Raw genomic sequence first — 57,671 nt, forward strand, 5'->3', positions numbered from 1 at the left:
GAGGAAATCTAAAGCTTCACGGCGAAGTTTTTCAATGACTTGTGCCTGTTCCGGCAATACATCTGCTACCCCGTCAGGCAGCAACCATGTCTCTGAAATGGTCATATTTCAAGCCTAAAATCTGATCAACGTGGAACGACCCCACATAAAAAAATCGGGAACACACCCGATTTCTCTTAGTGTAGCATGATACTTTGTGCCATGCACCTGACAATTTGCATAAATCTTTCCTAATAAACTCTAAAGTCAAAAAGAAGTTTTTATGAATTAGTAAATGGATTCAATATCTTACTATCACTCACTTAAATTATAATCAAAAGTTCTTCGACCAAAGAAAGGGCCAATAACTGAACTATCGCCTTGTTTCCAATTCACCAGATTTAATCTTTGAATAGCTTTCTTAAATTATTTAAATTCACTTTTAGAAAGAATCACACAAATCCAATAATCGATTTGCATAGCCCCATTCATTATCGTACCAAGCAAATACTTTAGCCTGATGCCCCACCACCATTGTCTGGGTTAAATCAACAATAAGAGAATAAGGAGAATGGTTGAAATCACTTGAAACTAATGGTTCATCAGTAACAGCCATAATTTCCGCATAATCTGTTTGAGAAGCTTTAATCAATACTTCATTAATATGATGAATAGTAATTGGCGATTGAGCGATAAAAGTTAAGTCAATTGCCGCCACATTAATGGTAGGTACTCGAATTGAATAACCATCGATACGGTCTTCCATTTTAGGCATAACACGCTTTAATGCACCGAGTGCGCTAGAAGTGGTCGGTATAATATTTTGCCCAGAAGCTCTAGCACGACGTAAATCACGATGCGCGTGATCAAGTACAGACTGGTCTGCTGTCACCGCATGGATTTCTGTCATAAGCGCAGTTTCAATACCAAAAGCATCATCAATGATTTTTACCAATGGGACCAAAGCCTGCGTAGTACATGAAACACTCGATATGATCTGATCTGTTACTTTAACTTCATTATGGTTCACACCATAAACAATTGCTGCGTCGACATGATCAAAAGGTGCTGCACCAATAATTACCCGTTTTGCTCCAGCTTGTAGATGGCGAGTTGCATCGGCATGGGAACGGAACAGTCCAGTACACTCAAGTACGACATCAATATCTAAACTAGACCACGGCAAAAGCTCAGGTTTTTCCTGTTTCAAAACTTCAACTTTTAGCATTCTTTGATTTGATTGAATGTTCAAAAAAACTTTTTCATTTTCAATAAAGATTTCCACATTTCCATTAAAACGGCCATGTGTTGAGTCATATTTAAATAAATGTACGAGTGTTTGTACATCTGCTATGTCGTTAATCGCCACGATTTCAAAATGAAATTGTTTTGGACTCTCAAACCAGGCACGTAAAACATTACGTCCAATTCGACCAAACCCATTAATGGCGATACGTTGCATGACCTATCCTTATCTACAAAACTACAAGCTAAAGAAGGCATATAGTAAAGCACGTCACGGCTAATTGAATATAGATTTTTAGCCAAATCACAGTTTTGTAAGATATTCCTTTTAAAATCGTTGGTTCGGTGGGGTTTTTCCGCTACAATTTAGCGTTTTTAAAAAATAAGCCCCGTATCAAATGCTCAGGTTTGGCATAAACAAACAGGCATTGATACATTTAGCCAAATTCGAAAATATGGAGTGACTTGGTTGTGAGTACTCGTTTAATGACATCTGCTGAAATTCGTGAAGCATTTTTGCGCTACTTTGAGACGCAAGGGCATACACGTGTCGCGTCGAGTTCTCTTGTTCCTGCCAACGACCCAACTTTATTATTTACAAATGCTGGGATGAACCAGTTTAAAGACTGCTTCTTAGGTCTTGAAAAACGTGACTATGTACGTGCAACCACATCACAAAAATGTGTACGTGCTGGCGGCAAACATAATGATTTAGACAACGTTGGTTACACTGCTCGTCACCATACATTCTTTGAAATGTTAGGTAATTTCTCATTTGGTGATTATTTCAAGCGTGATGCACTTAAATTTGCTTGGGAATTTTTAACTAGCGATGAATGGCTAGCTCTTCCTAAAGACCGTTTATATGCGACCGTTTATCACACCGATGATGAAGCCTATGACATCTGGAATAAAGAAATTGGTTTAGCGCCTGAACGCATTATCCGTATTGGTGATAATAAAGGCGAAAAATACGCATCTGATAACTTCTGGGCAATGGGTGACACAGGTCCATGTGGTCCATGTTCTGAAATTTTCTTTGACCATGGCGATCACATTTGGGGTGGTTTACCAGGCTCTCCAGAAGAAGATGGCGACCGTTTCATTGAAATTTGGAATAACGTTTTCATGCAGTTTAACCGTACTGCTGATGGCGTACTTCACCCACTCCCTGCTCCATCTGTTGATACAGGTATGGGCTTGGAGCGTATCTCAGCTGTATTGCAACATGTTAATTCAAACTATGACATTGACTTGTTCCAGCACTTATTAAAAGCTGCTGCAAACATTATTGGTATTGAAGACGAAGGTCAGCCGTCTTTACGTGTAGTTGCAGATCATGCGCGTTCATGCTGTTTCTTAATTGCTGATGGTGTAAACCCAAGCAACGAAGGCCGCGGTTATGTATTACGTCGTATTATCCGTCGCGCTGTGCGTCACGGTAATAAACTTGGTGCAACAGGTACATTCTTCTACAAAATGTTGCAACCGTTAATCGAAGCTATGGGTGAGGCTTATCCAGAACTTGTAGCGCGCAAAGATGTAATCGAAGCAACTTTAATTCGTGAAGAAGAACAGTTTGCTAAAACACTTGAGCAAGGTTTAAAACTACTTGAAGGTGAACTTGCTCAATTAAAAGATAAGACCATTCCTGGTGCGACTGTATTTAAGCTTTACGACACTTATGGCTTCCCAACAGACTTAACTGCTGATATTGCACGTGAACGTGACTTTATTATTGATGAAGCTGGTTTCGAAGTAGAAATGGCTGCACAACGTCAACGTGCACGTGATGCTGGTAAATTCGCAGTTGATTACAACAGCATTGTACAAGTTGAAGGCGAAACCCAATTTGACGGTTATATCAACACCACTGGTCAAGGCCAAATTGTAGCGATCTACAAAGATGGCGTACAAGTTGATGAAGTTTCTGAAGGTGATGAAGCACTTATCGTTTTAAACCAGACTCCTTTCTATGCAGAAAGTGGTGGTCAGATTGGTGATACGGGTATCTTCAAAAATGAAACTGGTATTTTTGAAGTTCAAGATACGAAAAAGTCAGGCGGTGCCTTTGTTCATCAAGGTATTGTGACCGTTGGTAATCTTAAAGCCGATCAAAACGTTGAAACGATTGTTAAAGCAGACATTCGTGATGCAACAGCTCGTAACCACTCGGCAACTCACCTATTACATGCTGCCCTACGTCAAATTTTAGGATCACACGTACAACAAAAAGGTTCTTTAGTTGCAAGTGATATCTTACGTTTTGACTTTGCTAATGACCAACCAGTAACTTTTGAACAGTTGCAACAGGTTGAGCGTTTGGTCAATGCAGAAATTATTGCAAATACCGCAGTAACCACTGAACTACTTGACATCGAAGCGGCAAAAGCCAAAGGTGCCATGATGTTGTTCGGTGAAAAATATGGTAGCGAAGTTCGTGTTCTCGCTATGGGTTCAGTAATTGATGAGAAAAACTTCTCGATTGAACTTTGTGGCGGTATTCACGTTAAGCGTACAGGTGATATTGGTTTATTTAAAATCACTTCTGAAGGTGGTGTGGCTGCTGGTGTGCGCCGTATTGAAGCAGTTACAGGCACTAAAGCTTTAGATGTAGTACAAAAAACTGATTCAGATATCCAGCACATTAATGGCTTATTAAAAGCACAGAAAGACCAAACTGTTGAGCGTGTACAAGCCAATGTAGAGCTTGTTTCTACATTACAAAAGCAGATTGAACAACTCAATCAGAAATTGGCAAACTTCCAAGCGTCAGAATTGATTGATCAGGTACAAACGATTTCTGGTCGTCAAACGCTTATTACCACTGTTCAAGGTGTAGATGCGAAATCACTTCGCAACTTGCACGACAGTGTTAAATCAAAATTAGAGAACGCAGTCATTGTGTTAGCTGGCGTAGAGGGTGACAAAGTTAGCCTGCTTGCTTCAGTTGCATCACAATACACTGCAAATCTAAAAGCAGGTGACATCATCAAGCATCTAGCAACCGAGTTAGGTGGTAAAGGTGGTGGTAAACCTGACTTAGCACAAGGTGGCGCGCCACTTAACGAGAAGTTTGGACAAGTTATTGCTGCATTACCTGCATGGCTTGAACAAAAATAAGACTTCACTTTTTGTGTAACTGACCCTGAAAAGCCTCTCAGGGTCATGGCTTATATGGAAAAACTATGGCATTAATCGTTCAAAAATATGGCGGTACTTCTATGGGTACCCCCGAGCGCATTTTAAATGTTGCTCGTCGTGTTAAGCGTTGGCATGATCACGGTCACAAAGTTGTTGTGGTCGTATCTGCAATGAGTGGTGAAACAAACCGCTTACTAGCTCTCGCTAAAGCCATTACCGAAACACCTGACCCACGCGAGTTAGACCAAATGGTTTCAACTGGTGAACAGGTGACGATTTCCATGTTAGCTATGGCACTTAACTCGATTGGTGTGGAAGCTAAATCCTATACCGGACGTCAAGTCGGTATTAAAACTGACAGTGCATTTACCAAGGCGCGTATTGAGTCTATTGATACAGATGTCATGACCAATGACCTAGATGCAGGCCGTGTTATTGTCGTTGCAGGTTTCCAAGGCTTTGATGCTAATGGAAATATCACAACGTTAGGCCGTGGCGGTTCAGATACTTCTGGTGTTGCTCTTGCTGCTGCTCTAAAAGCAGATGAATGCCAAATTTACACTGATGTAGATGGCGTTTACACCACTGACCCTCGTGTTGCTCCTAAAGCCAAAAAAATCGACCGTATTTCTTTTGAAGAAATGCTTGAAATGGCTTCATTAGGTTCAAAAGTTTTACAAATTCGCTCAGTAGAATTTGCCGGAAAATATCAAGTTCCTTTGCGTGTATTATCAAGTTTTGATAATGATAACGACGGCGTGTTTGACGACGAATTTAAAGAAAATGTAGGTACACTCATTACTACTGAGGCGGAAGATACTATGGAACAGCCAATTATTGCAGGTATTGCTTTTAACCGTGACGAAGCAAAATTAACGATTTTAGGTGTACCTGATGAACCAGGTATTGCTTCTAAAATTTTATCACCAGTAAGTGATGCCAATATCGAAGTCGATATGATAGTGCAAAATGTTGAAGAAGATGGCACAACAGATTTCACCTTCACTGTAAACCGTGTTGATTTAGCTAAAGCTGAAAAAATCTTAAACGAAACTGCCAAAAATATTGGTGCACGTGAAGTTTCAACACGTGATGATATCGTTAAAGTGTCTATCGTGGGTGTAGGTATGCGTTCACATGCAGGCGTAGCGAGCAAGATGTTCACTGCCCTTGCTGACGAAGGTATCAATATCCTCATGATTTCAACATCTGAAATTAAAGTTTCTGTCATTATTGACGAGAAATATCTTGAACTTGCTGTTCGTTGTCTACACACCGCTTTTGGTTTAGATCGTGAACATGGTGAAAGCAGCGCGCGCGCTTAATTTTACCAATCGGTCAATAATTCATTAAAAAATGTATACTTGTCCGACAATAATCAAATAAAACACAGAGCCGCTATAGTTTTTTTTATAGCGGCTCTGTTATATTAAAGGGAAAGTTTTTTAGCAGAGATTATCAAAATATGACTTTGTTCTCATATTTCTGTTAGAATCTGACTGAAAACTGAGGTTGAGCTTTTATTTGGGTATTACTATTGCAGTTTTAAGCGTTTAGCAAGGAGATAAACATGCTGATTCTGACCCGCCGTGTCGGGGAAACGTTAATGATTGGGGATCAAGTCAGTGTTACTGTGCTTGGCGTCAAAGGAAACCAAGTTCGTATTGGTGTAAATGCACCAAAAGAGGTTTCTGTTCATCGTGAAGAAATTTACCAACGTATTCAACACGAACGTGCAATGCATGAACACCTTCAACACCTTGATCAAGATTATCAAGTTACATTTGAAGATGAAAATTATGCACAGAAAAACTTCAATCGTTAGTATGAAGTTGTTCTCTCCCTAATTAAAGCGACTTTCTAGTCGCTTTAAATTTTTTAGGACAATGTATTTATAAGCCTAAAGCACGTTTAACAGGCGCATAACTACGGCGATGTTGATCAATCACTCCATGTGCAGCAATAGCTTCAAAGTGCGCTTTAGTTGGATATCCTTTATGCTTAGCAAAACCAAATAGTGGATATTGCTGATCTAATTCTACCATTTGTCGGTCCCGCGTAACCTTTGCTAAAATACTAGCAGCACTAATTTCAGCATGACTTGCATCTCCCCCAATAATCGCTTCACAAGGAATAATGATTCCTTTTGGAATTTGATTACCATCTACAATTACTTTTTGCGGCTGAGTTTTTAAGCCTTCAACTGCACGCTGCATTGCTAAAAAAGTCGCTTGTAAAATATTTAATTGATCAATTTCGCCATGTGTTGCTTCAGCAATAGACCAAGCTAAGGCTTTTTCTTGTATTTCAATAAACAACTTTTCACGTTTCTTTTCAGTTAATTTTTTAGAATCATTCAACCCTAAAATTGGGTTATTGGGATCTAAAATAACAGCCGCTGCAACAACAGAACCTACTAAAGGACCTCGCCCGGCCTCATCTACGCCAGCAATAAACATGAATTCTCCACCTTTAAAAAAAGAGGCTGATCAATAGTAATCAGCCTTCTTTAACACACAAATCATTAATTATTTTTGTAAAGCTTCTGCTACGCAAGCATTTACAGTTTTAGATACGACTTGATTTACAATTGTTGCGCGTGCATTCACATCCAATGCAGCCGCAGCTAAATCAACAGCAGTAACGCTATTCGGTGCTTTTTCACTTACGCAACCACAAACATTCGCTTGAATGCTCTCACTTTGTTCAGCAGTCATATATTTTGTTGCTGTTTTCCAAGCCGCAACATTATTAATTTCTGTCACACATTTAGCATTTACAGCAACTTTTAATGCAGCCATACCCAACTGTTGAGTTGTGGTTTGTGCTGAAGTAGCGCCTGTATCAGTACCTGTAGTGGTTGCACATGCAGTTAAAGCTAAAACAACTGGTGCTAAAGCGAGCATCAATTTTTTCATCATTTTTTCCTTTGATTGAACGTTGGCAGCGCGTATTGTGCCTAAACTCGACTTTAGAAGAAACAAATAATTTGATGCATTTATGCAATCTATTTTCCCTTGCAAAACTTAGCTATCAAATGCATTTTTCCTTAAACGTTCTGTTTTTAGCACGCTCCGTTACATTTAAAACATTTCTCAAAATCAGCACTTTGCCCTAGAATCAAAAATCAAAACGACAAAAAAATAGGGTCTTTTATGCCTGCTGTTTCATCTCAGTATTACACCCGTACCGCACAAATCCTGCATTGGGTGATGGCAATCATTTTCATCGCAGCGTGGGCTATTGGCTTCTATAGTGGAAATTTTTTAAATTATGACGTTGATGGCAGCTTTAAAGGCGACGTGATTACGTTGCATAAGAATATTGCAACAACCATTATCTTTTTAGTGATTATCCGGATTTTATGGCGCTATACACATCCAGCTCCAAAATTACCAGATACGATGTCACCGATGATGAAAACACTGGCACATGTTGGTCATCTATTGCTTTATGTGATTTTGGTCGCTTTACCTGTCACTGGTTGCTTATTTAGCTGGAGTGCTGGTCACCCTGCCCCTGTTTTATATTTATTTGAAATTCCGCGTTTAGTACAAGATAACCCAGAGCTTTTAGCTGTTGTTAAACCTTTACATATTTATATTTCTTGGTTTGCTGGCTTACTCATTGTTGGACATGTACTTGCTGCTTTAAAACATCACTTTGTTGATAAAGACAATATTTTAAATAGTATGATCAAACAACCGAAATAATTTTGTTATATAAAAAACCGCCTGAGATAGGCGGTTTTTTTATTTAGATTTTCTGGATTTCTGCAACCCACTTCTGTTTCTCTTCATCTGAGATGAAAGAAGCTTCAAATGAGTTCACTGCGAGCTGTTTTAGCTCGTCATTGCTTAGGTCTAGTGCTTGCTGAATTGCAAAGAAGTTATCATTCATATATCCACCGAAATATGAAGGATCATCTGAGTTAACAGTCACGTTTACGCCTTTTTGCAATAGACGACGGATATTATGATCTTTCATATCATTTACGACACAGAGCTTTAAATTACTTAAAGGACAAACCGTTAAAGGCATTTTTTCGTTAATTAAACGCTCCATTAACTGTTCATCTTCTTCAGAACGAACGCCATGGTCAATACGGTTTACTTTGAGTAAATCTAAAGCTTCCCAAACATATTCAGGTGGACCTTCTTCACCAGCGTGAGCAACGATCAAGAAGCCCTCTTCACGCGCCTTAGCAAAAACACGTTCAAACTTAGCGGGTGGATGCCCCACTTCACTTGAATCAAGCCCTACAGCAATAATGTCTTGCTTAAATGGCAAAGCCTGCTCAAGTGTTTCAAATGCAGCGACTTCACTTAAATGGCGTAAGAAACACATAATCAGTTGAGAACTAATGCCAAACTTAGCTTTGGCATCAGCACATGCACGCTTTAAACCACCAATAACTGTTGAGAAAGCAACGCCACGGTCGGTGTGAGTTTGCGGGTCGAAGAACATCTCTGTATGAACAACATGATCTTCTGCACATTTTTCAAAATAAGCCCATGCCAAATCATAAAAGTCTTGTTCATGCACAAGAACATTTGCACCAGCATAGTAAATATCTAAAAATGATTGAAGATTATGAAAGTTATAAGCTTGCTTTACTTCTTCAACAGATTTGTAAGGAATCTGAATCTGATTGCGCTGGGCAATTGCAAACATTAATTCAGGCTCAAACGTCCCTTCAATATGTACATGCAATTCGGCTTTTGGTAAGGCACGAATCAGCTCGACTTGATTCATATTAACTCCACATCTAAAGAAAAAAAGGGTGTGGTAAAAATCACACCCTTCTATAATTTTCTTCTTATTAAAAACTATGACTAAGACAGCTCAAGAAGAAAATTATAAAAAATCATATTAACCGCCAAACGCGATAAATTTAAATACCCAAAGTGCAGCAATAATCCATACCATGTACGGTACAGTTTTTGCCTTACCCGTGAATAATTTAACTAATGCATAGCTGATAAAGCCCATTGCGATGCCATCAGCAATTGAATAGGTAAATGGCATAAATACAATGGTTAAAAATGCTGGAACAGCTTCTGTAATATCATCCCAATCGATGTGAGTGATCCCTTGAATCATCAACACACCAATGAACAATAAAGCTGGTGCTGTTGCAAAACCTGGTACAGATTGAGCAAGAGGTGCTAGAAATAAACAGCAAATAAATAAGACCGCAACCACAACAGCAGTTAAACCAGTACGTCCACCTGCCGCAACACCTGAAGCTGATTCAATATATGGCGTAGTTGAAGATGTACCTAATGCGGCACCCGCAACAATTGCAGTAGAGTCTGCAAATAATGCTTTTTTCAAACGAGGTAATTTACCATCTTGCAAAAGACCGGCGCGATGTGAAACACCAACCAAAGTACCCGTACTATCAAACAAGTCGACAATAAAGAATACAAAGATTACGCCAACCATACTTGCAGTAAATAGACCTTTAAAGTCCATTTGCATGAATGTTGGGGCAATTGAAGGAATTTGGCCCACTACACCCTTAAATTCGTTTAGACCTAAAGCAGTCGCAATTGCGGTAACAACCAAAATACTAATAATGATTGCGCCACGAACTTTTAACTGGTGTAAAACCACAATCATTAAAAATCCAAATAACGCTAACAATACTGTAGGTTGTTTAATATCACCTAAGCCAACTAATGTCGCTTGATTGGCAACAATAATGCCTGAATTTTTTAAAGCAATAAGCGCAAGGAATAAACCAATCCCTCCACCAATCGCAAACTTCAGCGACATTGGAATTGCATTTACAATCGCTTCACGAATTTTGAAAAAGCTAATTGCAAGGAAGACAAGACCTGAAACAAAAACAGCAGCTAAAGCTGTTTGCCATGGCACACCCATACCCATACAGACTGAATAGGTAAAGTAAGCATTTAAACCCATGCCTGGGGCCAATGCGATTGGATAATTAGCAATGATCCCCATCACTAAACAACCGATTGCTGCTGCCAGACAGGTCGCAACGAATACGGCGCCATGATCCATGCCGGTTTCAGATAAAATGAGTGGATTGACAATAATGATGTAACACATCGTTAGAAATGTAGTTACACCAGCAAGAACTTCAGTTCGGAAAGTGGTTTTGTTGTCGCTTAACTTAAATAAACGCTCTAACCAGCCTGCCGAAGAATTGGGCGCCGCCATAAGTAGCCTCTATGCAAAATCTGAACTATGAAATATTTACTTCTATGTAGATAACTGAACAATATTGTTTTTCTGTTCAGACCTATAAACAAGAACCTCAAATAAAAGAAGCAACAAATATGCCACTCATTTGGTTTCTAGTTCATACATAGGAAATAACCACAGCCCCTCTTGAAACACAAAAAAGCTGCATAACCCCTATGCAGCTTTTTTACTATACGTTCAATAAGTTTAACAGATTCAACAGAAACATGATCAAAATTTATGAAAAGATATGACCAATAACATTGTTAAAATTAAAAAATTTATAGCGCTTTATTATTAGAAAATAATTTTTTTCTCGCCGATATATTCTTGTATGTTATAGGAAGCTAAATTGCTGTGATGAGCATGATTCGGATTGCGTTCGATACTTTGTAGATTTATTTCTGCTTCTTGAATAATCCGCATCAATTCTTGATGTCTTTTATTTTGAGTATCTAAGTAAGCCCAATACCCTAATACAAAGACAATACTTACGCATAACACTATTAATACTTTATTGATCATTATTATTATCTCTATGTTTTTAATGTTAATGATCTTAACAAAAAAAAATAGCTTTGTGAATGTTTTCACATTTATTTACAATAATATATATTTACTCAAATATTTGAAAAGAAAGGTGATTTTATATATACATAACTATTAATTGATAAATATAAAACTTTTCTCTTGAAAAGTAACTTTATTTATAAAACTGAAATGTTTAGTTATTTTTAACATTAGGTTTTTATCGGGCTTAATTCTTAAGCTTACTTAAATATATAGATTAAAAATAATGGAACATATAAATTGAAATATCTATCTTTCGTGAAGTTTTTATACGATAAAAAGGTTTTATTTTTACTTAATTCTTTATCTTATAAATTTTCTATTTAGATTATTATTTTTGCATTCACCTCTAGCTTAAAAAGATATTTTTAGCTGCAAATAGAACAGCCTCATCCCATTTAAGAAGTAATTATTTTTTAAGTTCGAATGCCCCTCTACTCTATCTGTAGCGACTAGAAAAGTAGTCATTTTATAGCTTTTTTCATCGTTCTATAAATCGCACCAAGCTTTCCATTTTCATAGCTTTATTACAATAATCGATACGATAAAATGTGCTCATAGATAGAAAAAACTAAATTAGGAGTAGATCATGTTTGATATGCGTTTATCTCATGAACGTGGTGCAGCACATCACGGCTGGTTACAGTCAAAACATAGCTTTTCATTTGCTAACTATTGGGATCCAAAACAAGTCGGTTTTTCAGACTTACTCGTAATTAATGATGACAATGTTGCTCCATCTAAAGGCTTTGGTACTCACCCTCATCGTAATATGGAAATTATTTCCTATGTACTTGAAGGTGCATTAGAGCATAAAGATTCAATGGGTACGGGTTCTGTGATTGTCCCAGGTGATATTCAGTTGATGAGTGCAGGTCGTGGAGTTGCCCATAGTGAATTTAACCATTCAGCACAAGAAGGTGTACATTTCTTGCAAATTTGGGTCGTTCCAAATGAAGTAAATACAGATCCAGATTATCAACAAATTCACGTTGATGAAGCAGACAAACGCGGTAAATTGCATTTGATCATTTCACCAAAAGGTGGTGAGAAAACTTTAACAATCAAACAAGACATTCATATTTATTCAGGTCTTTTTGATGGTGAAGAAACTGCTGATTTTACGATTCCTGATGGTCGATATGTGTACTTACATGTGGCGAAAGGCCGTATTGATGTAAATGGTAAAACCTTTAACACAGGTGATGCTGCTCGTATTCGTGATGGCGGAAACTTATCGTTTACCCATGGCGATAATGCCGAAATCTTGATTTTCGATATGCGTCCGGAAGAAGTTCCAACCATGCCATAATATAACTAAGCCCTCACATACAGCTTTATGTGAGGGCTTTTCATTAATATTGCGATTGAAAAAATTCTAATTTATGAATGCTCTTCTGAGCGTGCCATCTCTGTATTGATATAGCTCATGATCATTGTGGTTAAACCTTGCACCATCTCATCGAAACTAATGAAGGGATTTGGCAAAATAAGATGTCGTGCCACATTAAAAATCCCACTATTAATACAGATATAAGTGATAACAGCCAAATTATTGATTTTTAGATATTTTGGATTATGCATCATATATTTCATGATGACTTCCATTAAAGCCTGTTCAATTTTTGGAATATATTTATCGTATTGCAACTCACCTGCATAACGTAAAACAGTCAAATAGCGGTCATTATTTTTCTTTAATAAATCACTAAAGGTATAAAAAATCATTTCAATGACAGGTTCTAACTCCAACTGTAAAATCGTCGGTGTAAGTTCCGTAATCATGTCCAGAATTTCCCGAACAAAAAAATGATTCATCGCGTCATAAATTTCTTCTTTATTTTTAAAATATTCATATAAAGATCCGACACTCACCCCTGCCATTTCTGCAATATGACGTGTAGTGGTGCCGCTGGGACCATGAAGCGCGACCGCAATAAAACCAGCTTCAATAATTGTGTCGACAGTAACTTTGGCTCGAGTTTGACGAGGTTTACGCGTAGTCATACGATCTAATCAATAATCCGAACATAAAGTCAGATTAGCATGTAATCAGACACGGTTGAAATAAAAAAACAAAATCCGAATAGTTGTCAAACTTCGTTAAAAGAAAGCAAAAAAATCAAGCCGAGCTAGATCATTTAAGAGAGATTCTATCTATGATTTTACATATTTAAAAATTTAATTTATATATATTTTTCAAATGGATATGTTTTTTAAATTTAATAATCACTTTATAAAATTTAAGTAAAATTAGTGTTGCTATATTTAAAAATTTACCCGAATTGAATCCGAACATAAAGTCAGATTAATATGAAAAAATTAAAGAAGAGTCATTCATTAGCTTTAGCCTGCATCGACTCTTCTTTCCGTTATTCAGCCAAATAATCAAATAAATAACGGAGCAACAACACCGTAGTCAATTACAGAGAATACTCTGCCTTTGAAAATGGAATTTATTAGTGCTTTGTTGATCATTGAATTTATTAGTTTTCAGCAAAATGCACCACTACTTGTCTCAAGGTGTCGCCATGATCTCGACCACAGTTAAAAAATCATTAAATAAACTTAAATTTCACCGTGAAATCGAGTTACCTGATTTTGCTAGCAAAGCCTCTATTCCAATCCGTCATTTAAATATTGGTTTTGATGGCAAGGAAATTGATGTCAAGTTCTATATGAACAATCAATTTGCCACCTTGTTCTTTGCCACACTTTCTGTATTTTTGACTTATGGTGAAGATCTGGTGATTGAAACAGCTCGTCATCATCGTGAGTTTATTAAAGATCCGATACTTAAACAACGTGTTACGTCGCTCATTGGTCAAGAAGCAATTCATTCAAAATTGCACAATGAATATAATGATGCACTTCAGGATGCTGATTATCCTGTTGCGCTCTATCGTTTCCTTGGATCGAACTTCTTTAAATATGTGTTTTTGAAGTTTCCACAGCCGCTTAAGTTATCGATGATGGCTGGTATTGAGCATTTTACCGCGGTACTTGCTGAATATATGATGAAGCATGAAAAGAATTTCTATCATTCAGATGATGCCAAGAGCCGTGCATTGTGGATGTGGCATATGCTTGAAGAATCTGAGCATAAAGATATTGCCTATGATGTCTATCAACTCTTAAATGGAAACTATCCATTACGAATTTCAGGTTTCTTACTTGCTCTAGTTACCATTTTGGGACTAATTCCTGCGACTACTTTGTTTGTACCAGTTTTAAGAAAGCCGCAAGAAATGCTCACCTTAAAATTCTGGAAAGATGCCCGTCGTGGCGTGGGTTTAATCTTTGGTCCGAAAGATGGTGTTTTCGGAAGTACAATTGGTCAGATTCTTGACTATTTACGCCCAGACTTTCACCCAAATGACCATGATACAACTGAATATCTTGAGTATTACAAAAAGAAATTACTGAACGAAGGCGGAGCCATTGCCCCTTACTTTGTTAAAGAATTTACCCCGCCTGTACGCGTATCTTAATCGTCCTTTATTACTAGCTATCTCGTAGATAGCTAGTTTCTCTTAAAGTTATTTATGGATGAATCATGATTTTATTTGGCAAAAAGAAAGTTAAACCAAGCCAAAAAGCTTATGCCGTGGTGACAGGTGCAGGCAGTGGGATTGGACGCAGTTTTGCAATTGAACTTGCAAAACGTGGTGGCAGTGTAGTTTGTGCAGACATTAATCTGGAAGCTGCTGAAGAGACCGTAAAATTACTTGAGCAACAAGGTGCAAAAGCTTTTGCTATACGTTGTGATGTAGGTAATGCTGAACAGGTTACAGATCTAGCTGAAAAAGCTGAAATTTTAATGCAACACCCTGTGACCCTACTGATTAATAATGCTGGTGTAGGTTTAGGTGGCAAGTTTGATGAGCTTAGCTTGGAAGACTGGAACTGGGTAATGAATATTAACCTTTGGGGTGTTATTCATGGCTGTCATGCATTCGTTCCAAAGTTTAAAAATTTGGGTTACGGCGCGATTATTAATGTTGCATCTGCTGCATCTTATACAGCCGCACCAGAAATGACAGCCTACAACGTGACTAAAGCAGGTGTGCGTGCGCTGTCAGAAACGCTTTCTGCCGAACTGCATAAGTTCAATATTAAAGTTAATGTACTCTGCCCTACTTTGGTTCCAACCAATATCATCAAAAATGGTCGGATTCCGGGACGCTACTCCAAGCTTGCAGACCATGCACTCATGAACTATGCCCTGACTACAAGCGATGATGTAGCCAAATTAACACTTAACCGCCTTGATCAGGATGAGCTGTATACCATTCCTCAACTTGATGCGAAGTTATTCTGGTTAATGAAGCGGGCATCACCGAGCTTGTATACCAAGTTCCTTGGCACATCTTACAAATTATTTAAATAAGAAATTTATAGGTAGTACGCATATGACTGCTCAAATGAAAACAAATGCATCAGCAAAAAAAGCTGTCAATTCACCCAACCACGTTTTCGATACCTTTATTGTAGGTGCCGGCATTTCAGGTATAGCCACTGCCATCCGCCTAGATCAAGTGGGCTATACCAATTATAAAATTATTGAAAAAGCGAGCCGTGTAGGCGGTACATGGCGTGAAAACACCTATCCAGGTTGTGGTTGTGATGTCCCTTCAGCACTTTATTCTTACTCGTTTGCACCCAGTGCAAAATGGAGCCATTTATTTGCTCGTCAGCCGGAAATTTTAAGTTATCTCGAAGATGTAAGTAACGAGTTTAATGTCGCATCTAAAATCGAGTTTAACAACGAACTGCTAAATGCCGCATGGGATGACTCACGCCATTTATGGGTGCTTGATACAACGACAGGTCAGTATTTATCTAAAACCGTTATTTTCGCTACAGGTCCAATTACCGAAGCTCAAATTCCACGTCTTGAAGGTTTAGATACGTTTAAAGGCGAGATGTTCCATTCAGCAAAATGGAATCATGATTATGATTTAACTGATAAACGAATTGCCGTAATTGGTACAGGTGCTTCTGCTATTCAGTTTGTGCCACAAATTCAACCAAAGGCGAAAGAGCTTTTAGTGTTCCAGCGCACAGCTCCGTGGGTCCTACCAAAACCAGACACTGACTTGGGCGAATTTAGTAAATCAGTCATTGCAAAATATCCATCCATTCAGGCGAGCTGGCGTAAAAGTGTAGCTCTCACACTGAATGCAATTAATTTTGGTTTACGTAACCCACTTGCACTTAAACCAGTAAACTTACTGGGCAAGCAATTACTAAAACTACAAATTAATGACCCTGTACTGCGTAAAAATGTGACACCGAACTTTGATATCGGCTGTAAACGTATTTTATTTGCCAATAATTATTATCCAGCTCTACAAGCACCAAACACGACCCTGATTCCTCATGGTTTGGTTAAAGTTGAAGGTAATACGGTTGTTGCTGCTAATGGCGAACGACATGAAGTTGATGTAATTATTTGGGGTACTGGTTTTGAGGTATCTCACCCACCAATTGGTAAACGTGTTCATAATGAAAAAGGTCAACGTTTACAAGATTTATGGAAAGATAGTTCGCCTGAGGCTTATTTAGGGACCAACATTGAAAATGTACCAAATGCATTTTTAATTTTAGGACCGAATGTCTTGGTTTATGACTCTTTTATTGGCTTGGCTGAGGCACAGCTAGACTATATTGTAGATGGCTTATTGAAAATTAAAAATAAAGGTATTAGCAAGTTCAATGTTAAGCCCGAAGTGATTAAAAAGCATAATGATCTGGTGCAAAAGCACTTAAAAACAACTGTCTTTAATAGTGGTGGTTGTAAGAGTTATTATCTTGATGCCAACGGACGTAACTTTGCTGCATGGCCATGGTCATTGAAAAAGCTTAAACAACGTTTGAAAAGCGTCGATTTGAAAGATTATGAAGTAACGTATCAAACGACGAAAACTCATTAATTTGTAATTTTGATCAAATCAGTTGTAAGAAGTGGGCAGTGTTTTTTATGTTTTCATGAAATACACTGCCTTCTTCGTTGAATATCTTCAAGAAATAAAAGAACAGGATAAAGATGAAAGAAGGCCAATCAAGCCGTACTGCAGAAGCCGCTGCTGCATTACGAGCGAATCATTTTAAAAATACAACGGACCCTGTATTTTCAGATCCTTATGCTTTTGAACTGACCAGCAAAGGCTGGAAAAAACTTCTATCTAGCCCACTTCTTGTTAAATTAATGAATTCACCTGTCTTAAACCGTACTCTTGGGTTACTCAGTGGACAGGTGGTTGGACGTTCACGTTATGCCGAAGATTTGCTTGATCAGGCAGTTCATCAAAACATTCAACAATATGTATTAGTGGGTGCAGGCTTAGACTCTTTTGTACTACGCCAATCGCACCATTACCCAACTTTAAAAATCTTTGAAGTTGATCACCCCGATACGCAAGCTGCAAAACAATCTAAATTAAAAAAACTAGGCGACCTTCCCTCTACTGTTGAGTTTGTCGCAATTAATTTTGAGAAAGAATCGATTTCAGATGCTTTGGCTCGGAGTTTATATCAACAAACAGCACCAGCTTTCTTTTCTTGGCTGGGTACTACTCACTATTTAAACCCTCAAACCACCTTGCAAACTTTAAAAAGTATTGCTGAATTTGCGGTAAATGGCAGTGAAGTTGTACTCGACTATTCAACCGATTTTCAAGAGTTAACTGGCATTGAACGCATTGGTAGCATGGGTGTTGCACAGTTTACGCATTTGCTCAAAGAACCTTTATTGGGACAATTCAAACCAACTGATTTACATCGTGCAGTTGAACAGATGGGATTTGAAGTCATTGAAGATCTGTCAGGTGAAGCTATTACTGAACGTTATTTTAATGCGCGCCCAGATGAAATCCGTCATACGGCAGCAACACGCTTATTGCATTTGCGTTTGAATAAATAAAATCAGTTATTATTTAATGCTTAACCGCATCGCATGCGGTGTCTTTCCATACCATCTTTTATAGGCATGAATAAAACTGGCTGGTTCTGCATAGCCTAACCATTCGGCAATTTGCTCAACTGAAATTTTAGGCAAGGCCAAATATTGTTCTGCTAAAACCTGCCTAACTTCTTCACGTATTTGAATAAAAGTCATCTCTTCTTGTGCCAAATGACGGCGTAAAGTACGGGCATTTATATGCAATCGATCAGCAACTATTTCCATAGATGGCATTTCTCCACGAATATGCATTAATTGCTGCTGCACTAAAGCCGTAAACTTTTTTTGCGATTGGCGTTTATCTAAAGTTTGCCGACACTGCTCTTCAGCCGTATGTAAAATCAGGTCATTGGCCATTTGCAGTTTTTGATCCACTTTGTGTGGATCGAGTAAAACAAAGTTCTGAGCTGCACCAAACTCCGGCAGAATTCCAAATAAATCGATATAAGGTTGTGCATCCCCTTTAAGCTGAAAAGCAAAAGCCAAATATTGGCAAAAATTATCTTGTACTAAATCACGTTGCACAGTGATAAGAGCAGCGGCATCGCGTTCAATAATAAATTTTTTAACTGAAGGAGGTATGCCCTCACCTTCAATCTCAATACGTGTGCCTTCATCGGTATCAGAAACTAAAAAACGAGTAAAAGCAAAAGTAAGTGAAAAATAAGTCAGTGCAAAATCAAGGGCTTCACGAATGCTGGCACTACTCATAAGGGCCATACCTAATGGTCCAAATGTTGTAAAGTGGTATCGTGCGCCCACTTCTAAGCCTAAGGTAGGCCGATCTGCAAATTGCTCAACTAGATTATGAATCAACTGTAATTCTTGTTGGCCTGAAACCACCATATTAGGGTCAAGCAATTGCTGTTGATTAATTCCTGTCTCTTTTAAAATGGTCTGATAAGAGACACCTGCTTCTGCTGCAAAATCAGCCATAAGGCGAACACTGTGTATACTACGTTCAAAAGCCCAAGTGTACGTCACTGTACCATCCAGAATGTCCTCGAATCACAATATTTTGTCCTCATCCATCCTCTAAATCAAGAGAATAAATGTCTATGCTGTATATAGGAAATTGCGATTTTTTCGCCCACTGTTTTTAAGGATTTTAGAGCAGCCTATGTTTAATTCGTTATCTAATTCAAATAAAAATGTACGTATCGCCATTATAGGCACTGGTTTTGGTGGTTTGGGTCTTGCGATTCGTCTCAAACAAGCTGGTTTTGATCAATTTACACTCTATGAAAAAGCCGCCGATGTTGGTGGTGTCTGGCGTGACAATACTTATCCGGGTGCTGCGTGTGATGTTCCGTCACATCTTTATTCTTTTTCTTTTGAACAGGAACTTGGCTGGAAAAACCGCTACGGCACATCTCAAGAGATTTATCAATATTTACGCCACTGCGCTGATAAATATGACCTTCGCCCGCATGTTCAATTTAATACCGAAATTGCCAGTGCCGAATTTGATGCCCTACAAGGTGTCTGGCACATTCAAAGTACCAATGGCGAAAGTTTTGAAGCCGAATTTTTAGTAGGTGCCGTGGGCCAGCTCAACCGTCCCGCCTACCCGAGACTCAAAGGCATTGAAAACTTTAAAGGTAAGGCTTTTCACTCCGCTCGCTGGGACCATGACTACGACTTAACTGGCAAACGTGTTGCTGTAATTGGGACAGGTGCAAGTGCTATTCAGTTTGTTCCCGAAATTGCTAAACAGGTTGCTCATCTTGATGTTTATCAACGTTCGGCACCTTACGTCATTCCAAAGCCAGATCGGGTTTATCAACCTTTAGAGAAAAAAGCTTTTCGTAAATTACCGATTTTGCAAAGTTTAGATCGTGCTTTGCAATATGGTCACCATGAAATTCGCCTACTTGCCTTCACAACATCTTTAAATGAAATGCCTTTAGTTGAATATTTATTCCAACGTCATATTCGTAAAGTGGTGAAAGACTCTAAATTACGTCACCGTTTAATGCCGGACTATCCAATTGGCTGTAAACGTATTTTAATTTCCAACCACTGGTATGAAACGCTCACTCAACCCCATGTAGATGTTATTCATACAGGCATTCAAGAAATTACTGAAAATGGCATTTTGGATACGGACGGAAATCTGCGCGAAGTTGATACCATTATTTATGGTACCGGTTTTGCTGCAACTGAATTTATGGCACCAATGCAAATTACTGGATTGGACGGACGTACCTTAAAAGACACATGGAAAGATGGTGCAGAAGCATATCTTGGCTTAACTGTTAGCGGTTTCCCTAATTTCTTTATGCTTTATGGTCCAAATACCAATCTTGGACATAATTCAATTGTCTATATGATTGAAAGTCAGGTGAATTATATTTTAGATGCCATTCAAACACTGATAAAAAATAAGTTGTTATTCACCAATGTTCGTGCCGAAGTTCAACACGAGTTCAACCAAAATATTCAAGAAAAAATGAAGAAAACCGTATGGGCGCAAGGTTGTACCAGTTGGTACCAGACTGCTGATGGCAAAAATACCAATAACTGGCCAGGTTTTACCCTTGAATATCGTCAACGTACCCGCCGCTTTGATATTGAAAATTACACGCAGGTTTCGGCTATTTCTTAATCAGCTTTACGATAGGAAATCAGAAAAATAAACGGAGAAAATTATGAAGTCATTTAAGAACAAAGTCGCGGCTGTGACAGGTGCGGGTTCTGGTATTGGACAAGCACTTGCAATTGAACTGGCAAAACAAGGCTGCCATCTAGCGCTTTCCGATGTAAACGAAGCGGGTTTAGCCAAAACTGTCGAGCTATTGGCGACCTACCCAGTCAAAGTGACCACTCAACAAGTTGATGTTGCCAATCGTACCGAAATTGCAGATTGGGCAAAATTTGTTGTAGATCAACATGGACAAGTTAACCTGATTTTTAATAATGCTGGTGTGGCAATGGGCAGCACTGCCGAAGGTATAAGTTATGAAGATCTTGAATGGTTGATTGGTATTAACTTTTGGGGTGTGGTTTATGGCACCAAAGAATTCTTACCATTCTTAAAGCAAAGTGGTGATGGGCACATTGTTAATATTTCCAGCATGTTTGGTTTAACAGCTCAACCGACCCAAAGTGCTTACAATGCCAGTAAATTTGCCGTTCGTGGTTTTACTGAATCTCTGCGTCAAGAACTTGATATGCAAAATACGGGGGTTAGCGCAACCTGTATTCACCCGGGTGGTATTCGAACCAATATTGCCAAAGCTGCCCGCATGAATAACAGTGTTCAATCTTTAGGAATGGACCCTGTTAAAAGTCAGGATGCCTTCGATAAATTACTTCGCACCCCTGCTGACGAAGCTGCTCAACAAATTTTAGAGGCTGTTCGTAAAAACCGTCGCCGTTTACTGATTGGAGCTGACGCGAAAGTCGTTGACGTAATTCAGCGTATTCTTCCACAGGGTTACCAAAAGATTTTTGCAACAGCAACTGCTTTGCAAACTCGTTTACTTAACAAACCAGCAAAATAAAAATCACTGATCAGCATCTCTTAAATTTAGGAGATGCTTATTCAATAAATGACAAGCTCTAGTATGAGTTCTTATTATGAAGCAGCTTCTTGCATGGACCATCCGGACGACATTACGTCCGGCTTTGTCTCCTAAAATTCCGGTGAAGCTACAACGTTTTTGTAGTGATGCAGCTAGTGCTATTGTGCGTGGGCCACGTGGCTATAAAACTCAAAAACAAAGTATTGCCCAAGTTCCCACACTTCATATTTTGCCCAAGTCTACCAAAAATGGACTAGGAATTTTATATTTACACGGTGGTGGCTATGTCGTGGGCAGTAGTAAAAGTCATTCTAAACTTGCCGCCCAAATTGGACATGTAGCTCAAGCACAAGTCTGGTTACCAGAATATCGCCTAGCTCCAGAGCATGCCAGTCCTGCTGCTATTGAAGATGTCATTGCTGTCTATAAAGCTTTACTTGCCCAAGGACAAGATCCGAAAAAGCTTGTAATTGCTGGGGATTCTGCGGGTGGTGGGCTGAGTTTAAGTACTGCAATTGCTATTCGAGACTCAGGTTTACCATTACCAGCCGCATTGGTTTTACTTTCACCGTGGGTAGATTTAAGTCTGTCTGGGAAAACGATGAAAACGCATGCGGCTCAAGATGCCATGCTGTCTGAAGGCTGGTTGTCTTGGTGTGCGAAAAACTATTGCGGACAAAAACCTACCACCGATCCAATCTGTTCGCCACTTTATGCTGACTTAACAGGTCTTCCCCCTGTTCTGATTCATGTCGGCACCGAAGAAGTCTTATTAGATGATGCAAAACGCCTTGCTGAACAAACCGGAAAATATGGTATTCCGATGAGCTTTAAAGTTTATGACCAAGTCGGACATGTTTTTCAGTTTCACGCGGGTATACTAAAAGAATCTGATGACTCAATTGAGCACATTGGACAATTTATTCATAAATATGCCCAGTCAATATAAAAAGTATCGCCAGACAGGAGTCCTCGGCATGACAACAAACAATTATGACTATGATTATCTCATTATTGGTTCAGGCTTTGGCGGTAGTGTTTCTGCCTGCCGCCTAACCGAAAAAGGTTACTCAGTTGCCGTGATGGAAATGGGGCGTCGCTGGAAAGCTGAAGATTTTGCTAAAAATAACTGGAACTCCCGCCGTTGGATCTGGCGTCCAGGCATGAAGCTTTTCGGCTATTTCAATATGCGTTTTTTTCGCCATGTCACCATTATTTGTGGTAACGCCGTAGGTGGCGGCTCAATTACCTATGCCAATACGTTACTTGTTCCGCCTGAACATATTTGGGATGAAGGTACTTGGGCAGATGCTGCTGACTGGAAAAATGAAATGCCACAGCACTATGCTGAAGCAGAACGTATGTTAGGGGTAACTGATAATAAAATTCTTGGCCCTGCCGATCACATGTTAAAGAAAATGGGGGAAGCTATCGGAGTGGGTCACACATTTAAACCGACTCGGGTTGCGACTTTTTTCCCACCCGAAGGTGAACAAGGCGGAAAGACCTACCCTGACCCATATTTTAATGGTGAAGGTCCAGACCGTGGGACATGTACAGCCTGTGGTGGCTGCATGACGGGTTGTAAACACAATGCAAAAAATACTTTAGATAAAAACTATTTGTACTTTGCCGAAAAAAATGGCGCAAAGGTTTATGAAGAAACCAAAGTCGTTGACGTTAAACCGCTCAATGGTAAAGCTGATGGTAGCGATGGCTATGAAGTAACTACTGAATGCTCAACCTCATGGTTTAATAAACAGCGTCGTACATGGCGAGTACGCAACGTGATTTTCTCGGCATCTTCTTTGGGTACTCAAGAGATGTTGTTCCGCTTAAAACAGTCTGGTTCTCTGCCAAATATTTCTGATGACTTGGGTAATCGAGTTCGTACTAATGCCGAGTCAATTTTAGGGGTTCGTTTCTTTGGTAAAGAGGTCGACATGAGCAAAGGTGTTGCGATTGGGTCAAGCATTTATATTGACCATGACACTCATATTGAAGCAACTCGCTACCAAAACGGTTCCGATGCAATGGGTCTCATGTGTACTTACATGGCAAAAGGCAAACCCGGTTGGACACGTATTTTCTTTTGGTTATGGGCGTTGATCTGCCATCCATTTATTTTTCTACGCATGAGTAATCCAGTTGGTTTTGCGCGTCAAACCTTAATTTTCTTGGTCATGCAAACAGCAGATGCCTCAATTAACATGCGCTTGAAACGTAACTGGTTTTGGCCTTTTGGCAAGGTTTTATCGAGTGAGGGCCAAAAGCTACCAGTTTATATTCCGCAGGCCAATACTTTTACCGAAAAGGTGGCCAAAATGTTTAATGGGCATCCCATGACGACCATTACAGAAATTTTGTTCAACGTGCCCTTTACAGCGCATTGCATGGGTGGTTGTGCCATTTCTTCAAGCCCCGAACAAGGCGTTGTTGATGGGCAGAACCGTGTGTTTAACTATAAAAACTTATATGTAGTCGATGGTTCAATGTTAGGTGCCAATTTAGGTGTTAACCCGAGTTTAACCATCACAGCTCTAGCAGAACGTGCAATGTCGTATATTCCTGCTAAAAACACTTTAGACGAACATCAAGATGATACATCAGAGGCAGAAATCTTAGAGATTACAAAAGTGCCTGCTTAAAATATAGATTTGTTTTATAAAAAAAAAGCCTATTTAAAAATAGGCTTTTTTTATTTAACTTTTTAAATTACATCGCCACGGCTTTAGCGCGGGCTGCATGTAATTTTTTATAGCTCTCGATCAGACGTAAATGGCGATCGAGCCCTTCTAGTTTCATGCTGGTTGGTGTTAAACCATAGAAACGAACACTACCATCGACAGAACCTAATACTGCATCCATTCGCGTGTCACCAAACATACGGCGGAAATTAGTCAGATAGTCTTCAAGCTCTAGTTCTTCATCTAACATCACTTCAAGCACAACGTTCATACATTGATAGAACAAACCACGCTCAACCGTGTTGGTATTATATTGCAGGTAAGTTTCGACTAACTCTTTCGCTTCTTCAAATTGCTGTAAAGCAACATAAATCAACAATTTCAACTCTAAAATTGTGAGCTGTCCCCAAACTGTATTGTCATCAAATTCAATGCCAATGAGTGTGGTGATTTCGGTGTAATCGTCTAATTCACATTCTTCTAAGCGCTCAACCAACGCCTCAAGTTGTTCATCATCTAAACGGTGTAGATTTAGAATATCTTCACGGAATGAAAGTGCCTTATTGGTATTGTCCCAAATCAAATCTTCAACGAGATAAATTTCTGAATAATCCGGTACTAAAATACGGCAAGTGGTCGCACCTAGGTGCTCATAAACTGCCATATACACTTCTTTGCCCATCTCTTCGAGAATACCGAGCAATGTTGCAGCTTCGTCTGCATTCGACTCTTCGCCTTCTCCAGAAAAATCCCACTCAACAAAGTCATAGTCAGATTTAGAGCTAAAGAAGCGCCAAGATACTAAACCGCTTGAGTCAATAAAGTGCTCAACAAAGTTGTTCGGCTCAGTCACCGCATTACTTTGGAAAGTCGGTTGTGGTAAATCATTTAAGCCTTCGAAACTACGACCTTGAAGCAGCTCAGTCAAACTACGCTCTAAGGCAACTTCAAAACTTGGATGTGCACCAAACGATGCAAAAACACCACCAGTACGCGGGTTCATCAAAGTCACACACATCACAGGGAACTGGCCACCTAACGATGCATCTTTAACTAAAACAGGAAAGCCTTGCTCTTCTAAACCTTTAATACCAGCAACAATACTTGGGTATTTTGCTAATACTTCTTCAGGTACATCTGGAAGTGCAATTTCACCTTCCAAAATTTCACGTTTAACAGCACGTTCAAAAATTTCTGACAAGCATTGAACTTGGGCTTCCGCCAAAGTGTTACCTGCACTCATACCATTACTTAAGTACAAGTTTTCAATTAAATTTGATGGGAAATATACAACTTCATCGTCAGACTGACGTACAAAAGGCAGCGAACAAATGCCACGCTCTACATTACCTGAATTGGTGTCATATAAATGCGTACCAAGTAATTCATCATCTGGATTGTAAATCTCAAGACAGTATTCATCTAAGATTTCTTGAGGTAATTCACCATTTGGGCCCGGTTTAAACCATTTTTCATCTGGATAATGCACAAATTCAGCATTGGCAATATCTTCACCCCAGAACTGGTCGTTATAGAAGAAGTTACAGTTTAAACGCTCAATGAACTCGCCCAATGCAGATGCCAAAGCACTTTCTTTAGTTGCACCTTTACCATTGGTAAAACACATCGGAGACTGTGCATCACGAATGTGTAATGACCACACATTCGGGACAATATTACGCCAAGATGCGATTTCAATTTTCATGCCCAAATTTGCCAAAATGGCTGACATATTGGCAATAGTTTCTTCTAATGGCAGGTCTTTACCTTGAATAAAGGTATGGTTTTCAGAAGTTAAACTTGGCAATAACAATGCTTGCGCATCTGCATCAATGCTTTCAACTTCTTCAATAATAAATTCGGGACCTGTTTGAATGACTTTTTTAACAGTACAACGGTCAATCGAACGTAAAATCCCTTGGCGATCTTTCTCTGAAATATCGGCTGGCAGCTCAATTTGAATTTTAAAGGTTTGCTTGTAGCGGTTTTCAGGATCAACAATATTATTTTGCGATAAACGGATATTATCGGTTGGGATATCTCGAGCTGCACAATACACTTTTACAAAGTAAGCGGCACACAATGCTGACGATGCTAAAAAATAGTCAAATGGTCCCGGTGCCGAACCGTCACCCTTGTAGCGAATTGGTTGATCGGCAATTACCGTAAAGTCATCGAACTTAGCTTCCTGTCGAAGATTGTCGAGATAATTAACCTTGATTTCCATGCTGGCACCTAAATATTTTTATGTGTCAGCACAGACACATAAAATTCTAAATATTGAAATATAAGCCGAATCACAGCGAAGAAATTGACTTAAAAAATGAGAGATTAAAGCCATGTGTTTAATGAACGAGTCAATTGGCTTTAATAAGATTGGCGTATTATAGAGTGATTTTGTGAAGTTGATAACTAAAGTTAAAACATTGATGCTCACAATGTTTTAACTTGTCTTTAATTTACTTAAATATTGAGCATTAAAATTTAAAGGTGTAATCAACATTCAACCGTGTTTCATTTGCCGAGTGAAAGGTCATATTGCTTGGCATATCGTTACGATAGTGAGAAAAACGAGCTCGCATGCCTAGGCCTTTTAATTTCCCTTCAGGAATTTTATAGCCCAAATCAAACTCCATCGACTCTTCTTTAAATCGCTGATCGCCATATTGCAGCAAATCAATGTCTTCGCCTTTTGCATAGCGAGTCATAAAACGAAGACCATTTAATGAGACATCACCTAACTGCACATTTTTAAAATCATATTCATAACGAATCGAATAGACTTTTTCATCTTTATTCGAATAGTCTGAACTCATAAAATCAAGCACGACCGGACTTTCTGTTCCCGACAAAAACGGCAGACCTGTCGAGCCAAACGACTGCATGTAGCCCAAAGAAACCGTATGGTTTTGATAGTTCAAACCAAATAAACCACTCATATGGCGGTTATCGACCTCTCCTATTTTTTTGCTTCCAGTTTCTTCACTATTAAAAAAACGCACGTCACTTAAAAAATTAAGCTGATCGTTTAAAGGTTGTTTCCCGTTAAAACCCAAAAATTGTTGCTGGTAAATATCTTTTAGTTCGGCATGATAAGCGCGTAAACGGTAGTCTTTTAATTGATAACTTCCTCCCAGCGTGTAAAAAGAATCAGTCATTGCTGCCTTATCAAAACGATGGTTAATGTTGTCTGTTCCAACATCTGTAAAGCGGATTGAATCGCGTTGACGCACCTCGTCGACATAAAATCCCTCTAATTGAAGATTTGGGATTTCATTTGAAACAAAGCGGATACCGCGATAAGTCTGTGGGAACAAACGTGCTGGCGATGAAAATATGGTCGGTAATTGTGGAACCAGATCCCCCACAAAAAGCTCATTTTTTCTAAATTTGGCCTTACCTGTAATGCCTATTTTTCCATAATAATCATCACGTGAATTATCGGTATTGACTTGTAATAAGCCACTCCGTGCATAGTCATCGGCCCGACTTCCCATTAGGTTAAAGCCTGCCATTGCTAGTACATCAACACCGAAACCGACCGTACCCTCGGTATAACCAGACTGTCCTTTAAAAATTAAACCCTGCGCCCAATCTCTGGCAGCGGTATAGGGATATGGGTCTTTTTTATAGTCTCGGTCAAAGTAAAAATTACGCAGTGTCAGCTCAGCTTTACTGTCTGAAATAAACTCGGCATGCACAATTTGACTAAATAATGGGCACAAGCATACCCCCACCCATAATGGTGTCTTTTTCATTTCTTATCTCAACTATTTAATTTTTAATGGATTACGGCGCTGTTTTAAGAGAGTAGTTTTGCTCTTTTTTACTTCGGTAAAAAGCGCTACCCAGACTTAAAATCAGGAAAATAGCCAAAACAAAGACCACACCGTAATAGGCATAAAGCGTTGCGGGTGCAATGCCTTTATCCAGAAAAATCCCTGCAACCGTTGGCGATAAAATTGCCCCAATCCGACCAAAACCAATCGCATAACCTACGCCGCGACTACGGATTTCGGCATCATAAATTGTTGGTGAAATAGAATATAAACCTGCCACACAGCCATTAATGAGTGTGCCAAGTAATAACCCCACCATGAGTGCGACACTCACTTGGGACGAGACTGCGACAAATAGAAAAACACAAGCAGAGGTTAGCCCTAAAAATAGGCTTAAGGCATAGAAAATTTTCATGCGAGAGGCAAGTAAACCAATAATCGCTGCACCAAAAATACCGCCAATACTAATTAAAATACCAGTACTTACCCCTTGTTCAGGCGACATTCCCATTGAAATAAGAATTTTTGGCGTCCAGCTCATCACGAAGTAAAAACCAAACATCACTAAAAAGAACGCAAACCAAAGACAAAGTGTTTGGAACCCCAGCTGCCCTGCAAATAACTTACTGAGTTCACTGCCATTTTGTGTCGTATTTTTTTCATAGCGCGGCAGAACTGGTAACTCGTTAAGCTCCATACGATTTACAGTTGCATTAATTCGTTCTAGAGCCTGTTTTGGTCGTTTCGCTAATAAATAATCTAAAGATTCAGGTAATAACCATGCGCTGATTAGCAACATTGCAATGGTGGTGATCCCACCCGCTAAAAATATTGACCGCCAGCCTAAATGTTCAATCAACGCCAGTGACAATACTCCACCGAGTGTCGCGCCAATTCCATAACCTGTAGACATTAAGCTAACAGCAAGACTGCGCCAGCGAGCGTTGGCATATTCACTTGCTAAAACATTACTGCTGGCAAGAATCCCACCTACCCCAATTCCTGTAATAAACCGAAGTGCTGCTAACATGCCGTGGCTTTGTACAAAAGCACATGCCAACATGCTAAGGCCAGCAATAACAAGACAAATTAAAATGAGCAAACGACGACCAATTTTATCGGCTAAAGGTGCAAGAAAAATGGAACCAGCAGCCATCCCAAAAAGTCCTGAACTAAGCAGCAAGCCAATTTGTGAGCCTGAAAGTGCCCATTCTGCCGACACGGATGGTGCAGTAAATGCCATCACCATTACATCAAAGCCATCAATAATATTGAGACAGATACAAATCAAAATGACGAACCATTGGTAACGGCTCATATTGTTTTGATTGATCTCACTCAGCACGTCTCTTTCCATTTGTGTATCTCCCAATGTGGATAAGACATACACACGACACTGCTGATATGAGCGATTGGGTGGTTATGCACATCCGTATCCATAATGACCTAGAGGAATATTTGTTTTTTGAGCATCCTGCTCTTTTTCTATACTGAATATTTGGATCCAAAAAATCAACAAAAATTTAAAACCTATTATTAAAAATTATATAAATACATAAATTATCTCACTATTAAATTATTAAAAACCTAAAATTAAGATGAGTTAAGATTTTTATGGATCCATAATAAAAAATCTATTATGATCAACTCAGAGTGTTTTTTAGCCAAAATTAATCACTTACCAATAAGGATTCAACTCAATGAAAAGATTTAACTTTCACTCTCAACAAAATAGCAGTTAAACTTATAAAAATTTATATTAATAAAATAATTTAATTATAAAAACAATGAGTTAAAAATAGATTATTTTTTATTTTATTGACTTTTTTGTAAGCTTAACTGACATTATTTTCATTTAAGAAGTTTTAATTAATTGCATGATGCATAAACACACAAAAGGATTGTTGTTATGAAACTCAAAAGAGTAAGCCAACTTACACTGGGACTTTTTTTTGCCAGTCAATTGTTTTACACAGCGCAAGCAGCCCCTCCAAAAAATCAGCAGCCGCCTAACATCATGATTATTTTGGCCGATGATCTTGGATTTTCAGATATTGGTGCGTATGGCGGCGAAATTAAAACACCTCATATTGATAGCTTGTTAAAACAAGGGAAAATGCTTTTTAATTTTCATGCCTCATCAATGTGCTCACCTACTCGTGCACAGCTTATGACAGGCGCAGACAACCACTTGGTCGGTTTAGGCGCCATGTATGAAACTTCAAAACGACAAGAAAAATTGGTTGGAGCCGATAACCCGCGCGCACTACTCAAAATTGATGGATATTCAGGTCACTTAACGCAAAATGCTTACACACTCGCCGAGATTTTAAAAACAAAAGATTATTACACCTTCATGGTCGGTAAATGGCACTTAGGCTATGCTCCCGAACAAAACCCTAAGGCTCGTGGTTTTGACCAATCTTTTGCTCTGCTCGATGGCTTCGATTTACATTTCAAAGACCAACCTAAAAATTATCCGCGTAACACACAATATACTGAAAACGGTCAAAAGGTTACATTGCCTGACAACTACTACTCAACAGATTTCTTCACACAAAAAGCGTTTGAGTACTTAGATAAAAATAAAGCGCAAAAGCCATTTTTTGCCTATTTAGCCTACACCGCTCCTCACTGGCCAATTCAGGCACCTGCTCACTATAGAGACTTATACAAAGGTAAATACGATCAAGGCTACGACGCAATTCGCAAACAACGCTTTGAAAGACAAAAGAAACTAGGCCTAATTCCTTTAAATGCAGAATATCCAACCGAACGTGGCAACCAAGCTCTACACACCAAAAACTGGAATGAGCTAACTCCACAAGAGCGCAAATATGAAGCCCGTAAAATGGAAGTTTACGCTGGCATGGTCACTCAGTTAGATGATCGAATTGGCGATGTCATTCAATATCTAAAAAAGAATCATTTATATGACAATACTTTGATTGTATTTATGTCAGATAACGGCGCTGAAGGTGGTGATCATAATTTCCCAATGGGTGATGCCGACAACCGTTATGAAAATATAGGAAACGTAAGCTCATATGTTTATATGGGACCACGTTGGGCCGAAGTGAGCAGTACACCATTTACCCACTGGAAGTCAGCCGCTTCAGAAGGCGGAGTGCGCGTTCCTTTTATTGTTAAATCCCCTGTTCAAATTTCTAAAGATCGCGGAATTAACAATAACTTTGCGACAGTCAGAGATATATTCCCAACTGCCATGGAATTAGCTGGCATTCAAAATAATCAAATTTATCCAGCTACAAGCACAAAAATTAAACCGTCTGGTTTTAGCTTGATTCCTGCTTTTAAAAACAATAATGCCCGCATTCGACCTGTTAATTATTATGACTTTAAAGAGTTGCATGGCAGCCGCTACGCCCAAACTGACGAATGGAAACTTGTCGAAAACTCACCTTCTAAATTTAAAAGCCACGGCTGGGAACTCTACAATTTAAAAAGAGATTTTAATGAACAACATAATGTTTACGCAGAACATCCAGAGATCGTCAAAGTCTTAAATGACAAATATTTAAGATACGCCGATGAAAATGGTGTGATGGATTTTGAGCAATATAACAAAAAGTAGGAAAAACCAGATGAAACAGATCATGATGCTTTCATCGTTCCTCTTACTTTGTGCATGCCAAAAAACCACGCCTCAACTAGAACAGACCACCTTACCCAACTTAGGCAGCAAAGCTAAATGTAATTCTTATTCGGGCCTTCCTTTGGGTTGGCCTAAAAATAAAGAAGCAGGTATGGTCAAGCTTCCGCAAGGAAAAATTGTTTTAGGCACCACACAAGGTTATGAAGATGAACGCCCTTTAAACTTAAAGGCAACTTCCGTTTCCGCTTTTTTAATTGATGCAACTGAAGTCACCAATGCTCAATTTCAAGAGTTTGTTAAACAAACAGGCTATGTCACCGATGCAGAGAAGCAAGGTGGTGCAGCTATGTTTGTACAACCGGAACACCCAGTTGAAGAACTACAGTGGTGGAGGTTTGAAAAAGGTGCCAATTGGAAACACCCATGGGGCTTAAATAACCCTAAAAAACCCGCGTCTCATGAGCCTGTTCGCATGGTGACATGGAATGATGCCTATGCTTATGCAAACTGGCTGGATCATGACTTACCGACCGAACTTGAATGGGAATACGCAGCCAAAGGTTTTCAGCAAAATTCCGACATTGGCCCTACTCACGAAGGGCACATTGTAGCCAACTTCTGGCAGGGTGAATTTCCTTATAAAAACATTCAGGAAGATGGTTTTAAGGATGTTGCACCTGTTGGCTGTTTTAGTAAAAACCCATTTGGTTTATATGACTTGATTGGCAATGTATGGGAATGGACACAAACACCCTACACAGGTCCAAGAGATCACCATATGGGAGATCCCTCAAAATATCGGCAAAGTCACGAACAGATTTTGCAATACACCATTAAAGGTGGGTCTTATTTGTGCGCGACCAATTATTGCGCACGTTATCGTGCTGCCGCGAGGCACCCACAGGAACTCGACCTAGCAACCAGCCATGTCGGATTTAGAACAGTAAAACGCTTTTAAACGGATTTAAAAATGAAGCATATTTCTATTTATGGGATTTTATTCTCAGGGACAGCGCTTGCCTGCTGTTTAGCTCACAGTGCAGAAGATTTTAATTTTCAAAATACACTTACATTAAAAACATTTAACTTTGAAAGACATTATGAGAATGACACTAGTCCCGACACCCATAGCTTGAGTCAAGGCGTGATCTATCGAGGCGACTGGTCAACCAAGCTCAATGCTGTTCAGCTACACCTCAACCCCAGCATTCAATATGCCTATCGCTTAAGTACCGATCAACACACCAATGATACGGTCATACCCTTTGACACCACTACTAAAAAACAAGCGCAGGACTACGTTAAATATGGCTTAGGAGCTGGAGTTGAATATCAAAACTTTCGGATAAATATAGGTGAAATTATTCCCGACTCACCACTTACCCCACAAGTCGACACACATCAATTACGAGTAAACTACAAAGGCTTGGAATTAAAATATAAGACACCGCAACAAAATTTCGAGTTGGGTTTGATTAACCGTTATTCTCCAAAAAATGAGGAGGACTACCACAAACTCGCAATCTCGAAAAATGAATCCGATGGGCTTTACTTTTTCCAATGGGATGGCAAAACACCTAGGTACCATTGGAAATTTTATAATGGTTACTTAACCGACCTGATTAATCAAAGCTACTTTGCTTTTGATTATCAATGGACAAAACAGCACACCACAAATTACGGGTGTTTCGCCACGACGATGTCGGCAAGTCAAAACTTGGTGAATATGACAATACATCTGTGGGCGCCATGCATTTTATCAAATATGGAAACTTTACAACTGGAATTGGCTACCAAGAAAACTTTGGCAAAGATGGCATTCCAAAACTCGACAATATACCCATCCCCCATATGGTGAACTGGACCTTAGGCGCGTTTACCAAAGCAGATGAAAAGTCTTATCATTTCGTTGCTTCGTATGACTTTAAAGACTACATCAAAGGTTTAAAAATTACCTATAAATATATTTATGGTGATTCATTTCAAACCATGAATCAAAATGATTTTGAGCAAGAAAGTGATGTGTTGATTCAATATGACCTGAATGCCTGGGTTAAAAATCTTAAATTTCTTTTCTTAAATATTAACTACGACACTAAACACGGTAAAAGTCTGGATGAACAGCGCATGATGCTTCATTACACGTTTAACTTTTAAATCTTCACCATCCATAATGGTTTTAAATGAAGCTATTATGGATCCAATTAAAAACCAACAAAAAGTACATCCCTAAAATTCAAAATAATCAAAAAATCTTTAAAACTATTTAAAAATATACAAAAACAACAACCATGAAGAACAATATTTTTTAAAAATATACTGCTTGCCAATTGACCAATATTTTTATTTATTATAAATTGGATCCAATAAGTGATAAGGAGTCGTCACAAATGTTTATTAAAAATGCTTGGTATGTAGCCTGCCGCCCAGAAGAAATCCAAGACAAACCGCTAGGTCGCACCATCTGTGGTGAAAAAATTGTTTTTTACCGTGGTAAAGAAAATCAAGTTGCAGCCGTTGAAGATTTTTGCCCCCATCGCGGTGCCCCACTTTCACTTGGCTATGTAGAAGATGGCAACCTCGTGTGTGGTTATCATGGTTTAGTCATGGGCTGTGATGGAAAAACTGTTTCAATGCCAGCCCAACGTACAAATGGTTTTCCTTGCAATAAGGCCTATGCAGTTGTTGAAAAGTTCGGTTTTATTTGGATATGGCCGGGTGAAAAAACATTAGCAGATGAATCAAAACTCCCAACTTTAGAATGGGCAGATCATCCTGAATGGAGCTATGGCGGAGGCCTGTTCCATATTCAATGCGACTATCGCCTCATGGTCGATAACCTTATGGATTTAACCCACGAGACCTATGTTCACTCAAGCAGTATTGGTCAAAAAGAGATTGATGAATCATTGCCAGTGACGAAAGTAGATGGTGACCACGTCATTACCGAGCGTTACATGGAAAATGTGATCGCACCACCATTTTGGCAAATGGCCCTACGCGGCAATCATTTGGCAGATGATGTGCTAGTTGACCGTTGGCAACGTTGTCATTTTTTTGCCCCAAGTAATGTGCATATTGAAGTCGGTGTAGCACATGCTGGACACGGCGGTTATAACGCGCCAAATGACAAAAAAGTTTCTTCAATTGTTGTGGACTTTATTACGCCAGAAACTGAAACCTCACATTGGTATTTCTGGGGAATGGCACGTAACTTCCAGCCAGACAACGTTGAGCTCACCGATCAAATTCGTGAAGGCCAAGGCAAAATCTTTACTGAAGATTTAGAAATGCTTGAGCAACAGCAGCAAAACATTTTGAATAATCCACATCGCAAGTTACTGATGCTCAACATCGACGCAGGTGGTGTACAGTCACGCAAGGTGATTGACCGACTACTTGCCGAAGAAAATAAAACGCCTCCTGAAACATCCGCACAGAAGTTTCCAAACATTCGGATTATTTAAAGGAGCATAAACATGGACGTTATTATTGATAAAATTCACCAGCTCACCCCGACCATTCGTGCCTTTGAATTAGTTGCAACAAATGGTACAGAGCTACCGAGTTTTGAAGCAGGTGCCCATATTGATGTGCATCTTAAAAACGGTCTAACCCGTCAATATTCAATTTCAAACTGTTGTAATGAAAAACATCGTTATGTGATTGGTGTTTTACATGATGCCAACTCACGCGGTGGTTCACGTTGTATTCACACTGAATATCGTGAAGGCGACCATTTAAAAATTGGTGAACCACGTAATTTATTTGAGATTCACCCCCAAACTAAACAAGCTGTTTTATTTGCCGGTGGTATTGGCATTACCCCCATTTTGTCGATGGCATATCGGCTTAAGGCGTCCAATATTCCTTTTGAATTACACTACTTTGTTCGTAGCCATGAAATGATTGCCTTCTATGGCAATTTAACCGAGCACTTTGGTGATCATGTCCATTTTCACATTCAAGACCAACCAGACACCGAATGTAATATGGCAAAGGTTTTAGGCCAAGCTTCACCTGACAAACACCTCTATGTGTGTGGGCCTACAGGATTTATGCAATTTGTGATGAACTCGGCCGAGCAAGCGAATTGGCATAGCGAGCAACTACATCAAGAGCATTTCGTTGCGCAAAAAGTAGATACGTCCAACGATGAAGCTTTTACCATTGAAGTCAAAGGTACGGGGCGCCGAATTGAAGTATTGCCAGAGCAGACTGCAACAGAAGCATTAATTGCAAATGGTTTTGATATACCTGTTTCGTGTGAACAAGGCATTTGCGGTACGTGTATTACGCGTGTTGTAGAAGGCACACCAGATCATCGCGATATGTTTATGACCGAAGATGAACATGCGCTGAACGATCAGTTTACGCCCTGCTGTTCTCGTGCGAAAACCAAAAATCTTGTGATTGAGCTTTAATAGTTAAGTTCCTTTATTCAAAAATAAAGGAACTTTCTCCATTTTAAGTGCTTAAAACACTTTTTAGGGTTTCACCTAAAATTACAACACTACTGTGCTCACGCATTAAGGCTTCTGCGCGCCCTGCCTGACGATGTACCAACGCATCAAAAATCGAACAGTGCTGTAAATGTGCATAGTGCAAACGACGATATTCTGACAAAGCTTGGCTCTCATCATAGGTAATGGCTTGGGCAGAAGCCATCGGCAATTGATTGTTTTTTGCTAGAGCTTGTATGAGCGCTACATTTTGCGCGCCCTCAATAATCGTGTCATGAAAAATGACGTTAAAATGATGATAACGTTCCAGTTCGGTATCGCCGAACTCGTCTTTTTCATTAAAGAGTTTTTCGGTTTCTTGAATGCAATGTTGCAGTGTCTTTTTCTGCTCTTCGCTTAAACCTTGTTCTGCTAGAGTCTTTGCAGCCAATCCTTCAAGCACACCCCGCACTTCAAGCGCATCATGAACCAGCTGTTCTGAAATTTCACGGACGGTGTAGCCACGGGTTGGGTTCTTGATAAGAAGACCTTCTTGTTCAAGCAATCTAAATGCAATACGAACAGGCTGCCTCGAAACTCCAAGTAACTCGGCAGTGGGAATCTCGGCAATTCTTGCGCCACCCTCAAGTTCCCCTGAAATAATCATTTTTCTTAATTTAAGTAAAACTTGTTGTCCTGAAGACATTTGCTGCCACACATCACCAAAAACGTCACTTCGATGCTAGCAAGTTCATTTGCAAAATGAAATAAATTTTCTGTGTGAATCAGTGCTTAAGCATTTCTATAGACTTTAAAAAATTAGATCGCAAACTACATTCGATCAAAGGCCTTTAAGATTATTCACCATAATATCGAGATTATTACGAATTAAATAAGCCAAATTAATATCAATACCTTCAAGCATTTTCTCTTCAACTTTGGATACAACTTCATTGCATTTATTGAGTTTTTCAATACCACTTTCGGTAAGTGTAATTAAAATACGGCGACCATGGGTTGGGTCAGGTTTCTTTTCAATCCAGCCATTAACCAGTAAATCTTGCAAAATTTTATTGGCAGATTGTGGCTTTATGAAAGAGCGTTCAGCAAGCTTGGCATTAGATACGTTACTTTTTGAAGCTAAAACAGAAAGTGCCGTAAATTGCGGCAAAGTAATTTCAAGCTCTTTTAAATGTTCTGTTAAATGTTTACTAATAATTCGGTCAACACGAGCAATCATGTAACTTAACTTAGGCTCATCTTCTATTTTTTTCTGAACTAAATTTGAACGTACCATAACCTTTCATTCATCATAAGAAAATCTGTAGTGAAAGTATGAGGCAATCACCCCATACTTTCGTTAAAACTTAGCGAGCACCTGAGCTTTGTACTAAATGTACAGGCTGTTTAGGTTTTTTGACAAGAAGTAATGCAGAGATCGCTGCAATTAAGATCACTGGAATGCTTGAACCAATCACAATGGTCGAACTTTGTCCAAGTGAAAGTAAAAAACCAGCCATTAAAGGGCCTGCAAAAGAACCAATACGCCCAATTGCAACCGCCGCACCTACTCCGGTTCCACGCATTTCAGTCGGATAATACATTGCGGCTAAACCGTACAATGCCGATTGTCCACCCACAATGAATAAACCACAGCCGACTGCCGAAAGTGCCAGTAAAGCTACAGTTGGAGAAATTGCCAAGCAGCAAAGTGAGAATAAAATACCTAGATAAATCAGCTTAATCACAAAACTCATGCGTATTTTATCAAGCAATACCCCCATTAAGATTGAACCTAAAATTCCACCAACGTTGTAGCCCATTTGCACATAGTTTGCCTGAAGTTTCGATAAGCCTTGCGCCCCCATAAGTAGCGGCAACCAGTTCAACAAGAAATACAGCACCACTAAGGTACAGAAAAAACTCACCCAAAGCTGAATGGTCGACATACGACGTTCTTTGGCAAATAGAACTTCAAAGAATGGTGTGGTTTTTTGCGCTTGAACTTTACGTTGCAGGTAATCATTTGACTCAGGTAAAAAGCGCATGATGAGTGGAATTAACAAAATAGGCGCAATACCACCAATATAGAAAATATGACGCCACTCTGCATCGCCCGCCAATGACATGGCAACCACAGAAGTCAGCAAGCCACCAAAAGGAATGCCGCTATACATGACACTTACCGCTTTGCCCTTGTGCTGGTCAGGTACAGCTTCAGAGGCAAGAGTAATCATCATCGGAAGTGCCCCGCCCATTCCCAAACCAGTACAAAAACGAATGAGCAATAACAAACTAAAGTTGGCAGCATAGGCCGTTAGCAAAGACATAATTCCAAAAAGCAGAATACTAAAAATCAGAATTTTCTTACGCCCAATAATATCTGCAAATCTGCCGCCTAATATGGCACCTGGTAGTGTTCCTAAAATTGCAGCACTAAATGCCCATGCCATCTGGCCATTATCTAACATAAACTCAGCCCGCATTCGTGGAGCGGCTACCCCCATTGATTGAAGATCAAAACCTTCAAAAATTGCGATTGCAAAACAAAGTAGTAACGTAATCTTTGCTCTTGCAGACTGTCCTAATATCTTTTCCATTGTGTTGTCCTTTATTGACTAGTCGTTCCATTTAGCCCTTTGTGTATTGTTGTTTAAACACACCAAAAATATCAGTTAAACTTACTAAAAAATCAACATATTTTTATGTTAAATTATTTATTAAATTAATTTTTATTTATATTACAAATACTTATAAAATAATTATTAAATTTTAGAAAAAAGACTTGAATGTAAGTTTAACTGATATTAAATTAAATCCCAGAACATCACAAAATCATTCAAGGAGTATGAAGATGACTTATGAAAATCGCTGGGAAACCGTAGATGTTAAAGTTGAAGATGGAATTGCCTGGGTTACACTAAACCGCCCAGAAAAGAAAAATGCCATGAGCCCTACACTCAATCGTGAAATGATTGATGTACTTGAAGCCATAGAACTTGATCAAGATGCACGTGTTTTAGTACTAACTGGTGCGGGTGACTCTTGGACAGCTGGCATGGACTTGAAAGAATATTTCCGCGAAGTCGACACTCAACCTGAAATTTATCAAGAACGTATTCGCCGTGACTCATGTCGTTGGCAGTGGCAACTTCTTCGTATGTATTCAAAACCAACCATTGCAATGGTTAACGGCTGGTGTTTCGGAGGCGGTTTCTCACCATTAGTGGCGTGTGATCTTGCGATTGCAGCAGATGAAGCAACTTTCGGTTTATCTGAAATTAACTGGGGTATCCCACCTGGTAACCTTGTAAGTAAAGCAATGGCCGATACTGTGGGCCACCGTGCAGCTTTGTACTACATCATGACGGGTAAAACCTTTAGTGGTAAAGAAGCCGAAACTATGGGACTGGTAAATAAAAGCGTACCACTTGAACAGCTAAAAGCAGAAGTAACTGAGCTTGCAAATTGCCTACTTGAGAAAAACCCTGTAGTGCTTCGTACCGCTAAAAATGGCTTTAAGCGTTGCCGCGAACTCACTTGGGACCAAAACGAAGATTACTTATATGCCAAGTTAGATCAATGTATCCATCGTGATACTGAAAATGGTCGCCAAGAAGGTTTGAAACAATTTTTAGATGAAAAATCAATTAAACCGGGTTTACAGAGCTATAAACGTACTGGTTAACTTTTGATTCTTTAATGGCAATGTAAGGACACAACCCATGCAAAATGTACAGTTACTTATTCACGGTCAATCTGTTGATGCATCAAATCAGGCAACTTTTGAGCGTATTAGCCCAATTGATGGATCGGTGGCAACTAAAGCTGCTGCTGCAACCTTGGAAGATGTTGATCGTGCAGTCGATTCGGCACAACAAGCTTTTAAAGTATGGTCGAAACTCTCGCCTACCGAACGCCGTTTACGTTTGTTAAAAGCAGCCGATTTAATGGACCAAAAGACTGAGCAATTCATTGAAACAGGAATGCAAGAGACAGGTTCAACTGCCACATGGTATGGGTTTAACGTTCACCTTGCTGCAAACATGTTACGTGAAGCAGCAGCAATGACCACACAAATTGACGGCAGCCTCATTCCGTCAGATGTGCCGGGCAATCTTGCGATGGGTGTACGGGTTCCTTGCGGTGTTATTGTGGGCATTGCTCCATGGAATGCCCCTGTCATTTTGGCAACACGTGCGCTTGCTATGCCTTTGGCTTGTGGTAACACGGTAGTGTTAAAAGCCTCGGAAGCCTGCCCAGCAACACATCGTCTAATTGGTGAAGTGTTACACGAAGCAGGTCTAGGTGAAGGTGTGGTAAATGTGATTACGCATGCTGCTGAAGATGCACCACAAATTGTTGAACGTTTAGTGTCTCATCCAGCCGTAAAACGCATTAATTTTACGGGTTCAACCAAAGTCGGAAAAATTATTGCAGAGACTGCTGCTAAATATTTAAAACCTGTTTTACTCGAACTTGGTGGCAAAGCCCCTGTCGTGGTTTTAAATGAAGTTGATATTAATGAAGCCGTAAATGCCGTCGCTTTTGGAGCATTTTTTAATCAGGGTCAAATTTGTATGTCGACCGAACGTGTTTTGGTTCAAGACAATATTGCCGACCAGTTTATTGAAAAACTGATTGAGAAAACCCGCTCTATTCAGGCGGGTAACCCAACCTCGAAAGAAAATGCGCTCGGTGTTTTAGAAAGTCGACGCGCTGCAAACCGCATTCGGCATTTGCTGGAAGATGCTCAAAACAAAGGTGCTGACTTACCTTTAGGCATTCATATTGAAGACACCACCATGCAACCGACGCTGGTGCTCAATATTAAACCTGACATGTTACTTTACCGCGAAGAATCGTTTGGGCCTGTCTGCACAGTTCAACGTTTTTCAAGCGTTGAAGAAGGTGTAGCACTGGCAAATGACAGCGAATTCGGTCTTTCTTCAGCAGTGTTTAGCCAGAATATTTCGCAGGCATTAGAAGTCGCTAAACAGATTGATTCGGGTATTTGTCACATTAACGGTGCAACCGTACATGACGAAGCTCAAATGCCATTTGGTGGTACAAAATCGAGCGGTTATGGACGTTTTGGTAGTAAAGCCTCTATTGGTGAATTTACCGATTTACGCTGGATCACCATTCAAACTCAATCGCGTCATTACCCGATTTAGTCGGCTAATGTAGACAACGACATATTAAATAAAAATTGCATGATGCAAAAAGATAAAGCGCAGTGATGCGCTTTCCATGGAGTGAAAGAAATGCAAATGAATGCCACTCAATCACAAGACCGCGAACGGTTCGTAAAATTAGGGCAACATGATATTCATTATCACCATAAAGATGACACGCTCTATATCAGCCCAAAAGAGCAATTAAAACCGTATCCACAAAAACTGACAGATCGGTTAATTCATTTTGCACAGACCAAACCTGACCATATTTTTGCAGCCAAACGCAATGCTCAAGGTGAGTGGGTTAAACTGAGTTATGCAGAAGTTTTACAACGCGCATGGCATATTGCTCAGGCTTTACATGAACGTAACTTAAGCCAAGAAAGACCACTCATCATTTTAAGTGGTAATGATCTTGAACATTTAACACTCTCTATGGGGGCTATGCTGGCAGGTGTGCCTTTTTCAGCAATTTCACCAGCCTACTCTCTTATTTCTCAAGATTTTGGCAAACTCAAACATGTGTTTGAAGTGCTCACCCCAGGCATGGTCTATGCCAGCGATGGTCAGACCTTTGCCAAAGGGATTCAAGCATGTATTACATCAGACATTGAAGTGGTGACCAACAAAGGTCTTGTAGGCAATCAGATCTGCACGTCTTTTCAGTCACTGTTAGATACGCCTGTTTCAAATGTTCAAGAGTTTTACCAAACCCTTGATGAAAACCAAATTGCCAAATTCTTGTTTACATCAGGTTCAACCAAACTACCTAAAGCTGTGCCGACCACACATTTAATGTTGTGTGTTAATCAGCAAATGTTGTTGCAGACTTTCCCTGAGTTTGAAGAAACACCACCTGTTCTACTCGACTGGCTGTCTTGGCACCACACATTTGGCGGCAGTCATAATGTCGGCATCGCGCTCTATAATGGCGGTACGATTTACATTGATGATGGCAAACCCGTTGCAGGAAAATTTGACGAAACCATTCGTAATCTCAAAGAAATTTCTCCAACAGTTTATTTAAATGTGCCAAAAGGTTGGGAAGAACTGACCGAAGCTTTAGAACAAGATGAAGAGTTAAGAGACCGCTTTTTTGCCAAAGTAAAAATTTTATTCTTTGCAGGTGCAGCGCTTTCAGAAGCTGGCTGGAACAGACTTGATAAAATTGCTCAGCAACATTGCGGAGAAAAAATTCGCATTATGAGCGGATTGGGCATGACTGAAACTGCACCATCTTGTGCTTTTACCACTGGCCCACGCGTGATGGCTGGCTTTATTGGTTACCCTGCACCAGGGTGTGAAATCAAACTGGTTCCATGTGGCGACAAACTTGAATTTTGTGTTCGTGGTAAACATGTCATGAAAGGCTATTGGCGCTTAAAAGCAGACCAGCAAAGCACTGTGTTTGATGATGAAGGCTTTTTCCACACAGGTGATGCTGTTCGTTTGGTCGATATCAATGATCCGACTAAAGGGCTGATGTATGACGGTCGAATTGCCGAAGACTTTAAACTCAATACAGGCACTTTCGTCAATGTCGGCACGATTCGCAACAAAGTGCTCATTCAAGGTAATTTACTCGTTCAAGATGTCTGTATTACAGGTTCAAACCTGAATGCTGTTGGCTTTCTGATTTTTCCAAAATTAGAAGCTTGTGCTCAATACGCAGGCCTTAAGCTTGGCGAGCATTCTGCAACAGAGATATTACAGCACCCTAAAGTCCAGCAATGGTTCCGTCAATTTTTAACGACATTTAATAAAGATGCGACTGGCAGTTCAAATACAGTCTCAATGCTTTATTTAATGACCGAACCACCTCAACTCGATGCAGGCGAAGTGACCGATAAAGGTAACCTCAATCAAAGCAATATTACTAAACGTCGTGCTGCTTTAATTGATGAACTTTATCAAAAGCAGGCCGAAAACCCACTCATTATCCGAGTGCCCACCTTAAAGCAATAAGCAATTGAATTAAAAAAGGAAGCTCAAACTTCGGTTTGGGCCTTAGCCTCACTTTTGCCTAAAAAAAGGTTCAACATGCCACACGATACAGAATTTGAACTATTTCGGGACAGTTACCGCAGGTTCTTAAAAGAACAGGTTGCTCCGTATTATGAACAGTGGGAACACGATGGCCTGATCCCACGTGATCTATGGCTACGTCTTGGGGAAAATGGCTTTTTGTGCGTAGATGTGCCTGAAGAATATGGCGGCTATGGCGCTCCTGTTCATTACTCTCTCATGCTGGTTCAAGAAACTGCTCAAGCTGGCTTTGCATCTTTAGCTGTTGCCATTGGGGGACAAAATGAGCTTGTTTCCCCTTACTTGCAAAATATTGGAACTGAAGAGCAAAAACTCTATTGGTTACCCAAAATGGTGACAGGTGAAGTGGTCACTGCAATTGCCATGACCGAAGCCAATGCTGGTTCAGACTTACAGGCCATACGCACTCAAGCCATTTTAGAAAATGACCACTATCGTGTGAATGGTTCAAAAACATTTATCTCAAATGGATTACATGCCGACCTGATCGTTTTGGTAGCGAAAACTGATCCTCCAGCTAAAGCAAAAGGTATTTCGATTTTTTTAGTTGATGCTGCTTTAGACGGCGTTAAAAAAGGTCGTTCCTTACAAAAAATTGGGCTACACGCCCAAGATACTGCCGAACTATTTTTTGATGATGTTTGTGTGCCTGCAACTCAGCGTTTAGGTGAAGAAGGACAAGGCTTTGCCTATTTAATGCAAGAGTTACCTCGCGAACGCTTGAGCATTTCAATGATGGCTTTGGGGTCAATTTTAGGAGCCATCGAACTGACCAAAGACTATGTGATGGAGCGTAAAGCTTTCGGGCAACCCTTAAGCCAAATGCAAAACACGCGGTTTGTACTCGCAAATGCACAAATCAAAGCAAAAGCTGCCCAAGCTTTTGTAGACCAATGTGCAGCGCTGTATCAACAACACCAGTTAAGTGTGACTCAGGTTGCCGCATTGAAATGCTTTATCACCGATGTCCAATGTGAAGTGATTGATCAATTACTTCAGCTTTTTGGTGGCTACGGTTACATGCAGGAATATCCGATTTCACGCTTTTTTGTGGATGCGCGGGTACAAAAAATTTATGGGGGAACCAATGAAATTATGAAAGAAATCGTTGCCCGAGAACTGCTCGGAAAATAATTCGATTTAAAAACCGGACAAGGCAGACACAACAACTATGCCTTGTTGAAAACAAGAAATGATATTTCAGGAAGAAATGCTATGTCGAAATTATGGATGTACTCTACCCTTATGCTCTCAGGATCAGTCTGTGCGGGCAGTTTTATTGACAACAGTTCAGTAGAACTCACCACACGAAATTTCTATTTTGACCGTGACTACCAAGAGCAATCTGCTTACCCCGCCGCCAAGGACTGGACACAAGGGTTTATTCTTAAAGCCAATTCAGGTTATACCGAAGGGACTGTCGGTTTTGGGCTGGATATACTTGCAACGGCGGGTTTTAAACTCGATGCCGACGCAGAGCATGGCGGTACAGGAAACTTACCTAGAGACACGCGCACCAATGAACCTGCTGACTCTTATGGCGAAATTGGGGTCACAGCAAAAGCTAAAATGAGCCAGACCGAGCTACGTATTGGTACGCTAATGCCGATGAATCCTGTTTTAGTAGCTTCACCTGCTCGCTTGTTACCTCAAACTTATCGAGGAATTTCACTGACCAGCAAAGATATTAAAGACTTTGACTTACAAGCAGCCTATCTCGATAAAGTGAATCATCGTGATTCGACCAACTATGAAAAAATTAAAATTTCAGGCGTAAATGGGCGATTTAAAGGTGCCGAAACTGACGGGCTCTATTATTTAGGTGGAAACTATCAGCTTGATCCAGCAATCAAGCTCACCGCTTTTTATATGGATGTTGATGATCTTTATAACCAAACCATGGTTGGTGCCTTACATCAACATAAAATTAATGACACTACTAATCTTAGCTCGCAATTACGCTACTACCGCAGCCGCGATGACGGTCAATCAAAAGCAGGTTTAGTCGATAATGATCTTTATCATGCGCATTTCGAACTCAAACATCAAAACCATAAGTTTATTTTTGGTACCTTCCAACATCACGGCGATACTGCATTTCCGTATTTGACTGGAGGTGAAACCGGACTTCTCATTGATACATGGCCGGGTGAGTTTTTAAATCCAAAAGAGAAAGCCTACAGCTTCCGCTATGAATATGACTTTAAAGATTATGTTCCGGGTTTACGTTTCATGACCCGTTACACCACAGGTCACAATATTTATGCACCCAACTTAGGTGGAACCAATCTAAAAGAACGCGAAACAGACTTTGATTTAGGCTACACCGTTCAAAGTGGCTGGTTAAAAAATTTAGGGCTCCGCGCGCGCTATGCAATCTATGACAACAACATGCTCTCCACTGCCAACATCAAACCTGTAAACGAAACCCGTATCAACATCGATTACACATGGAAATTTAAATAATTCAAAACAAGAGGTTCTGTCATAAATAGAACCTCTTTTTATTTCGGGACATTCATCATGAAGAAAGTTGTAACGCTACTCTGCGGATTTAGTTTCATTGCCCTGACTCATGCCGAAACGCTATATAGTCCACCACCTATTCAGCTTGAGTCTTTAGCGAAATTTAGTGTGGATCTGAATGCGCCTGTTTGGGAATTAGGCACCACCAGTGACGCAGGTAAACGCCGAATTATTCCCATTACAGGTGGAACATTTGAAGGAAAATCGCTTAAAGGCCGCATTTTAAATAATGGTGCAGATTGGCAAACTGTCGACAGTAAAGGACTGGCAATTATTGATACGCGATATTTGTTAGAAACCGATGACGGTGCACTCATTTATCTTCAAACCAAAGGTTACCGACATGGCTCGGCAGAAACGCTAAAACAGCTCGCCCAAGGCAAAGATGTCGACCCCAAGAACTACTATTTCAAAATTACCATGCAGTTTGAAACCAGTTCACCTAAATATGCGTGGCTCAATCAAACCGTTGCGGTAGGCAGTGCAATGCGTTTGGGCAAAGCGGTTATTTATGATGCCTATACCCTGAAATAATAATTTTTATAACACTTACAAAAAGATGGACCCTTCATTATGGATCAAAAAACTTTAGAACACTTACCGCCAATTCATCACCATTTAGGCGGTCACAATATTCATTGGAATGAAAAAAACACTGAACTCACCATCTACTACACGGCCCTAGAAAGCTTTACCAACCCACGCGGTACGGTTGAAGGCGGCATGATTTGCGCGATGCTTGACGATGTGATGGGACTCTTTGCGTTTCTGGCAAATGACCGTAAACCAGCAACCACCATTAATTTAACCATGGACTTTTTAAGGCCCTGTGCTGTGGGCGAAGTCATTACAAAATGCCGCTTTATTAAACAAGGTAAAACCGTACTGAATCTTGAAAGTGAAGCTTGGCAAAACAACAAAATGATTGCACGAAGCACAGCTAATTTTCTGGTTTTAGATTAAATCCACCAACCTTCATAAAATAAGGATATTTATAAATGAATGAAAACAAAAAGCGTCTTTGGACACAATCCACCGTATTGCTTGCGATTGCGGCAGTATTGACTGGTTGTGGTAATGACAATGACAGTACAACCTCATTACCTCAAACACCTCCACAACTTACTCCTGCGGTTGGTGCAAAATTAAATGGAAGCTGTTCAGATCTGACCGGATTTCAATATAACAATACTGTAATTAGCTCATCCACGCTTCAAGAGGCGGGTACATTGACTGTAGCCAACAAGCCGATTGGTGCGCATTGTTTAGTTAAAGGTTATATGAACCAACGTGTAAGCCCTGTCGATGGACAAACCTATCAAATTGGTTTTGAAATGCGCTTACCCGTTAACTGGAATGGTCGTTTTCTCTATCAAGGCAATGGCGGAACCGATGGCAATCTAGTGCCTGCAACAGGTCAGGTTGGCAGTGGTGGTCCGCTCACCAATGCCCTACATGACGGTTTTGCTGTCATTTCTTCCGATGCTGGACATAACGCTTCACAAAACCCCATGTTTGGTTTAGACCCTCAAGCCAGAGTTGACTATGGATATGGTGCTATTACCAAACTCACGCCTATGGCAAAAAACCTGATCAAAACGGCCTATGGTAAATTGCCTGATCGCTCCTATGCCGGTGGTACATCTAATGGTGGTCGCCACGCCATGATTGCAGCAACCCGTTTGGGCGACCAATATGATGGAATTTTAGCAAGCACACCGGGTTTCCATTTGCCTCGAGCAGCCGCAGCACAACTTTATACAGCACAACAGCTTCGTCGTGTCGCAACAGATGAAAATGACTTAAGTACCGCCCTTACCCTTCCAGAACGTAAAGTATTAGCAAAAGCGATTTTAGATCGATGCGATGCCTTAGATGGTGTTGCAGATGGACTCGTTCAAGATGTTGAGGCTTGCCGTACTGCTTTTAATATTCACCAACATGTACCTGTTTGCTCAAGTACAAGAGATGGCACCTGCCTAAGTACCGAACAAATTGATGTGCTAGCCAACATTTACCGTGGCCCTGTAAACTCTGCTGGACAAGCTCTGTATGCAACCCAGCCTTTCGACCCAGGTTTAGTCGGCAGTAACTGGGCAAGCTGGAAATTTGAATCTTCGGTTGGAACAGCGCGTGACCCTGTTGCAGTCGGCATTCTTTTTCAGGTTCCGCCAGATCCAACTGTAGTTCAAAACTCTAGACAATTTGCCTTTAATTATAATTTTGATACTGATTATCTAAAACTATCGGCAACCAACGAGCTGTACACCGAAAGCTCCATGTCTTTTATGATGCCGCCCGATGAACTTAATCTGGATAAACTGCGCAACCACGGTGGAAAAATGATTGTGGTACAAGGCACAGCTGACGGTGTTTTCTCTGTCGATGACACCCAAAATTGGTATGATCAACTACTCCAACACTATAAAAATGATGCAAAAGGTACAGCGCCTGAATTTGCACGTTTCTTTAGAGTTCCGGGCATGAACCATACCCGTGATGGTATTGCGACCGACCAGTTTGATGCATTGACTGCTTTAGTTAACTGGGTCGAATATGGGCAAGCACCTGACAAAATCATTGCAACTGCACGCGGCGCAGGTAACCCAAGTGGTCAAGTGAATACTGAACTTCCGCAAAACTGGGCGCCAGACCGTACCCGCCCACTTTGCCCTTACCCACTGATTGCCCGTTACAATGGTCAAGGTGATAGCGAAAAAGCTGAAAACTTTAGCTGTAAATAACAACCCTATCAAATTAAAAGAGAGCTTCTATAAGCTCTCTTTTTATCTTACTCTGCCTAATCTTAGCTCAAGCTTTACTGCTTAAACTTTTTAATACTTTTAGACAGATGAGCACGCATCATTTGTCGAGCCAATAAACCATCTTGATCAACAATCGCGTTATAAATATTGACATGATCATGATGAACCGCTTTTAAATATTCTTCACGGTTTTCTGGACTTTGCTCAATAGATTTAAGTCGTGCACGCGGAATAATCTTTTCGCCAAGGTACTTTAAAAAATCAACGAAATATTGGTTTTCAGAAGCTTCGGCAATGGCAATATGAAAATCATAATCCGCTTTTACCGTACCATCATTTGCATCTGATGAAATATGACGTTCAAAGTCTTCAAGCGCAGCTTTCATTTTATCGATGTGGATTTGTTTACGACGCTCTGATGCTAAAAAGACTGCTTCAGACTCAAGGCTAATCCTAAGCTCCAGTAAAGAGACAATATCGTTAATGGTTTCTAGACTGGCATTAGATAGTAAAAAATTCTGCTCAATGGTTTGCTCTTTTACAAAAGTACCAATCCCGTGACGAGTTTCAACAAAGCCCAGAGAACGCAATTCAGTAATTGCTTCACGAATGACAGAGCGGCTAACTTCAAAGGTTTCAATTAATTCTAATTCTGTTGGAATTTTCTCTCCAACCTGAAAATCTCCAGACTGAATTTTCTCGATCAGTTGTTCTACAATAATCTGGCTTAGTTTTTTTGTTGATCTAGGTTTAATTGCACTAGACATAATCTGAAGAACTCATGAGATGTTGAAAAAATTAGGAAATTCATTTTACTATAATCTTACACGATAGTCATATTCGCTTTTCACCGTCCTAAGTTCTTAAAATTAAATTGTTTTATATGGTTCATTAATCTCACGCATATATTTTAAAAAGTGAGTAACTTGTGCTTATTTAGACAGTTACATCAAACTAAATGGCTTAAATAATATGCAGCTCAATACCTTTAATTGAGCTGCACAATCTTATTAAATCGTAGCCTGACTCAGCTGTCCATTGACCAAACGAGTAATTTGCAATGGATTACTGTCTTTTAATGCATCGGGTAATAACACTTGTGGTGTATTTTGAAAACAGACAGGGCGTAAGAAACGTTCAATTGCACCTGTGCCTACCGAAGTTCCACGGGCATCACTCGTTGCAGGGAACGGACCACCATGCACCATAGCATCAGACACTTCAACTCCTGTCGGGAAGCCATTAAATAGAACACGACCGGCTTTGCCTGTGAGTAAATGAAGAAGTGTACCAGCCTGAGATAATTCAGCGTCATCACCAATAATAGTTGCCGTGAGCTGCCCACCTAAAGCGTCAATTCCTTTTAATAAGGTTGCCTCATCTTCTACAGCAATCACAATGGACAGCGGTCCAAACACTTCATGTTGTAGTTTTGGATTGCCCGATAATAAAACCGATTGATCTGCTTTAAATAGGTGTGCTTTTGCTTGAGAAATAAGCTCAGGTTCTTGCCCTGTTGCAATCACTTCAAAACCAGATTCGCCAGTTAATGCATCAATCCCTTGTCGATAGCTTTTTAAAGTACCTTCATTCAACATGACTTGAGGCACAGCTTTTTGAGTCATTTCACTTAAAGCTGCAACAAAACGATCAAACTCTGGACCTTTCACACCCAAAATTAAACCCGGTTTTGTACAGAATTGGCCACATCCCATATTAAATGAGGCAACCGTTTCTTGAGCGATTTGTTCACCACGTGATGCAAGTGCCTGTGGCAACACAACAACCGGATTAACACTCGACATTTCAGCAAAAAATGGAATTGGCTGAGGACGACTCTGAGCAAGGTTATAAAGTGCCATTCCACCTTCAAGTGAACCTGTAAAACCAGCTGCTTGAATCAATGGATGCTCCACCAAGTTTGCACCAACACGAGATCCAAAAATCATGTTGAATGTACCCTTAGGCATGCCGCAAACTTCAATTGCTTTTTCAATCGCTTCTGCCACAAGCTCGGCAGTCGCCATATGGCCAGAGTGTGCTTTAAACACAACCGGGCAACCTGCTGCTAAAGCCGCTACCGTATCGCCACCCGCTGTTGAAAATGCAAGCGGGAAATTACTTGCGCCAAATACAGCAACCGGACCTACTCCAACTTTGTACTGGCGAAGGTCAACACGCGGTAAAGGTTTACGTTCTGGCAACGCAACATCTATGCGGGCGCCATAAAAATCACCACGTCGTAAAAGTTCAGCAAACAATCTTAATTGACCAGTAACACGACCTGTTTCACCTTGGAGTCGAGCAAGTGGCAAGCCAGTTTCTAAAGATGCAACTTCTTGTAAGTTCGTGCCTAATACTTCAATTTGACGAGCAATTTCTTCTAAAAAAGAAGCACGTTGCTCTTGAGATGTTTGGCTATAGACTAAAAAAGCATTATGCGCAGCTTGAGCAGCTTGATCCACTTCTTCAAGCGTGGCTTGGCTAAATACATAGCCCGTTGGTTGATAGTCTTTTGCATTAATACTTTCTATGCTCGGTGCATTTGCAGCAATACGTTGACCATTAATAAACTGCTGACCATTATTTTTACTCATGTTTCGTCTCCAATACCTGAACACATAAAATTATTGCGGACCTAATGTTGCGATTAGGGCAGCTAAATCGTCATAGTCTGCTTGAGTTAAATCACTCAATGGTGGACGTACAGGACCTGCATCATGCCCAACAATTTTTGCACCTGCTTTAATCATGCTTACCGCATACCCTGATTTACGGTCGCGAATTTTAATAAGCGGCAAGAAGAAATCTTTAATTAAACGATTCGTCGTTACAAAGTCATCGCTACGAAGTGCGTTATAAAATTCCATGGCAGTCTTTGGAATAAAGTTAAATACAGCCGATGAATAAACTGGACAACCCAAAGCTTTATAAGGCGCTGCAAAAACCTCTGCTGTCGGCAGGCCACCTAAATATGACAAACGATCACCAATGGTTTGCGTTACCGCAGTCATCATGTCGATTTGACCAGAACTATCCTTAAAGCCAATTAAGTTTGGGCACATCTCAGTTAATTTCTGAATTGAATCCAGATTTAATCTTGATACGCTACGGTTATAAAAAATTACGCCAAAGTCTACTGAGTTACATACTTGCTTAACGTGTTCGATCAAACCTTCTTGGCTTGCTTCAGTTAAGTAATGTGGCATTAATAGAATGCCATGTGCACCTAAGCGTTCTGCTTCTTTCGCTTGTGCAATCGCTTGTCGTGTCGGACCACCTGCTCCAGCAATAATCGGTACGCTGCCTTTACAAGTATCAACTGCTGTTTTAATCACGTCAGAATATTCATTTCCAGTTAACGAGAAAAACTCACCCGTACCACCCGCAGCAAATAAAGCACTTGCCCCATAAGGTGCTAACCACTCAAGACGTTTTGCATAAGAAGATTTATTGAAGTCCCCATTTTGGTCAAAGTCAGTCACCGGAAAAGAAAGAAGGCCATCAGAAACAATGTTTTTTAACTCAAGAGCATCCATTAGCAAATATCCATACCTATTTGTGTTGTCAGACATCTTACATCATAAATTTTATTTTAATCAATATATTTTCTCGATGAAAACTGAAAATTTTTAAAGAGATAAAACTTTTCTATAAAAACTAAATTAAATTAGACCTAAAGCTTTGTTTTATATTTAAAAGTTAAAAATTATCTAAAATTTATGCACCCGCATAAAAAAGCTGCCCATAAGAGCAGCCATAAAATAAAAACAAGTTTTATTTAAATCTAACGAACCAAACACGGTTTTTTATTATTAAACGACCAGTTTGGAATTAAAAATTGCATCGCATCGGCATCATTACGTGCACCTAAACCTTTAAGTTTATATAACTCATGTGCCTGATTAATGCGATCCCAATCAAGTTCAACCCCAAGCCCTGGTACAGTAGGTACTTGAATTTTACCATCTTTAATTTCAAGCGGTGCTTTAGTCAGCTGATCTGTACCTTCTTGCCAAATCCAGTGTGTATCAATTGCGGTGACTTTGCCTACCGCTGCTGCTGCAACGTGTGTAAACATGGCGAGTGAAATATCAAAGTGATTATTTGAATGAGAGCCCCACGTTAAGTTGTACATATTACAGAGCTGTGAAACTCGAACCGAACCTTCCAATGTCCAAAAATGTGGATCAGCCAAAGGAATATCAACCGCTTGCAACTGAATGCTATGCGACATTTCGCGCCAGTCTGTAGCAATCATATTGGTAGCGGTGGGCAAACCTGTAGCGCGTTTAAATTCAGCCATAATTTCACGGCTTGAATAACCTTGTTCTGCGCCACACGGATCTTCTGCATAAGCTAATACACCTTTAAGATGTTTACCTAAAGCAATAGCTTCATCTAAAAACCATGCCCCATTTGGATCAAGCGTCACACGGGCATCTGGAAAACGGCGTGCAATTGCAGTGACGGCTTCAGCTTCTTGTTCGCCGCTCAACACCCCACCTTTGAGCTTAAAGTCTTTAAAGCCATATCGGTCATAAGATGCTTCAGCTAAACGCTGTACAGCATCGGGTGTTAATGCTTTTTCGTGACGAACTTTGTACCAGTCATGGCTATGCTGAGGTGTTGTCGCATAGTCCAAAGAAGTCTGTTTTTGGTCGCCAATAAAGAATAAATACCCTAAAACCTCAACTTCACTACGTTGCTGCCCTTCACCCAGTAAACTTGCAACATTCACATTTAAATGCTTACCGAGCAGATCAAGTAATGCTGACTCATAGGCAGTCACTACATGAATTGTGGTACGTAAATCAAAGGTTTGGTTCCCTCGTCCACCACTATCGCGATCAGCAAAAGTCTGCTGGATTTTTTTGAGTAAATTCTTATATTCCCCAATAGGTTGCCCTTCCACCAACGCTTTTGCATCATTTAACGTGGCTAGAATTTTTTCTCCACCCGGAATTTCTCCAACACCAATATTTCCAGAGTTATCTTCGATAATAAGTATGTTACGAGTGAAATAAGGTCCATGAGCACCACTCAAATTGAGCAGCATGCTGTCATGTCCAGCAACAGGAATTGCTCGAATTGATTTAACGATAGGTGTAGAGGTCGCCATTAAAATACTCCTTGGCATACTGATATATTTTTCACAAATAAAACTTATAAGACATCATATGACTTGTCAATATAAACTCGCATAAAAATTATTTTTCGGGGCTACTTGCCAAAATAATATTTTTAATCATATGATGTCATACATCTAAAGACGCGGTTTTAGAACTAGGACTATAGAGTAGATACAAAATTCCGTTTTCTCATCTATTCTATCGATGAATTTGACATGACGTCACCTATTTCACGGATATGCAAATAGGTCGATTATTAAAAGAGTTTGTATATGGATAATTTGCAAACAAATATCGCTGTAGTGACTCAGCAAAGAGCTAAACATACGAAAACTCGCTATTACATTTTAGCGATGATTTTTTTGGTGACGGCCTTTAATTACGGTGATCGTGCAACCCTTTCAATGGCTGCAACACCAATGTCTCATGAACTGGGCATCGACTCGGTTACCATGGGATATATCTTCTCGGCCTTTGCATGGGCCTATGTTATTGGTCAAATTCCAGGTGGTTGGTTACTCGATAAGTTCGGTGCTCGCCGTGTATATTTCTGGAGCTTGTTTTTGTGGTCTTTATTCACAGTCTTAATTGGCTTTACCAATATTTTGGGTGATACAGCAACCATCATTACATCTCTATTTATTTTAAGATTTTTAGTTGGATTATCTGAATCACCAGCTTTCCCGGGTAATAGTAAAATTGCTGCTGCATGGTTTCCTACCAAAGAACGTGGAACGGCTGCTGCCATTTTCAACTCATCTTCTTATTTTTCCACTGTACTTTTCGCCCCCCTCATGGGTTGGCTTGTTGCAACCGTACATTGGCAATCTATTTTCTGGGTCATGGGTGGTTTAGGAATTCTACTTTCCTTTATCTGGCTAAAAGTTATTTATAGCCCGACTACCCATCCAACGGTTAACCCAGAAGAAGTGAAATATATTGCTTCAGAAGGTGCATTACTCGACATGGGTGAAAACAGCCAAAATACTAAAAGAGAAAAAATCACATGGAGTAAGGTCAAGCAATTACTTTCTTCACGCATGATGCTCGGTATTTTTATTGGACAATATTGTGTAAATACGCTCACTTATTTTTTCTTGACTTGGTTTCCTGTTTATCTTGTAAAAGAAAGACATCTCAGCATTTTAGAAGCTGGTTTTGCAGCAGTGGCACCTGCACTCTGCGGCTTTGTAGGTGGGATTTTAGGTGGGTTAATTTCGGATAAATTAATTCGCATGAATTACAGCTTAAGCTTTTCAAGAAAACTTCCTATCGTGGTCGGATTCTTGGTTTCAACCTCGATCATTATGTGTAATTACGTTGATTCACAAGCAGCCATCGTGTTCTTTATGTCGTTATCTTTCTTTGGTAAAGGCGTAGGTTCTTTAGGTTGGGCGGTTATGTCTGACGTTGCACCAAAAGAAATGGTCGGACTATCTGGTGGAATGATGAATGCATTTGGTAATACGGCAGGAATCGTCACCCCAATTGTGATCGGATATGTCTTGGCCAGTACTGGTTCTTTTAACCTTGCATTGACTTATGTAGGCGTGCATGCAATTGCAGCTGTCATTTGCTACACCGTTATTGTCGGCAAGATCCAACGCTTCGAGTTAAAACCAACATCTTAAAACTTTAGTGCTATAACGCTTGAAAAAATTAAGCGTTATAGCCCTCTTCAAATGTATACAAGGAATGATCATGCCCAAGCCTATCCTGATAAAAATTAGTCCTCTTGATAATGTCGCCATTGTGGTGAATGATGGCGGGTTGCCACAATCGACACATATTGAAGAATATCAATTGACCTTGGTTGATCATGTACCACAAGGGCATAAAGTTTTATTAGAAGAATTAAAACAGGGCGAAGCAATTATTCGTTATGGCGAAACGATTGGCTATGCCAACAAAGACTTACCCGCAGGCTCATGGGTAAATGAAAATGTGACCGAAATGCCCCAAGCACCTGAACTCGATGATTTAGAACTCGCAACTCGCCCAGATCCGAAGCTTCCTGCTCTTAGCGGATATACATTTAAAGGCTATAAAAATAAAGATGGCAGCGTAGGCACAAAGAATATTTTAGGCATTACCACAAGTGTTAACTGCGTAGAAGGTATTGTCGATTATGTCGTCAAAATTATTGAAAAAGATTTATTACCTAAATATCCAAACGTAGATGGTGTCGTCGGTTTAAATCATTTATATGGATGTGGTGTGGCCATTGATGCACCTGCTGCAATTGTGCCTATTCGTACTATCCATAATCTTGCTCTCAACCCTAATTTTGGTGGAGAGATTATGGTGGTAAGTCTGGGCTGCGAAAAAATGCAACCTGAACGACTCCTAAATATTCCAAAAGAAAACAAATATATTCCCCTAGCAAATGAAGACATTATTCAGTTGCAAGATGAACGCCATAACGGATTTGAAAGTATGGTGAACCATATTTTAGCCGTAGCAGAACAACATCTGGAAAAATTAAACCAGCGTACACGTGAAGAAGTTCCAGCATCTAACTTAGTTGTAGGAATGCAATGTGGTGGGAGTGATGCATTTTCTGGAGTAACCTCAAACCCTGCCGTTGGTTTTGCAGCCGACCTGATTGTGCAATGTGGTGGCACAGTCATGTTTTCCGAAGTTACAGAAGTTCGCGATGGTATTCACCTACTCACCCCACGTGCAGCAAATGAACAAGTTGCCAAAGACTTAATTCGTGAAATGAAATGGTACGACGACTATTTAGCAGCAGGCCAAGTAGATCGAAGTGCCAATACCACGCCGGGCAATAAAAAAGGCGGACTCAATAACATTGTAGAAAAAGCGATGGGATCGATTGCTAAATCTGGTCGTTCGCCAATTGTAGAAGTTCTCTCACCTGGGCAAAGGCCAACTAAAAAAGGATTAATTTTTGCGGCAACACCTTCAAGTGACTTTATCTGCGGTACTCAACAAATGGCATCGGGAATTACGGTCCAAGTCTTTACCACAGGCCGTGGTACACCTTATGGTTTAGCTGCCGTGCCCGTGATTAAAATGGCAAGCCGAAATAATATTGCAAACCGTTGGTACGACCTGATTGATATCAGTGCAGGCGATATCGCTATTGGTAAAAAAACCATTGAGGAAGTGGGCTGGGAGCTGTTTGAACTGATTTTACAAGTGGCTAGTGGCGAACAACAAACGTGGTCGGACCGTTGGGGTATTCATAACTCACTCGCTGTATTTAACCCCGCACCTGTGACCTAACAAGCTTTAAAAGATGAGGATACCCCTCATCTTTTTCACATTTTAGTTATTAATTACGACACATTTCACCAAAACTTACCATCGCTGCTAAAATAACACTGAAAATTAAGAACCTTATTTCTATATGCAAAACCAGACTGTTCCAACACTCCCCTCAACTCAACTTGGAAAAGCACTGCTTTGTCTCATGACATCGGCATTATTGTTTTCCATTATGGGGGTGTGCATTCGTTTTGTTTCACAAACGGTAGACAATGCCACAGTCGTGTTTTTTAGAAATGCGGTGGGTTTATTTATTTTTATTCCTATGCTCTTTAGGCAAGGACTGGACTTTGTTAAGACCGATAAACTCTGGATGCATACTTGGCGAAGTGTTGTGGGGCTCGCTGCAATGTATGGCTTTTTCTATGCCATTGCGAACTTAAAACTATCGAATGCGATGGTTTTTAGCTACTCATCCCCAATCTTTATTCCACTCATTGCATGGCTTTTCTTAAAAGAAAAAATTACTAAATCGATGATTTTTGCTGCTGTGATTGGACTCGTTGGGGTTTTATTTGTTGCTAAACCCGACCAAGGCCTACTCAATGCATTGTCCTTTATT

At 40.0% G+C, this 57,671-nt stretch carries 47 protein-coding genes and 1 pseudogene (2 of these 48 cut by a window edge); 29 read left to right on the forward strand and 19 right to left on the reverse strand.

Annotation, left to right across the window (positions count from 1 at the left end; translation table 11 throughout):
* Both AC2117_RS12720 and AC2117_RS12725 read right to left on the reverse strand, forming a co-directional pair.
* Positions 1–105, reverse strand: partial view of an ATP phosphoribosyltransferase regulatory subunit gene (locus AC2117_RS12720; protein WP_133974550.1) — the start only. 1,062 nt of this gene lie to the left of the window's left edge; the window shows 105 of its 1,167 coding nt (coding positions 1–105); the start codon lies at positions 103–105; its stop codon lies beyond the left edge, outside the window.
* 316 nt (positions 106–421) lie between these two features.
* On the reverse strand, positions 422–1,441 hold the full coding sequence (locus AC2117_RS12725; protein WP_133974552.1) for a type I glyceraldehyde-3-phosphate dehydrogenase: 1,020 nt from the start codon (positions 1,439–1,441) through the stop codon (positions 422–424).
* Between the two features lie 269 nt (positions 1,442–1,710).
* Here AC2117_RS12725 and alaS point away from each other — a divergent pair, with 269 nt between their 5' ends.
* The 3 genes from alaS to csrA all read left to right on the forward strand — a co-directional run bounded on the left by alaS (position 1,711) and on the right by csrA (position 6,193).
* Positions 1,711–4,347 carry an alanine--tRNA ligase gene (gene alaS, locus AC2117_RS12730; RefSeq protein ID WP_133976357.1) on the forward strand — a complete coding sequence of 879 codons (2,637 nt, stop codon included), beginning with the start codon at positions 1,711–1,713 and terminating at the stop codon, positions 4,345–4,347.
* A gap of 65 nt (positions 4,348–4,412) precedes the next feature.
* Positions 4,413–5,693, forward strand: a complete 1,281-nt coding sequence (locus AC2117_RS12735; RefSeq protein WP_133974554.1) for an aspartate kinase — start codon at positions 4,413–4,415, stop codon at positions 5,691–5,693.
* 245 nt (positions 5,694–5,938) lie between these two features.
* Positions 5,939–6,193: a carbon storage regulator CsrA gene (gene csrA, locus AC2117_RS12740; RefSeq protein ID WP_009387775.1), complete on the forward strand. Its 255-nt coding sequence runs from the start codon at positions 5,939–5,941 to the stop codon at positions 6,191–6,193.
* A gap of 67 nt (positions 6,194–6,260) precedes the next feature.
* On the opposite strand, the gene rnhB is transcribed toward csrA, so the two are convergent.
* Positions 6,261–6,827: a ribonuclease HII gene (gene rnhB, locus AC2117_RS12745; protein ID WP_009387830.1), complete on the reverse strand. Its 567-nt coding sequence runs from the start codon at positions 6,825–6,827 to the stop codon at positions 6,261–6,263.
* Positions 6,828–6,896: 69 nt separating this feature from the next.
* The gene (locus AC2117_RS12750) at positions 6,897–7,286 is read right to left on the reverse strand and encodes a hypothetical protein (RefSeq protein WP_133976358.1); all 390 of its coding nucleotides are present in this window, start codon (positions 7,284–7,286) and stop codon (positions 6,897–6,899) included.
* A 237-nt stretch (positions 7,287–7,523) separates the two neighbouring features.
* Between AC2117_RS12750 and AC2117_RS12755 the strand changes: the two genes are divergently transcribed.
* A complete protein-coding gene (locus tag AC2117_RS12755) occupies positions 7,524–8,081 on the forward strand; it encodes a cytochrome b (protein ID WP_133974555.1) in 558 nt (185 codons plus the stop codon).
* Between the two features lie 43 nt (positions 8,082–8,124).
* On the opposite strand, the gene AC2117_RS12760 is transcribed toward AC2117_RS12755, so the two are convergent.
* The 3 genes from AC2117_RS12760 to AC2117_RS12770 form a co-directional block, all read right to left on the reverse strand.
* On the reverse strand, positions 8,125–9,123 hold the full coding sequence (locus tag AC2117_RS12760; protein ID WP_133974557.1) for an adenosine deaminase: 999 nt from the start codon (positions 9,121–9,123) through the stop codon (positions 8,125–8,127).
* A 117-nt stretch (positions 9,124–9,240) separates the two neighbouring features.
* Positions 9,241–10,560, reverse strand: a complete 1,320-nt coding sequence (locus AC2117_RS12765; protein ID WP_042897881.1) for an NCS2 family permease — start codon at positions 10,558–10,560, stop codon at positions 9,241–9,243.
* 321 nt (positions 10,561–10,881) lie between these two features.
* Positions 10,882–11,109, reverse strand: a complete 228-nt coding sequence (locus AC2117_RS12770) for a hypothetical protein (RefSeq protein ID WP_133974559.1) — start codon at positions 11,107–11,109, stop codon at positions 10,882–10,884.
* A 634-nt stretch (positions 11,110–11,743) separates the two neighbouring features.
* Here AC2117_RS12770 and AC2117_RS12775 point away from each other — a divergent pair.
* Positions 11,744–12,466: a pirin family protein gene (locus AC2117_RS12775; RefSeq protein ID WP_133974561.1), complete on the forward strand. Its 723-nt coding sequence runs from the start codon at positions 11,744–11,746 to the stop codon at positions 12,464–12,466.
* A gap of 71 nt (positions 12,467–12,537) precedes the next feature.
* Here the strand turns inward: AC2117_RS12775 and AC2117_RS12780 are convergent, their stop codons facing one another.
* Entirely contained in the window at positions 12,538–13,161 is a 624-nt protein-coding gene (locus AC2117_RS12780; protein WP_133974563.1) for a TetR/AcrR family transcriptional regulator, read from the reverse strand.
* A gap of 524 nt (positions 13,162–13,685) precedes the next feature.
* Here AC2117_RS12780 and AC2117_RS12785 point away from each other — a divergent pair.
* The 4 genes from AC2117_RS12785 (at position 13,686) to AC2117_RS12800 (ending at position 18,079) form a co-directional block, all read left to right on the forward strand.
* Entirely contained in the window at positions 13,686–14,645 is a 960-nt protein-coding gene (locus AC2117_RS12785; RefSeq protein ID WP_133974565.1) for a metal-dependent hydrolase, read from the forward strand.
* 65 nt (positions 14,646–14,710) lie between these two features.
* Positions 14,711–15,544: an SDR family NAD(P)-dependent oxidoreductase gene (locus tag AC2117_RS12790; protein ID WP_133974567.1), complete on the forward strand. Its 834-nt coding sequence runs from the start codon at positions 14,711–14,713 to the stop codon at positions 15,542–15,544.
* Positions 15,545–15,566: 22 nt separating this feature from the next.
* Positions 15,567–17,090 carry a flavin-containing monooxygenase gene (locus AC2117_RS12795; protein WP_133974569.1) on the forward strand — a complete coding sequence of 508 codons (1,524 nt, stop codon included), beginning with the start codon at positions 15,567–15,569 and terminating at the stop codon, positions 17,088–17,090.
* Between the two features lie 113 nt (positions 17,091–17,203).
* On the forward strand, positions 17,204–18,079 hold the full coding sequence (locus tag AC2117_RS12800; protein WP_133974571.1) for a class I SAM-dependent methyltransferase: 876 nt from the start codon (positions 17,204–17,206) through the stop codon (positions 18,077–18,079).
* 9 nt (positions 18,080–18,088) lie between these two features.
* On the opposite strand, the gene AC2117_RS12805 is transcribed toward AC2117_RS12800, so the two are convergent.
* Positions 18,089–19,102 carry an AraC family transcriptional regulator gene (locus AC2117_RS12805; protein WP_133974573.1) on the reverse strand — a complete coding sequence of 338 codons (1,014 nt, stop codon included), beginning with the start codon at positions 19,100–19,102 and terminating at the stop codon, positions 18,089–18,091.
* Positions 19,103–19,238: 136 nt separating this feature from the next.
* Here AC2117_RS12805 and AC2117_RS12810 point away from each other — a divergent pair, with 136 nt between their 5' ends.
* From AC2117_RS12810 to AC2117_RS12825, 4 genes are all read left to right on the forward strand, one after another.
* Positions 19,239–20,726, forward strand: coding sequence for a flavin-containing monooxygenase (locus AC2117_RS12810; protein ID WP_133974575.1), 1,488 nt, complete (start codon positions 19,239–19,241; stop codon positions 20,724–20,726).
* A 43-nt stretch (positions 20,727–20,769) separates the two neighbouring features.
* Positions 20,770–21,624 (forward strand): SDR family NAD(P)-dependent oxidoreductase, encoded by an 855-nt coding sequence (locus AC2117_RS12815; protein WP_133974577.1) that lies wholly within the window; start codon positions 20,770–20,772, stop codon positions 21,622–21,624.
* A gap of 76 nt (positions 21,625–21,700) precedes the next feature.
* Positions 21,701–22,594, forward strand: coding sequence for an alpha/beta hydrolase (locus AC2117_RS12820; protein ID WP_133974579.1), 894 nt, complete (start codon positions 21,701–21,703; stop codon positions 22,592–22,594).
* A 28-nt stretch (positions 22,595–22,622) separates the two neighbouring features.
* Positions 22,623–24,293 (forward strand): GMC family oxidoreductase, encoded by a 1,671-nt coding sequence (locus tag AC2117_RS12825; protein WP_133974581.1) that lies wholly within the window; start codon positions 22,623–22,625, stop codon positions 24,291–24,293.
* A 67-nt stretch (positions 24,294–24,360) separates the two neighbouring features.
* Here the strand turns inward: AC2117_RS12825 and AC2117_RS12830 are convergent, their stop codons facing one another.
* The 3 genes from AC2117_RS12830 to AC2117_RS12840 all read right to left on the reverse strand — a co-directional run bounded on the left by AC2117_RS12830 (position 24,361) and on the right by AC2117_RS12840 (position 29,468).
* Complete coding sequence (locus AC2117_RS12830; protein ID WP_133974583.1) at positions 24,361–26,559, reverse strand: OsmC domain/YcaO domain-containing protein; 2,199 nt, start codon at positions 26,557–26,559, stop codon at positions 24,361–24,363.
* 250 nt (positions 26,560–26,809) lie between these two features.
* Entirely contained in the window at positions 26,810–28,090 is a 1,281-nt protein-coding gene (locus tag AC2117_RS12835) for an OprD family outer membrane porin (protein WP_133974585.1), read from the reverse strand.
* Between the two features lie 31 nt (positions 28,091–28,121).
* Positions 28,122–29,468 carry an MFS transporter gene (locus AC2117_RS12840; RefSeq protein WP_133974587.1) on the reverse strand — a complete coding sequence of 449 codons (1,347 nt, stop codon included), beginning with the start codon at positions 29,466–29,468 and terminating at the stop codon, positions 28,122–28,124.
* Positions 29,469–30,020: 552 nt separating this feature from the next.
* On the opposite strand from AC2117_RS12840, the gene AC2117_RS12845 reads away from it, so the two are divergent.
* From AC2117_RS12845 to AC2117_RS12865, 5 genes and pseudogenes are all read left to right on the forward strand, one after another.
* The gene (locus tag AC2117_RS12845) at positions 30,021–31,706 is read left to right on the forward strand and encodes an arylsulfatase (protein ID WP_133974589.1); all 1,686 of its coding nucleotides are present in this window, start codon (positions 30,021–30,023) and stop codon (positions 31,704–31,706) included.
* Between the two features lie 25 nt (positions 31,707–31,731).
* Entirely contained in the window at positions 31,732–32,685 is a 954-nt protein-coding gene (locus AC2117_RS12850) for a formylglycine-generating enzyme family protein (RefSeq protein ID WP_133976359.1), read from the forward strand.
* A gap of 12 nt (positions 32,686–32,697) precedes the next feature.
* Positions 32,698–33,884 (forward strand): annotated as a pseudogene (locus tag AC2117_RS12855) (OprD family outer membrane porin).
* A 233-nt stretch (positions 33,885–34,117) separates the two neighbouring features.
* Complete coding sequence (locus tag AC2117_RS12860; RefSeq protein WP_133974591.1) at positions 34,118–35,194, forward strand: aromatic ring-hydroxylating oxygenase subunit alpha; 1,077 nt, start codon at positions 34,118–34,120, stop codon at positions 35,192–35,194.
* A gap of 12 nt (positions 35,195–35,206) precedes the next feature.
* Positions 35,207–36,151: a PDR/VanB family oxidoreductase gene (locus AC2117_RS12865; RefSeq protein WP_133974593.1), complete on the forward strand. Its 945-nt coding sequence runs from the start codon at positions 35,207–35,209 to the stop codon at positions 36,149–36,151.
* Between the two features lie 43 nt (positions 36,152–36,194).
* On the opposite strand, the gene AC2117_RS12870 is transcribed toward AC2117_RS12865, so the two are convergent.
* From AC2117_RS12870 to mhpT, 3 genes are all read right to left on the reverse strand, one after another.
* Positions 36,195–36,887, reverse strand: a complete 693-nt coding sequence (locus AC2117_RS12870) for a GntR family transcriptional regulator (RefSeq protein ID WP_133974595.1) — start codon at positions 36,885–36,887, stop codon at positions 36,195–36,197.
* 123 nt (positions 36,888–37,010) lie between these two features.
* Positions 37,011–37,466 (reverse strand): MarR family winged helix-turn-helix transcriptional regulator, encoded by a 456-nt coding sequence (locus AC2117_RS12875; RefSeq protein ID WP_133974596.1) that lies wholly within the window; start codon positions 37,464–37,466, stop codon positions 37,011–37,013.
* Positions 37,467–37,536: 70 nt separating this feature from the next.
* Positions 37,537–38,769: a 3-(3-hydroxy-phenyl)propionate transporter MhpT gene (gene mhpT / locus AC2117_RS12880; RefSeq protein ID WP_009387729.1), complete on the reverse strand. Its 1,233-nt coding sequence runs from the start codon at positions 38,767–38,769 to the stop codon at positions 37,537–37,539.
* A 248-nt stretch (positions 38,770–39,017) separates the two neighbouring features.
* On the opposite strand from mhpT, the gene AC2117_RS12885 reads away from it, so the two are divergent.
* From AC2117_RS12885 to AC2117_RS12920, 8 genes are all read left to right on the forward strand, one after another.
* Positions 39,018–39,857 carry a p-hydroxycinnamoyl CoA hydratase/lyase gene (locus AC2117_RS12885; RefSeq protein ID WP_171061955.1) on the forward strand — a complete coding sequence of 280 codons (840 nt, stop codon included), beginning with the start codon at positions 39,018–39,020 and terminating at the stop codon, positions 39,855–39,857.
* Between the two features lie 37 nt (positions 39,858–39,894).
* Positions 39,895–41,346 (forward strand): aldehyde dehydrogenase, encoded by a 1,452-nt coding sequence (locus tag AC2117_RS12890; RefSeq protein ID WP_133974598.1) that lies wholly within the window; start codon positions 39,895–39,897, stop codon positions 41,344–41,346.
* Between the two features lie 81 nt (positions 41,347–41,427).
* Complete coding sequence (locus AC2117_RS12895) at positions 41,428–43,314, forward strand: feruloyl-CoA synthase (protein ID WP_171459069.1); 1,887 nt, start codon at positions 41,428–41,430, stop codon at positions 43,312–43,314.
* Positions 43,315–43,389: 75 nt separating this feature from the next.
* Positions 43,390–44,529 (forward strand): acyl-CoA dehydrogenase family protein, encoded by a 1,140-nt coding sequence (locus tag AC2117_RS12900; protein ID WP_133974602.1) that lies wholly within the window; start codon positions 43,390–43,392, stop codon positions 44,527–44,529.
* A gap of 81 nt (positions 44,530–44,610) precedes the next feature.
* Positions 44,611–45,861: an OprD family porin gene (locus AC2117_RS12905; protein ID WP_197730917.1), complete on the forward strand. Its 1,251-nt coding sequence runs from the start codon at positions 44,611–44,613 to the stop codon at positions 45,859–45,861.
* A gap of 57 nt (positions 45,862–45,918) precedes the next feature.
* Positions 45,919–46,455 carry a DUF3237 domain-containing protein gene (locus tag AC2117_RS12910; protein ID WP_133974604.1) on the forward strand — a complete coding sequence of 179 codons (537 nt, stop codon included), beginning with the start codon at positions 45,919–45,921 and terminating at the stop codon, positions 46,453–46,455.
* Positions 46,456–46,494: 39 nt separating this feature from the next.
* Positions 46,495–46,884 (forward strand): PaaI family thioesterase, encoded by a 390-nt coding sequence (locus tag AC2117_RS12915; RefSeq protein ID WP_042897828.1) that lies wholly within the window; start codon positions 46,495–46,497, stop codon positions 46,882–46,884.
* Between the two features lie 35 nt (positions 46,885–46,919).
* Positions 46,920–48,665 carry a tannase/feruloyl esterase family alpha/beta hydrolase gene (locus AC2117_RS12920; protein ID WP_133974606.1) on the forward strand — a complete coding sequence of 582 codons (1,746 nt, stop codon included), beginning with the start codon at positions 46,920–46,922 and terminating at the stop codon, positions 48,663–48,665.
* Positions 48,666–48,739: 74 nt separating this feature from the next.
* Here AC2117_RS12920 and AC2117_RS12925 read toward each other — a convergent pair whose 3' ends face one another.
* The 4 genes from AC2117_RS12925 to gudD form a co-directional block, all read right to left on the reverse strand.
* On the reverse strand, positions 48,740–49,453 hold the full coding sequence (locus tag AC2117_RS12925; protein WP_009387748.1) for a FadR/GntR family transcriptional regulator: 714 nt from the start codon (positions 49,451–49,453) through the stop codon (positions 48,740–48,742).
* Positions 49,454–49,696: 243 nt separating this feature from the next.
* Positions 49,697–51,283: an aldehyde dehydrogenase (NADP(+)) gene (locus tag AC2117_RS12930; RefSeq protein WP_133974608.1), complete on the reverse strand. Its 1,587-nt coding sequence runs from the start codon at positions 51,281–51,283 to the stop codon at positions 49,697–49,699.
* Between the two features lie 30 nt (positions 51,284–51,313).
* Positions 51,314–52,225 carry a 5-dehydro-4-deoxyglucarate dehydratase gene (gene kdgD / locus AC2117_RS12935; RefSeq protein WP_133974610.1) on the reverse strand — a complete coding sequence of 304 codons (912 nt, stop codon included), beginning with the start codon at positions 52,223–52,225 and terminating at the stop codon, positions 51,314–51,316.
* Between the two features lie 248 nt (positions 52,226–52,473).
* Positions 52,474–53,808 (reverse strand): glucarate dehydratase, encoded by a 1,335-nt coding sequence (gene gudD, locus AC2117_RS12940; RefSeq protein WP_133974612.1) that lies wholly within the window; start codon positions 53,806–53,808, stop codon positions 52,474–52,476.
* Between the two features lie 282 nt (positions 53,809–54,090).
* Between gudD and AC2117_RS12945 the strand changes: the two genes are divergently transcribed.
* The 3 genes from AC2117_RS12945 to AC2117_RS12955 form a co-directional block, all read left to right on the forward strand.
* Positions 54,091–55,449, forward strand: coding sequence for an MFS transporter (locus tag AC2117_RS12945; RefSeq protein ID WP_133974614.1), 1,359 nt, complete (start codon positions 54,091–54,093; stop codon positions 55,447–55,449).
* A gap of 70 nt (positions 55,450–55,519) precedes the next feature.
* Entirely contained in the window at positions 55,520–57,067 is a 1,548-nt protein-coding gene (gene garD, locus AC2117_RS12950) for a galactarate dehydratase (protein WP_133974616.1), read from the forward strand.
* A 124-nt stretch (positions 57,068–57,191) separates the two neighbouring features.
* A protein-coding gene (locus AC2117_RS12955) for a DMT family transporter (protein ID WP_133974618.1) crosses the window boundary here: on the forward strand, positions 57,192–57,671 show its 5' portion. Its footprint extends 417 nt past the window's final position; the window shows 480 of its 897 coding nt (coding positions 1–480); it begins with the start codon at positions 57,192–57,194; the stop codon falls past the right edge of the window.

It is taken from the genome of Acinetobacter calcoaceticus (assembly GCF_900520355.1).
GTDB lineage: Bacteria > Pseudomonadota > Gammaproteobacteria > Pseudomonadales > Moraxellaceae > Acinetobacter > Acinetobacter calcoaceticus_C.

Coding starts and splice junctions, on each gene's coding strand:
- AC2117_RS12725 (WP_133974552.1), bottom strand. CDS start 1,441: ATGCAACGTATCGCCATTAATGGGTTTGGTCGAATTGGACGTAATGTT.
- alaS (WP_133976357.1), top strand. CDS start 1,711: ATGACATCTGCTGAAATTCGTGAAGCATTTTTGCGCTACTTTGAGACG.
- AC2117_RS12735 (WP_133974554.1), top strand. CDS start 4,413: ATGGCATTAATCGTTCAAAAATATGGCGGTACTTCTATGGGTACCCCC.
- csrA (WP_009387775.1), top strand. CDS start 5,939: ATGCTGATTCTGACCCGCCGTGTCGGGGAAACGTTAATGATTGGGGAT.
- rnhB (WP_009387830.1), bottom strand. CDS start 6,827: ATGTTTATTGCTGGCGTAGATGAGGCCGGGCGAGGTCCTTTAGTAGGT.
- AC2117_RS12750 (WP_133976358.1), bottom strand. CDS start 7,286: ATGAAAAAATTGATGCTCGCTTTAGCACCAGTTGTTTTAGCTTTAACT.
- AC2117_RS12755 (WP_133974555.1), top strand. CDS start 7,524: ATGCCTGCTGTTTCATCTCAGTATTACACCCGTACCGCACAAATCCTG.
- AC2117_RS12760 (WP_133974557.1), bottom strand. CDS start 9,123: ATGAATCAAGTCGAGCTGATTCGTGCCTTACCAAAAGCCGAATTGCAT.
- AC2117_RS12765 (WP_042897881.1), bottom strand. CDS start 10,560: ATGGCGGCGCCCAATTCTTCGGCAGGCTGGTTAGAGCGTTTATTTAAG.
- AC2117_RS12770 (WP_133974559.1), bottom strand. CDS start 11,109: ATGATCAATAAAGTATTAATAGTGTTATGCGTAAGTATTGTCTTTGTA.
- AC2117_RS12775 (WP_133974561.1), top strand. CDS start 11,744: ATGTTTGATATGCGTTTATCTCATGAACGTGGTGCAGCACATCACGGC.
- AC2117_RS12780 (WP_133974563.1), bottom strand. CDS start 13,161: ATGACTACGCGTAAACCTCGTCAAACTCGAGCCAAAGTTACTGTCGAC.
- AC2117_RS12785 (WP_133974565.1), top strand. CDS start 13,686: ATGATCTCGACCACAGTTAAAAAATCATTAAATAAACTTAAATTTCAC.
- AC2117_RS12790 (WP_133974567.1), top strand. CDS start 14,711: ATGATTTTATTTGGCAAAAAGAAAGTTAAACCAAGCCAAAAAGCTTAT.
- AC2117_RS12795 (WP_133974569.1), top strand. CDS start 15,567: ATGACTGCTCAAATGAAAACAAATGCATCAGCAAAAAAAGCTGTCAAT.
- AC2117_RS12800 (WP_133974571.1), top strand. CDS start 17,204: ATGAAAGAAGGCCAATCAAGCCGTACTGCAGAAGCCGCTGCTGCATTA.
- AC2117_RS12810 (WP_133974575.1), top strand. CDS start 19,239: ATGTTTAATTCGTTATCTAATTCAAATAAAAATGTACGTATCGCCATT.
- AC2117_RS12815 (WP_133974577.1), top strand. CDS start 20,770: ATGAAGTCATTTAAGAACAAAGTCGCGGCTGTGACAGGTGCGGGTTCT.
- AC2117_RS12820 (WP_133974579.1), top strand. CDS start 21,701: ATGAAGCAGCTTCTTGCATGGACCATCCGGACGACATTACGTCCGGCT.
- AC2117_RS12825 (WP_133974581.1), top strand. CDS start 22,623: ATGACAACAAACAATTATGACTATGATTATCTCATTATTGGTTCAGGC.
- AC2117_RS12830 (WP_133974583.1), bottom strand. CDS start 26,559: ATGGAAATCAAGGTTAATTATCTCGACAATCTTCGACAGGAAGCTAAG.
- AC2117_RS12835 (WP_133974585.1), bottom strand. CDS start 28,090: ATGAAAAAGACACCATTATGGGTGGGGGTATGCTTGTGCCCATTATTT.
- AC2117_RS12840 (WP_133974587.1), bottom strand. CDS start 29,468: ATGGAAAGAGACGTGCTGAGTGAGATCAATCAAAACAATATGAGCCGT.
- AC2117_RS12845 (WP_133974589.1), top strand. CDS start 30,021: ATGAAACTCAAAAGAGTAAGCCAACTTACACTGGGACTTTTTTTTGCC.
- AC2117_RS12850 (WP_133976359.1), top strand. CDS start 31,732: ATGCTTTCATCGTTCCTCTTACTTTGTGCATGCCAAAAAACCACGCCT.
- AC2117_RS12860 (WP_133974591.1), top strand. CDS start 34,118: ATGTTTATTAAAAATGCTTGGTATGTAGCCTGCCGCCCAGAAGAAATC.
- AC2117_RS12865 (WP_133974593.1), top strand. CDS start 35,207: ATGGACGTTATTATTGATAAAATTCACCAGCTCACCCCGACCATTCGT.
- AC2117_RS12875 (WP_133974596.1), bottom strand. CDS start 37,466: ATGGTACGTTCAAATTTAGTTCAGAAAAAAATAGAAGATGAGCCTAAG.
- mhpT (WP_009387729.1), bottom strand. CDS start 38,769: ATGGAAAAGATATTAGGACAGTCTGCAAGAGCAAAGATTACGTTACTA.
- AC2117_RS12885 (WP_171061955.1), top strand. CDS start 39,018: ATGAAGATGACTTATGAAAATCGCTGGGAAACCGTAGATGTTAAAGTT.
- AC2117_RS12890 (WP_133974598.1), top strand. CDS start 39,895: ATGCAAAATGTACAGTTACTTATTCACGGTCAATCTGTTGATGCATCA.
- AC2117_RS12900 (WP_133974602.1), top strand. CDS start 43,390: ATGCCACACGATACAGAATTTGAACTATTTCGGGACAGTTACCGCAGG.
- AC2117_RS12905 (WP_197730917.1), top strand. CDS start 44,611: ATGTCGAAATTATGGATGTACTCTACCCTTATGCTCTCAGGATCAGTC.
- AC2117_RS12910 (WP_133974604.1), top strand. CDS start 45,919: ATGAAGAAAGTTGTAACGCTACTCTGCGGATTTAGTTTCATTGCCCTG.
- AC2117_RS12915 (WP_042897828.1), top strand. CDS start 46,495: ATGGATCAAAAAACTTTAGAACACTTACCGCCAATTCATCACCATTTA.
- AC2117_RS12920 (WP_133974606.1), top strand. CDS start 46,920: ATGAATGAAAACAAAAAGCGTCTTTGGACACAATCCACCGTATTGCTT.
- AC2117_RS12925 (WP_009387748.1), bottom strand. CDS start 49,453: ATGTCTAGTGCAATTAAACCTAGATCAACAAAAAAACTAAGCCAGATT.
- AC2117_RS12930 (WP_133974608.1), bottom strand. CDS start 51,283: ATGAGTAAAAATAATGGTCAGCAGTTTATTAATGGTCAACGTATTGCT.
- kdgD (WP_133974610.1), bottom strand. CDS start 52,225: ATGGATGCTCTTGAGTTAAAAAACATTGTTTCTGATGGCCTTCTTTCT.
- gudD (WP_133974612.1), bottom strand. CDS start 53,808: ATGGCGACCTCTACACCTATCGTTAAATCAATTCGAGCAATTCCTGTT.
- AC2117_RS12945 (WP_133974614.1), top strand. CDS start 54,091: ATGGATAATTTGCAAACAAATATCGCTGTAGTGACTCAGCAAAGAGCT.
- garD (WP_133974616.1), top strand. CDS start 55,520: ATGCCCAAGCCTATCCTGATAAAAATTAGTCCTCTTGATAATGTCGCC.